The sequence below is a fragment of the Mucilaginibacter gotjawali genome, assembly GCF_002355435.1.
GTDB lineage: Bacteria > Bacteroidota > Bacteroidia > Sphingobacteriales > Sphingobacteriaceae > Mucilaginibacter > Mucilaginibacter gotjawali.
Genome location: NZ_AP017313.1, coordinates 4,896,039 through 4,953,709 on the forward strand (window position 1 = coordinate 4,896,039; position 57,671 = coordinate 4,953,709).

The 57,671-nt window shown below is 42.0% G+C and carries 54 protein-coding genes (1 of these 54 only partly in view); 24 read left to right on the top strand and 30 right to left on the bottom strand.

The features are described 5' to 3' along the window. Positions 1 to 225 precede the first annotated feature (225 nt). Positions 226 to 1,353: a type IX secretion system outer membrane channel protein PorV gene (gene porV, locus MgSA37_RS21595; protein ID WP_232010701.1), complete on the top strand. Its 1,128-nt coding sequence runs from the start codon at positions 226 to 228 to the stop codon at positions 1,351 to 1,353. Further along, entirely contained in the window at positions 1,350 to 1,850 is a 501-nt protein-coding gene (gene ispF / locus MgSA37_RS21600) for a 2-C-methyl-D-erythritol 2,4-cyclodiphosphate synthase (RefSeq protein ID WP_096354919.1), read from the top strand. The genes porV and ispF overlap by 4 nt, the downstream gene beginning before the upstream one ends. Before the next feature lie 106 nt (positions 1,851 to 1,956). On the opposite strand, the gene MgSA37_RS21605 is transcribed toward ispF, so the two are convergent. The 9 genes from MgSA37_RS21605 to MgSA37_RS21645 all read right to left on the bottom strand — a co-directional run bounded on the left by MgSA37_RS21605 (position 1,957) and on the right by MgSA37_RS21645 (position 11,700). Beyond that, positions 1,957 to 5,325, bottom strand: a complete 3,369-nt coding sequence (locus tag MgSA37_RS21605; RefSeq protein WP_096354921.1) for a glycosyltransferase — start codon at positions 5,323 to 5,325, stop codon at positions 1,957 to 1,959. Between the two features lie 57 nt (positions 5,326 to 5,382). After that, positions 5,383 to 5,544 (bottom strand): FeoB-associated Cys-rich membrane protein, encoded by a 162-nt coding sequence (locus tag MgSA37_RS21610; protein WP_096354923.1) that lies wholly within the window; start codon positions 5,542 to 5,544, stop codon positions 5,383 to 5,385. A 248-nt stretch (positions 5,545 to 5,792) separates the two neighbouring features. Continuing rightward, complete coding sequence (locus MgSA37_RS21615) at positions 5,793 to 6,983, bottom strand: hypothetical protein (protein WP_096354925.1); 1,191 nt, start codon at positions 6,981 to 6,983, stop codon at positions 5,793 to 5,795. A gap of 70 nt (positions 6,984 to 7,053) precedes the next feature. Beyond that, entirely contained in the window at positions 7,054 to 7,338 is a 285-nt protein-coding gene (locus tag MgSA37_RS21620; RefSeq protein WP_096354927.1) for a nucleotidyltransferase family protein, read from the bottom strand. A gap of 107 nt (positions 7,339 to 7,445) precedes the next feature. After that, positions 7,446 to 8,282: a type 1 glutamine amidotransferase gene (locus tag MgSA37_RS21625; protein ID WP_096354929.1), complete on the bottom strand. Its 837-nt coding sequence runs from the start codon at positions 8,280 to 8,282 to the stop codon at positions 7,446 to 7,448. Between the two features lie 6 nt (positions 8,283 to 8,288). After that, a complete protein-coding gene (locus tag MgSA37_RS21630) occupies positions 8,289 to 9,386 on the bottom strand; it encodes a carboxylate-amine ligase (RefSeq protein ID WP_096354931.1) in 1,098 nt (365 codons plus the stop codon). A 10-nt stretch (positions 9,387 to 9,396) separates the two neighbouring features. Then, entirely contained in the window at positions 9,397 to 9,822 is a 426-nt protein-coding gene (locus MgSA37_RS21635; protein WP_096354933.1) for a DUF2314 domain-containing protein, read from the bottom strand. A gap of 32 nt (positions 9,823 to 9,854) precedes the next feature. After that, positions 9,855 to 10,934, bottom strand: coding sequence for an ATP-grasp domain-containing protein (locus MgSA37_RS21640; RefSeq protein WP_232010702.1), 1,080 nt, complete (start codon positions 10,932 to 10,934; stop codon positions 9,855 to 9,857). 58 nt (positions 10,935 to 10,992) lie between these two features. Next, complete coding sequence (locus tag MgSA37_RS21645; protein WP_096354935.1) at positions 10,993 to 11,700, bottom strand: esterase family protein; 708 nt, start codon at positions 11,698 to 11,700, stop codon at positions 10,993 to 10,995. 248 nt (positions 11,701 to 11,948) lie between these two features. Here MgSA37_RS21645 and MgSA37_RS21650 point away from each other — a divergent pair, with 248 nt between their 5' ends. The 3 genes from MgSA37_RS21650 (at position 11,949) to MgSA37_RS21660 (ending at position 15,082) form a co-directional block, all read left to right on the top strand. Continuing rightward, positions 11,949 to 12,809, top strand: a complete 861-nt coding sequence (locus MgSA37_RS21650; RefSeq protein ID WP_232010703.1) for an alpha/beta hydrolase — start codon at positions 11,949 to 11,951, stop codon at positions 12,807 to 12,809. A 108-nt stretch (positions 12,810 to 12,917) separates the two neighbouring features. Then, positions 12,918 to 14,099 carry an ATP-binding protein gene (locus MgSA37_RS21655; RefSeq protein WP_096354937.1) on the top strand — a complete coding sequence of 394 codons (1,182 nt, stop codon included), beginning with the start codon at positions 12,918 to 12,920 and terminating at the stop codon, positions 14,097 to 14,099. Further along, positions 14,099 to 15,082 carry a ParA family protein gene (locus MgSA37_RS21660; RefSeq protein WP_096354939.1) on the top strand — a complete coding sequence of 328 codons (984 nt, stop codon included), beginning with the start codon at positions 14,099 to 14,101 and terminating at the stop codon, positions 15,080 to 15,082. The genes MgSA37_RS21655 and MgSA37_RS21660 overlap by 1 nt, the downstream gene beginning before the upstream one ends. Before the next feature lie 3 nt (positions 15,083 to 15,085). On the opposite strand, the gene MgSA37_RS21665 is transcribed toward MgSA37_RS21660, so the two are convergent. Then, complete coding sequence (locus MgSA37_RS21665) at positions 15,086 to 15,358, bottom strand: hypothetical protein (RefSeq protein WP_096354941.1); 273 nt, start codon at positions 15,356 to 15,358, stop codon at positions 15,086 to 15,088. A gap of 56 nt (positions 15,359 to 15,414) precedes the next feature. Between MgSA37_RS21665 and MgSA37_RS21670 the strand changes: the two genes are divergently transcribed. From MgSA37_RS21670 to MgSA37_RS21680, 3 genes are all read left to right on the top strand, one after another. After that, complete coding sequence (locus MgSA37_RS21670) at positions 15,415 to 15,975, top strand: NUDIX domain-containing protein (protein ID WP_096354943.1); 561 nt, start codon at positions 15,415 to 15,417, stop codon at positions 15,973 to 15,975. 94 nt (positions 15,976 to 16,069) lie between these two features. Then, a complete protein-coding gene (locus MgSA37_RS21675; protein WP_317046599.1) occupies positions 16,070 to 16,753 on the top strand; it encodes a lysophospholipid acyltransferase family protein in 684 nt (227 codons plus the stop codon). Beyond that, positions 16,753 to 17,643, top strand: coding sequence for a TraB/GumN family protein (locus MgSA37_RS21680; protein ID WP_096354945.1), 891 nt, complete (start codon positions 16,753 to 16,755; stop codon positions 17,641 to 17,643). The genes MgSA37_RS21675 and MgSA37_RS21680 overlap by 1 nt, the downstream gene beginning before the upstream one ends. 58 nt (positions 17,644 to 17,701) lie before the next feature. Here the strand turns inward: MgSA37_RS21680 and MgSA37_RS21685 are convergent, their stop codons facing one another. The 3 genes from MgSA37_RS21685 to MgSA37_RS29210 are packed head-to-tail and all read right to left on the bottom strand — an operon-like array spanning position 17,702 to position 19,453. Beyond that, positions 17,702 to 18,439 (bottom strand): LytR/AlgR family response regulator transcription factor, encoded by a 738-nt coding sequence (locus tag MgSA37_RS21685; protein ID WP_096354947.1) that lies wholly within the window; start codon positions 18,437 to 18,439, stop codon positions 17,702 to 17,704. A 1-nt stretch (position 18,440) separates the two neighbouring features. Continuing rightward, positions 18,441 to 19,160 carry a sensor histidine kinase gene (locus MgSA37_RS21690; RefSeq protein ID WP_232010704.1) on the bottom strand — a complete coding sequence of 240 codons (720 nt, stop codon included), beginning with the start codon at positions 19,158 to 19,160 and terminating at the stop codon, positions 18,441 to 18,443. 53 nt (positions 19,161 to 19,213) lie between these two features. Then, entirely contained in the window at positions 19,214 to 19,453 is a 240-nt protein-coding gene (locus tag MgSA37_RS29210) for a hypothetical protein (protein WP_232010705.1), read from the bottom strand. Positions 19,454 to 19,652: 199 nt separating this feature from the next. Between MgSA37_RS29210 and MgSA37_RS21695 the strand changes: the two genes are divergently transcribed. The 3 genes from MgSA37_RS21695 to MgSA37_RS21705 are packed head-to-tail and all read left to right on the top strand — an operon-like array spanning position 19,653 to position 21,565. Next, positions 19,653 to 19,856 carry a hypothetical protein gene (locus MgSA37_RS21695; protein ID WP_096354949.1) on the top strand — a complete coding sequence of 68 codons (204 nt, stop codon included), beginning with the start codon at positions 19,653 to 19,655 and terminating at the stop codon, positions 19,854 to 19,856. Further along, positions 19,850 to 20,749, top strand: a complete 900-nt coding sequence (locus MgSA37_RS21700; RefSeq protein ID WP_096354951.1) for an ABC transporter ATP-binding protein — start codon at positions 19,850 to 19,852, stop codon at positions 20,747 to 20,749. The genes MgSA37_RS21695 and MgSA37_RS21700 overlap by 7 nt, the downstream gene beginning before the upstream one ends. A 3-nt stretch (positions 20,750 to 20,752) precedes the next feature. Beyond that, positions 20,753 to 21,565, top strand: coding sequence for an ABC transporter permease (locus MgSA37_RS21705; RefSeq protein WP_096354953.1), 813 nt, complete (start codon positions 20,753 to 20,755; stop codon positions 21,563 to 21,565). A gap of 95 nt (positions 21,566 to 21,660) precedes the next feature. Here MgSA37_RS21705 and MgSA37_RS21710 read toward each other — a convergent pair whose 3' ends face one another. Continuing rightward, positions 21,661 to 23,013, bottom strand: a complete 1,353-nt coding sequence (locus tag MgSA37_RS21710; RefSeq protein WP_096354955.1) for a M28 family peptidase — start codon at positions 23,011 to 23,013, stop codon at positions 21,661 to 21,663. A gap of 100 nt (positions 23,014 to 23,113) precedes the next feature. Beyond that, on the bottom strand, positions 23,114 to 26,281 hold the full coding sequence (locus MgSA37_RS21715) for an ATP-dependent DNA helicase (RefSeq protein WP_096354957.1): 3,168 nt from the start codon (positions 26,279 to 26,281) through the stop codon (positions 23,114 to 23,116). A 96-nt stretch (positions 26,282 to 26,377) separates the two neighbouring features. Here MgSA37_RS21715 and MgSA37_RS21720 point away from each other — a divergent pair, with 96 nt between their 5' ends. After that, a complete protein-coding gene (locus MgSA37_RS21720) occupies positions 26,378 to 26,584 on the top strand; it encodes a 2-oxoisovalerate dehydrogenase (protein WP_096354959.1) in 207 nt (68 codons plus the stop codon). 109 nt (positions 26,585 to 26,693) lie between these two features. Continuing rightward, on the top strand, positions 26,694 to 26,927 hold the full coding sequence (locus MgSA37_RS21725) for a type II toxin-antitoxin system HicA family toxin (protein WP_096354961.1): 234 nt from the start codon (positions 26,694 to 26,696) through the stop codon (positions 26,925 to 26,927). 81 nt (positions 26,928 to 27,008) lie between these two features. Here MgSA37_RS21725 and MgSA37_RS21730 read toward each other — a convergent pair whose 3' ends face one another. The 3 genes from MgSA37_RS21730 to MgSA37_RS21745 all read right to left on the bottom strand — a co-directional run bounded on the left by MgSA37_RS21730 (position 27,009) and on the right by MgSA37_RS21745 (position 30,058). Further along, a complete protein-coding gene (locus MgSA37_RS21730) occupies positions 27,009 to 27,302 on the bottom strand; it encodes a YciI family protein (protein ID WP_096354963.1) in 294 nt (97 codons plus the stop codon). Between the two features lie 330 nt (positions 27,303 to 27,632). Then, positions 27,633 to 28,304, bottom strand: coding sequence for an NAD-dependent epimerase/dehydratase family protein (locus MgSA37_RS21740; protein WP_221199399.1), 672 nt, complete (start codon positions 28,302 to 28,304; stop codon positions 27,633 to 27,635). 26 nt (positions 28,305 to 28,330) lie between these two features. Next, positions 28,331 to 30,058: a glycoside hydrolase family 3 protein gene (locus MgSA37_RS21745; RefSeq protein ID WP_232010706.1), complete on the bottom strand. Its 1,728-nt coding sequence runs from the start codon at positions 30,056 to 30,058 to the stop codon at positions 28,331 to 28,333. Positions 30,059 to 30,185: 127 nt separating this feature from the next. Here MgSA37_RS21745 and MgSA37_RS21750 point away from each other — a divergent pair, with 127 nt between their 5' ends. Next, complete coding sequence (locus MgSA37_RS21750; protein WP_096354967.1) at positions 30,186 to 30,845, top strand: porin family protein; 660 nt, start codon at positions 30,186 to 30,188, stop codon at positions 30,843 to 30,845. Between the two features lie 60 nt (positions 30,846 to 30,905). Here the strand turns inward: MgSA37_RS21750 and MgSA37_RS21755 are convergent, their stop codons facing one another. The 6 genes from MgSA37_RS21755 to MgSA37_RS21780 all read right to left on the bottom strand — a co-directional run bounded on the left by MgSA37_RS21755 (position 30,906) and on the right by MgSA37_RS21780 (position 37,815). Continuing rightward, on the bottom strand, positions 30,906 to 31,859 hold the full coding sequence (locus tag MgSA37_RS21755) for a nucleotide-diphospho-sugar transferase (RefSeq protein ID WP_096354969.1): 954 nt from the start codon (positions 31,857 to 31,859) through the stop codon (positions 30,906 to 30,908). A 132-nt stretch (positions 31,860 to 31,991) separates the two neighbouring features. After that, a complete protein-coding gene (locus MgSA37_RS21760) occupies positions 31,992 to 32,834 on the bottom strand; it encodes a glycosyltransferase family 2 protein (RefSeq protein ID WP_096354971.1) in 843 nt (280 codons plus the stop codon). 63 nt (positions 32,835 to 32,897) lie between these two features. Further along, the gene (locus MgSA37_RS21765; protein WP_157750675.1) at positions 32,898 to 33,707 is read right to left on the bottom strand and encodes a DUF5672 family protein; all 810 of its coding nucleotides are present in this window, start codon (positions 33,705 to 33,707) and stop codon (positions 32,898 to 32,900) included. Positions 33,708 to 33,771: 64 nt separating this feature from the next. Continuing rightward, positions 33,772 to 35,601: an ABC transporter ATP-binding protein gene (locus tag MgSA37_RS21770; protein ID WP_096354975.1), complete on the bottom strand. Its 1,830-nt coding sequence runs from the start codon at positions 35,599 to 35,601 to the stop codon at positions 33,772 to 33,774. Between the two features lie 110 nt (positions 35,602 to 35,711). Further along, complete coding sequence (locus MgSA37_RS21775) at positions 35,712 to 36,878, bottom strand: glycosyltransferase family 9 protein (RefSeq protein ID WP_096354977.1); 1,167 nt, start codon at positions 36,876 to 36,878, stop codon at positions 35,712 to 35,714. Beyond that, positions 36,871 to 37,815 carry a hypothetical protein gene (locus tag MgSA37_RS21780; RefSeq protein WP_096354979.1) on the bottom strand — a complete coding sequence of 315 codons (945 nt, stop codon included), beginning with the start codon at positions 37,813 to 37,815 and terminating at the stop codon, positions 36,871 to 36,873. Before MgSA37_RS21780 ends, MgSA37_RS21775 begins: the two co-directional genes overlap by 8 nt. Positions 37,816 to 37,996: 181 nt before the next feature. Between MgSA37_RS21780 and MgSA37_RS21785 the strand changes: the two genes are divergently transcribed. Further along, the gene (locus tag MgSA37_RS21785; RefSeq protein ID WP_096354981.1) at positions 37,997 to 38,752 is read left to right on the top strand and encodes a glycosyltransferase family 2 protein; all 756 of its coding nucleotides are present in this window, start codon (positions 37,997 to 37,999) and stop codon (positions 38,750 to 38,752) included. A 13-nt stretch (positions 38,753 to 38,765) separates the two neighbouring features. Here MgSA37_RS21785 and MgSA37_RS21790 read toward each other — a convergent pair whose 3' ends face one another. Both MgSA37_RS21790 and MgSA37_RS21795 read right to left on the bottom strand, forming a co-directional pair. Next, positions 38,766 to 39,761, bottom strand: a complete 996-nt coding sequence (locus MgSA37_RS21790; RefSeq protein ID WP_232010707.1) for a glycosyltransferase family 2 protein — start codon at positions 39,759 to 39,761, stop codon at positions 38,766 to 38,768. Positions 39,762 to 39,767: 6 nt separating this feature from the next. After that, positions 39,768 to 40,646, bottom strand: coding sequence for a glycosyltransferase family protein (locus tag MgSA37_RS21795; protein WP_096354983.1), 879 nt, complete (start codon positions 40,644 to 40,646; stop codon positions 39,768 to 39,770). Between the two features lie 185 nt (positions 40,647 to 40,831). Between MgSA37_RS21795 and meaB the strand changes: the two genes are divergently transcribed. Next, positions 40,832 to 41,728 (top strand): methylmalonyl Co-A mutase-associated GTPase MeaB, encoded by an 897-nt coding sequence (gene meaB, locus MgSA37_RS21800; protein ID WP_096354985.1) that lies wholly within the window; start codon positions 40,832 to 40,834, stop codon positions 41,726 to 41,728. A gap of 21 nt (positions 41,729 to 41,749) precedes the next feature. Here the strand turns inward: meaB and MgSA37_RS21805 are convergent, their stop codons facing one another. Then, the gene (locus MgSA37_RS21805) at positions 41,750 to 43,039 is read right to left on the bottom strand and encodes an aminopeptidase P N-terminal domain-containing protein (RefSeq protein WP_096357657.1); all 1,290 of its coding nucleotides are present in this window, start codon (positions 43,037 to 43,039) and stop codon (positions 41,750 to 41,752) included. Between the two features lie 148 nt (positions 43,040 to 43,187). On the opposite strand from MgSA37_RS21805, the gene MgSA37_RS21810 reads away from it, so the two are divergent. The 7 genes from MgSA37_RS21810 to MgSA37_RS21835 all read left to right on the top strand — a co-directional run bounded on the left by MgSA37_RS21810 (position 43,188) and on the right by MgSA37_RS21835 (position 54,736). Continuing rightward, positions 43,188 to 44,555: an OmpA family protein gene (locus MgSA37_RS21810; protein WP_096354987.1), complete on the top strand. Its 1,368-nt coding sequence runs from the start codon at positions 43,188 to 43,190 to the stop codon at positions 44,553 to 44,555. Positions 44,556 to 44,689: 134 nt separating this feature from the next. Further along, positions 44,690 to 44,836: a DUF6728 family protein gene (locus MgSA37_RS28630; protein WP_172885355.1), complete on the top strand. Its 147-nt coding sequence runs from the start codon at positions 44,690 to 44,692 to the stop codon at positions 44,834 to 44,836. 132 nt (positions 44,837 to 44,968) lie between these two features. Then, positions 44,969 to 45,349: a RidA family protein gene (locus MgSA37_RS21815; protein ID WP_172885356.1), complete on the top strand. Its 381-nt coding sequence runs from the start codon at positions 44,969 to 44,971 to the stop codon at positions 45,347 to 45,349. 77 nt (positions 45,350 to 45,426) lie between these two features. Then, positions 45,427 to 47,535, top strand: coding sequence for an ATP-dependent DNA helicase RecG (recG, locus tag MgSA37_RS21820; protein ID WP_096354989.1), 2,109 nt, complete (start codon positions 45,427 to 45,429; stop codon positions 47,533 to 47,535). A gap of 95 nt (positions 47,536 to 47,630) precedes the next feature. Then, positions 47,631 to 49,007: a M20/M25/M40 family metallo-hydrolase gene (locus tag MgSA37_RS21825; protein ID WP_096354991.1), complete on the top strand. Its 1,377-nt coding sequence runs from the start codon at positions 47,631 to 47,633 to the stop codon at positions 49,005 to 49,007. A 108-nt stretch (positions 49,008 to 49,115) separates the two neighbouring features. Further along, positions 49,116 to 50,396: an MFS transporter gene (locus tag MgSA37_RS21830; protein ID WP_232010708.1), complete on the top strand. Its 1,281-nt coding sequence runs from the start codon at positions 49,116 to 49,118 to the stop codon at positions 50,394 to 50,396. A gap of 149 nt (positions 50,397 to 50,545) precedes the next feature. Beyond that, positions 50,546 to 54,736, top strand: coding sequence for a hybrid sensor histidine kinase/response regulator (locus MgSA37_RS21835; protein WP_096354993.1), 4,191 nt, complete (start codon positions 50,546 to 50,548; stop codon positions 54,734 to 54,736). 13 nt (positions 54,737 to 54,749) lie between these two features. Here the strand turns inward: MgSA37_RS21835 and MgSA37_RS21840 are convergent, their stop codons facing one another. Both MgSA37_RS21840 and MgSA37_RS21845 read right to left on the bottom strand, forming a co-directional pair. Further along, positions 54,750 to 55,226 carry a polysaccharide deacetylase family protein gene (locus MgSA37_RS21840; RefSeq protein ID WP_096354995.1) on the bottom strand — a complete coding sequence of 159 codons (477 nt, stop codon included), beginning with the start codon at positions 55,224 to 55,226 and terminating at the stop codon, positions 54,750 to 54,752. Next, positions 55,193 to 55,717, bottom strand: coding sequence for a polysaccharide deacetylase family protein (locus MgSA37_RS21845; protein WP_157750676.1), 525 nt, complete (start codon positions 55,715 to 55,717; stop codon positions 55,193 to 55,195). The genes MgSA37_RS21840 and MgSA37_RS21845 overlap by 34 nt, the downstream gene beginning before the upstream one ends. A gap of 153 nt (positions 55,718 to 55,870) precedes the next feature. Here MgSA37_RS21845 and MgSA37_RS21850 point away from each other — a divergent pair, with 153 nt between their 5' ends. Further along, the gene (locus tag MgSA37_RS21850; RefSeq protein ID WP_096354999.1) at positions 55,871 to 56,593 is read left to right on the top strand and encodes a pyridoxine 5'-phosphate synthase; all 723 of its coding nucleotides are present in this window, start codon (positions 55,871 to 55,873) and stop codon (positions 56,591 to 56,593) included. Here the strand turns inward: MgSA37_RS21850 and MgSA37_RS21855 are convergent. Then, positions 56,583 to 57,671, bottom strand: partial view of a gliding motility-associated C-terminal domain-containing protein gene (locus MgSA37_RS21855; protein ID WP_096355001.1) — the 3' portion only. It continues 2,394 nt past the right edge of the window; only the last 1,089 of its 3,483 coding nucleotides appear in the window; the start codon falls outside the window, past its right edge; the stop codon is at positions 56,583 to 56,585. The two genes, MgSA37_RS21850 and MgSA37_RS21855, sit on opposite strands and share 11 nt — an antisense overlap.

Genomic DNA, 57,671 nt, shown 5'->3' on the forward strand with positions numbered 1-57,671 from the left:
CTTTTAAAGATATTAATCTTTATTTGAATTTAAACGCAATTCAGGCTTATTGTGTTACATTTAATGCGATTATTATGGTGGAAAACTTCTTGGTTAACTTATACGTAATAGCCTTCAAATAGCATATATTTATTATTTAAAATATAAAAAAATAAATTTCACATGAAGTTTTTCTCTACCAAAGCTATAATTTTTTTCAGTGGTATATTATTTCCCGTTTTGGCAATGGCACAAACAACGGGACCAAATGTTGACGGTACTAAATACAATACTTCATCCCTTGCTGCTGTTCCGTTTTTGAATATTACCCCCGATTCACGTTCAGGGGCGATGGGAGAAGCCGGTGTCGCTCTTTCTGCAGACGTGAATGCAAATTACTGGAATCCGGCCAAACTTGCATTTTTAGAAGACAATGACAATGTTTCGCTCTCTTACAGCCCGTGGCTGCGCCAATTGGTCCCGGACATTAGTATGTCTTATTTAAGTTATGCACATAAAATTGATGACCGCAATACATTTGGTGCATCTTTAAAATATTTCAACTACGGCACCATCCAATTCAGGGACAATACGCAAAATGACCTGGGCACCTATTCACCAAACGAATTTGCCTTGAACGGCTCATTCGCCCGTAAATTTGGTGAAGAGTTTTCGCTTGCGCTCACCGCCGGTTTTATCTATTCAAATTTATCAAATGCTGTTTTCGCTACCGGAACGGGTGCACAGGCCAGGGCAGGAACTGCTGTGGATGCAGGCGTTGCTTTGTATTATAACCATAAGATCCAGGAATTTGGCACCGATGCGATATTTGCTTTCGGAACGAATATTTCAAATATCGGATCAAAAATCAGTTACAGCAATAATGGCCCCAAGTATTTTTTACCGGCAAACCTAAAAATTGGCGTTGCCAATACGATTAACCTGGATGATTATAACCAGCTAACTCTTACCGCAGATTTTAACAAACTATTGGTTCCGACGCCACCAATTACGGATGCCAATGGAAATATCGTCAAAGGCGTCAGCAATGATGTATCCGTACCGGTTGGCATTTTCCAATCATTTTCTGACGCTCCGGGAGGTTTTAAGCAGGAATTACAGCAAATTACCATTTCCACCGGCCTTGAATACTGGTACGACCAGCAATTTGCTGTAAGGGCGGGGTATTTTTATGAAAATCCAAATAATGGGGGCTCTCATTACCTCACGATGGGCGTGGGTTTTAAATATGATATTTTCAATTTCGACTTCTCATACCTGGCGGCGAGCCAGCAAAATAGCCCGCTCGCAAATACACTTCGTTTTACCCTAAGTGCTAACTTTGGCGGAGATAAAAACGCTAAAAAACAATGACAAAATTAAGAGTTGGGTTTGGATTTGATGTTCACCAGTTAAAGGATCAGCATCCATTTATTTTAGGCGGCGTGGATTTACAGCATACTTCCGGGGCTTTTGGTCATTCAGATGCGGATGTATTGTTGCATGCTATTTGCGATGCCTTGCTCGGCGCTGCCAATTTGCGTGATATAGGCTTTCATTTTTCCAATACGGACGAGAGGTGGAAAGGGATCAGCAGCCTGGTATTATTGCAAAACGTAGTAATACTTTTAAAAGAAAAAGGCTGGCAAATCGGCAACATTGACGCCATGGTTTGCCTCGAAGCCCCGAAAATTAACCCCCACATCCCTGCAATGAAGGTTAATATAGCGAAAGCCGCAGGCATCAGCGAAGAAGATATCTCCATAAAGGCTACCACTAACGAACAATTGGGTTTTATTGGCCGCCAGGAAGGTGTTGTAGCCTATGCGGTTTGTTTGATAGAGAAGTCCGAAAGTCGGGAAAGTCAGTAAAGTCCGAAAGTTGACTGTCTGGCGTATAGAAGTTTGTCACTATGAAGAAAGTCCGAAAAAAAGCGCATGCTTTTTTTTCGGACTTTCGGACTTTCGGACTTTCGGACTAAACAGTCGCTTCTTTCTTAATAGTCACATTTCCGGTGCGTTTTAACGCGCCCCATCCATGCAACTCGCCTTTTAATGCCCTGCGGATGGATTTAAACAATACATAATACATCAGCTGGCGCCATATAAAGCGTTGCGGAATAATGTAAACCAATTTTTTATAGTCTTCCTTCTGCATCCAAAAGGCAATAATAGCAACTACGAAGTCTATCAACACAAATCCAACGTAGTAGATAATTATCCTACCCGGCTTGTCACTGAATAAACCAATAATCATGAAAAGGTCAGCAAGCGGAGAAAACAACGGCAAAATAATTTGAAAGACCAAAATATTAGGCATGCCCAGCATGCCGAAGAACTTATACTTTTTATTGAACAGCGCGTCCTTGTTTTTCCAGAAACTCTGCATCACGCCAAAACTCCAGCGGAAACGCTGTTTTAGCAAGCCATTAAGCGTCTCGGGGGCTTCGGTGTAGGCAATAGCGTCATCGCAATTACGTACCACATAGCCTTGCTTTAATATACGCATGGTAAGATCGCAGTCTTCAGCCAGGGTATCGTAAGTAAAGCCACCGGCTTTGTACAGGGCTGATTTGCGGAATGCGCCGATGGCGCCCGGCACTACGGTGATGCTATTGATCAGGTCGAAAGCGCGCCTGTCCATATTTTGGGCAGTAATGTATTCTATCGACTGCCACATGGTTATCAGGTTAGTTTCGTTTCCGACTTTAACGGTACCGGCGACAGCGCCAATTTCCTCATCGGTAAAATGATTCATCAAATGATAAACGGCGTCATTTTTTAGCTGCGTATCAGCATCAATACAAACCACAAAATTATTTTTGGCATGGCTGATCCCGAAGTTAAGCGCCGAAGCCTTGCCCCCGTTTGGCTTTGAAAGTACCTGCACCAAGGGGTGGTTTCCGTAGGCATTGTTTACCAGTTCAAACGTTTTATCTTTTGACCCATCGTCAACAAATATAATCTCGAACGAGGGGTACTCCGTTTTTAATAAACTTTGTATAGTTTTAATAGCGGTTACTTCTTCGTTATAACCAGGGACTATAATACTTACTGCAGGCAATTTAGCAGGTTCGGTAACTGCCCGTTCAATTTTCTTATCCTCACTGTATTGCCTTACCGCAAGTATTCCAATCAATATCACGCGGCCAACAGCAAGAAATATGGCGGAAAAGAATAAATAAATGAGGAACCAGTTTCCATAAAAATAAAACTCTATCAGGAAATTATATAGCGAACCCAGCACGCCCGAATTTGCATCGTCCTTTATGGGTGGCATCAGGTCTGCTTTATTTTTATGCAAAACATCGGCAATGGTGGTGAATTTATACCCGTGACTTTTAAAATAGTGGATAATTTCGGGCAATGCTTTTACAGTTTCTTCGCGCGTGTCGCCGCCTGCATCGTGCAGCAATAACATCGATCCGGCATCTTTCTGTTTGATAACACGGGCAACAATACTGTCAGCAGTTACCCCCGGCTGCCAGTCCCACGGGTCAATAGATTCGCCTATGGTAATATAGCTTTGTTTCCTGCTTTCCGCTACCGGTATAACTTCTGCCAGGGTTTGCGGCTCGGCATCCGCATTGAAAGGCGGCCTGAACAATATGGTGCTCCTGCCTGTTACTGATTCGATCAGTTTCCGGGTTGCATTTAACTCGAGGTTTACACGTTGTATACTGATAGCCGAAATATCCGGGTGAAAAAATGTATGATTCCCGATCTCATAGCCTTCTTCATATTCGCGGCGCAGAATAGGTACATTTTTTTCGGCCATTGAGCCTACCACAAAAAATGCCGCCGGAACATGTTCTTTTTTTAAGATGTCGAGAATCCGTGGTGTATAATCAGGATCGGGGCCGTCGTCAAACGTTAAAACAATTTTGCCCGGATCGTAGCCGTATTTGCGGATAACATATTTTGTGGGCAGCTTGATGTATTGCTGCGCGGTAATCACAAAATTGGAGGTATCCATCTTGACATCGATCTTACCGGTAGTTGGGGTAGTTACCAGGTCGAGCACTTCCCCGTCGCCATCATAATCAATTTTATTATTCAACCCTACAGATGTTAATCTCTTAACGTCGATCCCCGTTTTCCTTAATGAATCTATCGACAAATTCTTCTGGAAGAATGTCCACAACCGGGGATCTTCGCCACCCAGCCGCCAAAGGGCAACACCACCCGTCGCCCAATCATCGGCCATACGGATGATATTAAAATTGGTAGCCGCATCAGTAAAATATACCGTATGCTCCAAACTGTCAAGGTCGTAATAATTATAATGCAGATTAGCCGAGGCCGGGTCGAAAGTTATCTTACTGCCATTTTCCTGTGCGTAACTAATTGCCTCCAGGTAACTCATAGGTTTTCCGGTACTGCTTTCGGGCCAGTCGTACCCTCCACCCTGAACGGTTAAAATAACTTTTTCACTCGGTATCCGGGAGCAAACATTATCCAGAATTTCTTCCACCCAACGCTGGTTTGAAAGATCGCCGGCATTACTTCCGTCATTATGCTGATCTATTGCCATTACAAACAAAAAATCGTTAACATGCTGCAGGCGTTCTAACTGGTACTTTTCGTCATCCGGAACCACGTTTTGCGTAACCAAAAAACCAAGCGGGTGCAGAATAGCATAAAGCTCATTTTCAAAAGTGATATAGTTTTTGCTGTTGATGTCTTTTAAATCATCAAAATCAAGGTTGACCCCTTTGAATTTATACCTGGTTAACTGGCTGGCGATATTATAGATGAGTTGGGTACGAAGTTTTTTACTTTTGATGATCCGTTCAACATCTTTGGTATCATAACTGCCTTTTTCCTTATCAGAATTAACGTAGTTTGAAAGCGAGACGATAACAGGCTTCTTGTATTTTTTATTGAGATTTACCAGGCCGGTATCAATATTAGCCACCATGGTATCATGCTTTGGCAATAAAAAGAAACCTTCGCTCACCACCATATCCAGGTGAGAAATATTGGAAGCGAGTGAGCCATAGGCCTGAGGCTCCCATGCTTTATAAAATGCAGCGTTGATACGGTCCTTATTGTTGGGGCGTTTTAGCTGGTGCAAGTGCCTGGTGCGTGCCAGCTTGGTGATTTCATTTTTATCAATTTTGAAATCCTTATATTTTTTTGACCTTTTTAAGCTCTCGAGTTCTTCTTTAGTAAGCTTTTTAGGAGTGGGATTTAAGTTTGGTAAACTTGGATATTGTTTGGATGTTACCGTGATAATTGCAGCAAGCACACTACAGGCAAGCACAATGATCAGCACACGGCTAATCCACTTAAAACGCATCCATCTACCTGGAGTATCCGTTTGAAAAACCTGTTTATCAGCCATTAAATTTGCACAATAATTTATTTAGGTACATAATGATCAAATGTGGGAATTTGATAATTATTTATGGTTTTTAACTTCTTCAATTGCCGAAAAATCGATACCGCATTTGCAATTTTCGCCGCAGCTTTTTTTTGCAAATAAATTCCTGTACACAAGCCTGCCCACGTAAAACAGTGCTGCGGTAAATAAAATGGCTACTATGATGATCTGGATATTCACGTCACAAATTTAATACAATTTATATATATACGTACAGACATGTTAAATAGTATTTGGTTTAGGAATGGACACGAATATTCACGAATTTGTTCGAATTTCACGAATAAATGGGCGCTAATTACACTAATGAATTGACACGCATTGCACGAATGGATTTGAATTTTCACTAATGAGAGGGCCGCCGCCTGATATGATTCGTGAACTTTCGTCCTTATTTGTGACATTCGTGTCCATTCAATTCGTGTCAATCATTTCATGAACGCGATAGCACCTCCTACCCAATCAAAATCCTTGTTATATCTAACACCTATCATTTTTCCTTTACTTAAGCGGGCCAGGTTAATGGCTAAAGTTGGTTTTTCATCGCCATTTGGCCAAAGGTATAATAGCCTGATCTCTATCTTTACGCCACCATCAGGGGCATGTAAAACGGGTTCGTAAATTACTTTTTCCTGCAAGATCCAGTTTTCCGGGTCCTTTATATTTTCAATGTCATTTTTTTTCACATCTATAATTACGCCCTGGCCGGCAAACGAAAACAGTGGTTTCAACACGTAGTTTTCCAGGTCGGCGGGTATATTCTTTACCATGTGTAAAAATTGGGTTTTGGGGATATAGTCGCCCTTTAAAAACGGCATGGTAAACTTGCTTACCCGGTAAAACCAGTTGGGATGGGTTATCCATTCCACATCCAGCGGTTGCCGGATATCTGCTACTTTATTAAAAATAGCAGGGTCGCTTTCTATCTCATCAAAAATTAAGCGGTTATAAATTCGTTTGATCAGCTTTCTTTCGCCATTTACCCGGTAAAAAAGCTGACTTCCTTCCTGCTCCAATTCCTCAAGCGACACTATTGGCGTACCGATATATTTGCGGGTATACTCAAAATCTACCGCGGTTTTTTGATGATGGGCATCCACGTCCATCAGTACAACTTCCGCCGGGTCACATTCTCCAATTATTGTCTTTTTTAGCAAATCGATATAAGAAGATTCGTCTAATCCGCTAAAATATACCGACCATTCGTCAGCAATATCAAAGGCCTTCGCATAGCATTCAGCCAGGTTAACCTGGAAACCAAACAAGGATGGAAATCCCTGTAACTCGATGAGTTTTGGAACAATATTGCCGTTTTCGTCGCTGCAAACCCCAAAATCAAGCGCTATAAAATGCGGGTGATCATTTTCATTGGGGAGCTGCCATTTTTCGGGAATGGCTCTTTCGGTCAATTGTTTAAAATCAGGCCGGAGGATGACGCTGATAATATCGTTGCCAGCTGTTATTAGTTTATTTTTGAAATCATCCGTTAAAAAAACAGGAGTTTCGGCCACGCGGAACTCTATAGGATTTTCAAGGCCTTCGTTTAAAGAGACTAAAAGCTTTTGGTACTTTTCTTCAGTGAAATTTTCGTTGAATGATTTTCTGGCTGATGGCTCCATAAGTTTTTAAAGCTCGCTTATTCAATTATATTTTCGAGTTGTTCCTTTAATATTAACCTCTCAGGCTGACTCATAAGATAGTTATCGCGGATAAAAGCACTTCATTTCCTATGGATGACTTAAGTGCACTATATTCAACTAAATCAACTTTCCTGTTTATAAGTTCAGAGAGTTCTTCTTCAAGTTTAAGCATTTTAAAAAGGGTAAATCCTCCTTCAGCTTCTATAAGGAGATCCAAATCACTATTTGAATTCATCATGCCCTTTACTGCTGAACCAAAAATTGCCGCACGTTTAATTGAATAACGATTTAAAACAGGCAAAATCAGTCGTTGGTATTTTTCAAGGTCGTGCATATTCAAGTTGAGCTAAATTAATACTAAAAGCAAAACCGCCCAAATGTACTTTCCGCCGGTATCGGCCATTATAAAAGCCCTCCCATCCGGGGAGGGTTGGGTGGGGCCTATATCTCCTGCAAACTCAAAACAGCCTGGTCTAAAAAATTAGGGATGATGGTATTTTGCGTTTGGGTGATCTTGTCCGGGTCCTCCAACCGTTCCAGCATCTCGTTGTATTTATCCAGGCCGTGTTCGCTTACCACCTCTTTCTTTTTGTCTTCTTTCAATAACAGCGACCTGATGCCAACTGCATCCGCTTCCGGGTGAAACTGGGTGGAGAAAAAGTAATCGCTAAACCGTACCGCCATCATCGCCCTGGGAAGGTCAACATAAGGCCTTTCTTTTTCAATTGCCAGCAATTGCATGCCCAGATCGATAAATCGTTTTTCATTTGGGTGGATCACCTGCCAAAACCGGGAATCGACTGCGTAAAACGGATCGGCGAGCCCGTCAAATAAAGGTTCGTTTCTCCCGGCATTTGTTTCATGCACTGGTAAAACCCCAAAAGAGGGCGATTTACGCATATTTATGGCACCTAAACCATATTTACGGCACATGAGCTGGAACGAATGACAAATGAAAAACGCATGCTTTTTTTGCGAGGCGTTGGATAGATTATGATCTTCCAGCGCGTCAACCAGCTTGAAATATTTCTTTTCCCATTCGCTGCCTTCGCTCTCCAAAGGATCGCCGGGGCCACCGCTGGAGATATAAATGTCGAATTCCGTTCCGGGTACTTCTACTTTTTTGCGGACATCGAAAACTTCGTAGGTTAAATTCAATTCATTTTTTACACGGTAACGCTCCAAAATTTCGCGGATCCCACGCATTCCTTCATTTTCTATCCCATTATACAGATCCAGTACCGCTACTTTTACAGGTTGTTTATCGTTTTGTGCCATTATTTTTTATATCCCTTTAAGCGTTTGTGAAGTAATGTAATCCACAACATCTGCAAAGTTATGGTTTTGTTCGTAAACTGCTAACTGCCTGTCGGCTCCGGTGCCATTTTCCAGTATTTTATGAACATATTGCAGGTCATCCCGGCAGCCTAACTCATCAACCACCTCATCAACAAAATCAAGCAGCTCCAGTACCAGCGACCGGGTATTCACCTCCATCTCCTTGCCGAAGTCGATCATTTTTCCGTCGATGCCATATCGCGCGGCGCGCCATTTGTTTTCGTTAATCAGCGCCCGGTTATACGTCATGAAAGCCATATTCTGTAGCCGCATCTTATAAAGCTTGGCGCACAAAGCCTGGAATAGGGCTACGAAGGCCATCGTTTCGTCAATCAGCATCGGGCAATCGCAAATGCGGAATTCGATGGTCTCAAAAAACGGGTGAACCCGGATATCCCACCATATTTTTTTTGCATTATCAATACAATTGGTTTTTACCAGCAGCTTGATATACCGGTCGTATTCCTCAATACTGTTAAAATAATCAGGGATACCGGTACGCGGAAATTTATCAAAAACCTTGGTGCGGAATGATTTAAAGCCAGTATTACGCCCTTCCCAAAAAGGAGAATTGGTTGACAAGGCATACACGTGAGGCAAAAAATAACGTACCTGGTTGGCAATATGTATGGCCAAATCGCGCGACTGGATGCCCACATGCACGTGCAGCCCGAAGATCAGGTTGGAGCGGGCAGCTTCCTGCATCTCGTCTACAATTTCAAAATATCGGGGATGATCAGTGATGAGTTGGTGCTGCCAGTGCGAAAAAGGGTGCGTCCCGGCGGCGCCAATGCGTAAACCTATGTCCCCGGCCAGCATAGCAACAGTACCGCGAAGCTTGGTCACTTCTTTGCGGGCCTCGTCGGTATTGCGGCAAATATGGGTACCCACTTCAACCACGGCCTGGTGCATTTCGGCCTTTACCTGGTCTTCGTGGATCTTTTGGGCGCTTTCAACAATTTTTTGGTCATGCGATTTTAGCTCCCGGCTTACCGGGTCAATCACCATGAATTCTTCTTCAACACCTAAGGTAAATTCGTTCATAATTGATGGTTTAGCTTTGTTTTGATTTATTCCTGATATAACCGCTTGAGAACCCGCCTACCTTTGTATGAGTTAAATGGTCCTGTAAAACCCAGTCTTCAACATCCTCCCGAGCAACGCTCACATAGTCTCCATATTTTAACAATTTAACGGTACGGGGTTCGTTGGCTAATCTACCGGTAAACTTCCCATCGTTAAATTTGTACACCTGCACCCACATGTGTTCGGAGTTTCCTTCTTCAATAAAGTTGGTTTTTACCGCATACTGAAATAGCTCGTCGTTTTGCTCATGCTCGTTCATAAAATCTATCAGGTATTGAAGGTCCTGCTGTGCACGTTTCTTAAATTCCTCGAGGGTGGCATCGCCCTTTTCAATACTGGCTATCTTACTACTTTGATCCTCATTTGATTGTTTTTTCTTAAAAAATCCAAACATCGCTGACTCTATTATTTAAAACCCTTTATTTCTTAATTACCTTTTTTAGGTCTGGCCACTTTTTCCTTAATCACACCTTCTGCCAATACTTCATGGTCTATCTTCCCTTCGCTTGCTTCCTTTTTACCGGCTTTTTTCTCCACCTTTTTTTCGGAGGATAACAAATGTTCGCCCGCCGCGCCAGTTTTTACAAATTCGCCCCAGGTTAAGTTATCCATATCAGGTTTTTGTTTTTTGGCGCGTTCAATGGCATAATCGGCAGCAGTCTCCACCACCCAATCAAAATTTTCCTGTCCAACACTGGTTACTTCGGCATCGGGCGCTGGGTTGCAAAAATCAATGGCATAAGGCAAGCCGTTCCGGATAGCAAATTCAACGGTATTAAAATCGTACCCCAGGTATTTGTTTAGTTTGATCACATAGTTTTTAACCAGCTCCAGCAATTTCTTTTCAGCCGGGGCCTTGCCATGTTCGTAACGCAGGTGATGCGGGTTACGCGGCTCGTACTGCATAATGCGCACATGTTTACCGCCGATACAATAGCAACGGAAATAATCGTCAAAAACGACCTCTTCCTGCAGCATCATTACATACTGTTTGGTTTTGGCGTACTTGTCGAAAAAATCTTCCTTATCGTGGAGTTTATACACTTCTTTCCAACCGCCGCCATCAAATGGCTTCATGTATGCCGGGAAGCCCACATAATCAAATATACCTTCCCAATCCAGCGGGTAGGCCAGGTTGCGGAAGGATTGCCCGGTAGTATCATCAGGCATATCCTTTGATGGCAGGATAACCGTTTTAGGTACCGGCACCCCTATTTTGACGGCCAGCGCATTGTTAAAAAACTTTTCATCGGCGCTCCACCAAAATGGGTTGTTGATGACCGCCGTACCGCAAATGGCTGCGTTTTTCAGCATGGCCCGGTAAAAGGGCACGTCCTGCGAAATCCGGTCGATGATCACCGCGTAATCCAGCGGCTCGGCCTGCATCACCTTGTCAATGTGGACAAACTCTGCAGTGATATTTTTTTCCGCCTTCTGGTTGATGCGATCAACAAAAGCATGTGGAAATGAATTTTCTTGTCCGAATAAGATGCCTATTTTTTTCATGGTAGTTAGATATAGTTTTCTTTCTTGATTCCTGGTTCTTTACTCCTGGTTCTTGTACTTATTTTATCGTCGATAAATAATAGGGAAACATTTCCTTCCAAACCGGCCAATCATGACTCGCAAACGGCCGCACATCCAGCCAATTACCGATACCCTTTTGATTTAAGATGTTAGATAACCGGTCATTGTCCGCCCTGCAGATGTCGTGCTCAGCAGTGCCTAAAATAATATTCATGTGCCATAGATCAGGCTGACTGCTGCCCGGCAAAAAATCAACCGGGTTATTGTAAAATACATCATCATTATAAAAACCATCAGTAAACTGTGTAATGTCAAATGCGCCGCTCATGCTGAACATATGTGCCGTTTTATCCGGGTGCTTAAAGGCAAAATTTGCCGCGTGGTAACCGCCAAAACTGCAGCCGGCGGTGGCCACTTTGTTTACACCTGTTTCGTGCATGGCCCAGGGAGCCAGTTCATCCAATAGCATTTTATCGTACCATGCGTACCTGCGGGCCCGTTCGGATGGTTGAACTCCTTTATTGTACCAGGTTAACCAGTCGAAACTTTCAGGGCAATAAATTTTTACCAGGCCCTCGTCAATAAACCATTTCACGCTGTCAATCAGCCCTTCATCTTTATTCTGGTAATATTTACCCTGCGAAGTGGGGAAAAGTATAACCGGGTAGCCGCGGTCGCCAAAGACAAGCATTTCTACATCTATCCCCAAATTTTGCGAGTACCAGCGGTGATATTTTTCAGTCAAAGTATTTTTGGTTTAATGAATGTAAGTTAGATAAATAATTCCGTGATTTGAAAATTTGATGATTTGAAAATTTGAAAATCATCAAACGCCTCACCTAAACGGCGAAGCCTTCATAAGCACCATTAAAAAACAAATTACTGGTGAATAATCCTCTCCAAAGGAGAGGACTTAAAAAAAGGAAACATTAAAAAAATAGACCTTTAGAACCCTCTCCTTTGGAGAGGGCAGGGTGAGGCAAGGATTTCAAATTGAAAAACCTTACCTTTGCCGCTTTAATAAAATTGAATACCGAGATGTACTGGAATTTGCCGGAGATGGAGATAGCAATCGCTGAAAAAAATATAACAATCAAATCCGAACAATTAAAGCGTGACGTTACCTGCACGCTGCTGATCCCCCAAGAAACAGAATTTGTTGAGCCGTTGAACCTTTTACTGCTGAACGACGGGCAGGAGATACAAAGCCTTGAGCTGAAAGAAACTTTGGAAGAGTTAACTAATTCCCAAAGGATAAAACCAACCCTGGTGGTTGCCATACATGCTGATGAAGAGCGTTTGCACGAATACGGCACCGCCGGCAAACCTGATTTTAAAAAACGTGGCGACAAAGCCGGGTTATATACCGATTTTATAAAAACGGAGTTATTACCGGCAATTTATAAGCTGACAGGTATTGAAAGCTTTGAAACAACTGCTTTTGCCGGTTTTTCGTTGGGCGGATTGTCAGCATTGGATATTGCCTGGCACAACCCTACCCTGTTTGACAAGGTGGGCGCGTTTTCAGGTTCTTTTTGGTGGAGAAGCAAAGATTTAAGTAAGGGTTATACCGATAATGACCGCATTATGCACAGCATTATCAAAAACACCAAAGAAAAACCCGACCTGAAGATCTGGCTGCAAACCGGCACCAAAGATGAGACAGCCGACCGCAACAAAAACGGCATCATCGACAGCATTGACGATACCATCGACCTAATCAAAGAGTTGGAAAACAAAGGCTTTAAACGCCCTGAAGATATCAGGTACCTGGAGATGTTCGGCGGCAGCCATGATACCACTACCTGGGCCAAAGCCATGCCTAAGTTTTTGCTTTGGGCATTTGGAAGATAAAACGTTGAAGGTTTTATCATTTGTTTTTTTATTGGGATTGTTAAATTTAATAATCAGTTGGTTTTTAATCTTAAGTTTGTTTAATCAACGGATTACAAATAGACAGCAATGATATCACAAGAAGAACTAACTAAAATATTACCTGCATTAGAAGCGGATCGAATCGAAAAAACAATTTCAAAAAATGACGCGGATAAATTTGGGGAAGCAATATGTTCTTTCTGTAACGACATGGCAAACCACCAAGGGCCGGGATATTTGATTATTGGCGCAAACGACGATGGAAGTTTAAACGGCACCACCGTTGATGAACAACTGATGCAGACATTACTTTCTTATCGGACTGATGGGCGTATTGTTCCACCTCCAGCAATGGTTGTTTCCAAATTCACTTATCCAACCGGCGATGTAGCGGTCGTTGAAGTTCAACCTTCAAAAGTCCCACCTGTAAGATATAAAGGAAAGGTTTGTATAAGAATTGGCCCAAGAAAAGGAACTGCTAATGAAGCGGAAGAGCGCATTTTAAGTGAAAAACGATCAACTTTTGCAAGATCTTTTGATACTCAGCCAACTTATGGAAGTGCTATTGATGATATTAGCATAGATATTTTCAAAATTAATTATTTGCCTACAGCTATTGATAACGAAACTTTAATTGCAAATGGAAGAGAAATTAAAGAGCAATTATCATCTTTGAAATTTTTTGACTTACGGGCAGATGTTCCGACAAATGCGGGAATACTGTTATTTGGCAAGAACCCTCGATTTTATTTAAGTGGTGCATATATTCAATATGTCAGATTTACCGGAGAGGACGAAGTTAGCGATTTCGATTATGAGTATCGGTTTGAAGGTGATTTAACTACACAAATGAAAGTCATTGACGATTTTATTAAATCTCAAATTGTAAAAAGGGTACAGATGAAACTTGGAGAAGAGTATGAAACGGCTTACCCCGCATCTGCAGTTCAGGAATTGCTCTACAATGCAATAATTCACCGGGATTATCAATCCAATGCACCTATAAAATTCTATGAATTTAGTAACAGGATAGAAATAACGAATCCAGGAGGTTTATATGGGGATGCTCGTCCTGAAAATTTCCCCAATAAAAATGACTATCGAAACCCAACGTTAGCGGAGGCCGCAAAAAATTTAGGGTTCATAAACAGTTTCAATGTTGGTGTTAAAAGAGCAATTGCAGCATTAAGAAAAAATGGATCCCCTGATCCAATATTTATTTTAGACCAGCCGACAAGTTTTGGGGTTATCATTTATAAAAAACTATAATGAAGACGATCGCTTTTTTTAATAATAAAGGTGGAGTAGGCAAAACTACTTTAGTTTATCATTTTACTTATATGCTTGCTGAACAAGGTTATAAATGCCTTGCTGTTGATTTAGATCCTCAAACAAATTTAACGTCAATGTTTTTATCTGACGAACGTTTAGTGGAGATATACGACAATGAATCCTCACGACCGACAATTCTTGAAAGTATAAAACCGCTAAATAGAGGTATCGGCGATATTCAGCCAGTACACATTGAGCGGGTAAGCGACAATATAGGTTTGATAGCTGGTGATTTGGAACTATCCCTTTTTGAAGATAAATTAAGCAGTAATTGGGGAAATTGCCTTAACAGTGACGAAGCCGCTTTCAGGGTAATTTCTTCTTTTTACAGAATTATTAAGGAAGCCAACGAACGTTGGGAAGCTGACTTTAATATTATTGATATAGGACCAAATTTTGGGGCGATCAATCGGGCGACCTTAATTGCAGCTGATTTCGTTGTTGTTCCAATGGCCGCTGATCTATTTTCTTTACAAGGTTTAAAAAATCTCGGTAACAGATTAGGCACCTGGCAGGCAGAGTGGGAAGACCGATCCAGTAGAAATCCCGAACCATCTTTAGACTTACCGACAGGTTCTATTACCCCAATAGGATATGTCGTTATGCAACACGGAATTAAAGAAAGCAGACCTGTAAAATCATATTTAAAATGGGCAAATAGGATTCCAAACGTATTTCGCAAATTTGTTTTAAAGATGAACGGCGAACTTGAAATTAGCGTTAACGATGATGAGTATTGTTTAGCATTACTAAAACACTATCACAGCCTGATCCCAATGGCTATGGAGGCTAGGAAACCCATATTTCTACTAAAACCATCAGACGGCGCAATCGGGGCTCATTTGGGAGCTGTTAGAAGTAGTTATGAAGATTTCTTAGCTTTAACGAATAAAATAATTTTGCAAACTGTATTGTATTGATGTTTATAATAATTCCCTTCTAAACTTTGTGATTTCATTTTTTAAAGCTAACAGGTCCGTTGATATTTCATCTTCAATATTAATTGAAAAGTAATAGTCATTGTGTATTCTCTCCTGTAAAACGAGTGCTGATAAACTGCAATTGTACATTATTACGTCTTTGGCTTCCTCATGGTCGAAATCATTTTTCAATAAAAATCTAAAGATTTTATCGAAGGTGAAACGGTCATAGCAAATTTCGTGTTCGCGAAGAAAATCTTCAATCTCTTCATCCATATAAAAAATGTTTATTACTAGCTAATATAAAAAACTTTAAGATTATTTTTACCTCCATGCTCCATCCCGAAGAAAACCCCTGGAAAACTACTTCCGAACAAATTGTTTACGATAACCCATGGATAAAATTAACTGAGTACCAGGTGATCAATCCATCCGGCAATCCTGGTATTTATGGCAAAATTCATTTTAAAAATATTGCTATCGGCGTTTTGCCGCTGGATAATGATTTGAACACTTACCTGGTGGGTCAGTACCGTTTTGCGTTAGGTCAATACAGTTGGGAAATGCCCGAAGGCGGCGGTATTATTGGTATTGACCCTATTGAGTCGGCCAAACGGGAACTACTGGAAGAGACCGGGCTAAAAGCTGAAATGTGGACGGAGATTCAGCGCCTGCACCTGTCCAATTCGGTAAGTGATGAATTAAGTATTTTATTTGTTGCCCGTGGCTTGCGGCAATTTGAAGCAGAACCCGAAGATACCGAGCAACTGATGATTAAAAAATTGCCGTTAGAGCAGGTTTACCAAATGGTTTGTAAAGGCGAGATCACTGATGCCATGACCGTAGCTGCAGTTTTAAAAGTAAAATTACTGCTGATTGAAAACAAGCTGTAAGGTTTTTAAGCTTGAGAAAAAAATCTAACTTTGAGGCTTTTATGAGAAAGTTCTTCGGCTATATATTATCGCCTTTTGTCATCATCACCTTTTTTTGGCGCTGCTTATTTTTCAGCCCATTCAATGGTTTTGTTATAAAGTTTTCGGCTATGCAGCGCACAAAAGGTCTGTTGACATTTTAAATCTTTGCCTGCTAAGAACAATTTACCTGGCGGGAAATACGGTTGTTTTTACCAATAAACAAAACCTGCCGCAGGGCCGGCCGATCATTTTTCTGGCGAATCATCAAAGTATGTTTGATATTCCGCCGCTGATTTATTACCTGCGCAAATACCACGCGAAATTCATTTCAAAAATTGAATTGACCAAAGGCATTCCCTCCATATCCTTTAATTTAAAATACGGCGGCGGCGCCAATATCGACCGGAAAGACTCGCGCCAGTCAATCTCTGAGATCATTAAGCTGGCAACCAAAATGAAGGAAAACAACTGGTCGGCTGTTATTTTCCCGGAAGGCACCCGCTCAAAAGACGGCAAGGTAAAAACATTCCAGGTTGGCGGTATCGCCACCATACTTAAAAAGTGCCCCAATGCTTTGTTGGTTCCTATCGCGATCAAAAATACCTGGAAAATAACCCAATACGGGTATTATCCCCTCTACTCTTTTACAAGAATGACCTGGGATGTGCTTGAGCCTATTGAACCCAACGGGCAACCGATGGAAGACCTGGTAAAAGAGGCGGAAAACAGGATAAAAGCGTATCTTCATCAAATTTAATGATGAAGAAAACCTGCTGCCTTATTTTTTGCTTTTTGGTATTTGCCGGCTGCAACTGGTCAAATCGCCCAAAATATAAAAGGATAGCACTTGACAATAGTTTATTATGGAAGATCAGCGGTAACGGGCTTGCGTCTCCCTCCTACCTTTACGGCACAGACCATCTTATCGGCGGCAATTTTCTCGACACTTTACCTTACGTGATGCAGAAATTCAAACAATGTAAGGCGGTGGCTACCGAGGCGGATTTGGATAGTGAGCCTCTCGAATACAAATCGCATATTTTTCTCAAACATGACTCACTCAGCCATTTATTTACACCCGATGAATTTTCAGAAATCGACAGAACGCTAACACGCTTCCTGCCCTGGCCCCTTTTGAAATTCAACCATTTAAAACCGGTTTACGTCTATGATGAGTTGTCAGGCTTTATTTCAGAGAGAACCGCATCCAAAACAAATCATCATTTAGACCGATATTTTCGGGAGGAAGGCCGCAAAATTGGAGATAAAATCATTGGCCTTGAAACCGTTAAGTTTCATGACAGTTTGTTGTATGATAAACCGCTGGATATTCAAAAAAAATCCTTGCTGTATCTTGTAAGGCACATTGACCAGGTTAGCAAATCACGTCAAACAGATTTCAATCTGTATCATCAGCAAAACCTGGTTGGCCTTGAAATAGAGACAACCTCAAAGATAGAGTTCACTAGTGAACGAATGGATGGGGTTATAAGAGCCAGAAATAATAATTGGCTGCGAGAACTTCCTGCCATTATGAAACAGCAACCCACATTTATCGCCGTTGGCGCGGCACATTTGCTCTGGGATTGCGGCCTTATCAATCAGCTTCGACTAAAAGGATACACGGTTAAAGCAGTCACTTTCTAAGCACTTAACTCAAGTTCGCGGTCAGACAATTCCCCCTTTGGGGAGCCGGGTGCTTGTCCTACACGTTTTTTCCGTCGATTATTTTGAAAAACTCATCGCGGTAGGTATCACCAACGGGGATGATCTTGTCGCCGATAAAAATACGGCTGCGCTCAATACTGTCTATCTTATTGATAGACACAATATATGATTTGTGTACCCTCATAAAATATTTAGTGGGTAACGCATCTTCCATCTTTTTCATATTCTGCAGGGTGATGATCCTTTCAGCAGCGGTAAAAATGGAGATATAATCTTTCAAACCTTCAATAAACAGGATGTCGTTCAAATAGACTTTTTGAATTTTGTGTTCGGTTTTAACAAAAATAAAATCACTCAAAAACTCCTGCTGCGGTTTCTGCGGACTGCTTTCTGCAACGGCAACGGGTTTAGCAGCTGCGGGCTGCAAAACGGCCTGGGCTTTTTGTACAGCCTTAAAAAACCTGTCGAAGGCTATCGGCTTTAACAAATAATCTATTACATCCAGTTCATAGCCTTCCAGCGCGTATTGCGGGTAAGCAGTGGTTAATATTACCTTGGCTTTGCCGTTGGCTATCTTCAAAAATTGAATACCCGTAAGTTCAGGCATTTGCACATCCAAAAAAACAAGGTCGGCCTCTTTTTCCTGAACCAATGTTAAAGCCTCTATGGGGTTGGTTGTAGATTTTACCAAATGCAAAAAAGGTATTTTGGATATATAATCTTCCAATACATGCAGTGCTAAAGGCTCGTCATCAACTATTATACATCTGATCATGCTATAAAACTAATGATAATTCAACAGTGTAAGTTTTTTCTTCATCCTGGATCTCCAGGTTATATTTGCCCGGGTAAAGCAGATTAAGCCTCCGTTTTACGTTATTCAACCCTATTCCGCCGGAGGCATCAACATTATTGTTGTGTTTTTTATTTTGGATGTATAAATGCAGGTGCGCATCGTCAACATCTATCAATAACCGGATGGGGGTAAGCGGATTATTGGCAACCCCGTGTTTAAAGGCATTTTCAATGAACGTGATCAAAAGCAAAGGTACAATCTGCTGGCCATCTACCGTGCCTGATATTTTATAATCAATATATGCTTTGCCGGCAAACCTTATTTTTTGGAGGTCGATGTAATTCTGTAAATATTGCAGTTCTTTTTCCAGATCGACTTTGTTGTCATTACACTCATAAAGCATATACCGCATAATTTCGGATAACTTTAATATGGCCTCGGGTGTAGTTTCGGATCGCTGATAAGCCAGCGAATAAATGCTGTTTAATGAATTAAATAAAAAATGCGGGTTGATCTGCGATTTCAGGAAAGCCAGTTCGGCGCTCAGGCGCTGGTTTTCAAGGTCCCTTTGTATTCGTTCATTTAAAAACCAGTCTATTGCAAACTTTAAAGCGGCGCTCATAATTAAAAAAAGCAAGCCTGTAAATATGGTCGCCAAAAAATATTCGCTAAAGCTTAGGATATGATGCTTATCGCGCATCAAAATGTTTTCTCTGAATATTAACGCTACGCCATATTTGCCCAACCCATAAACTACCAGGGTAATAATGATGGCAATAACGTAATAACCGTATTTTTTTTATTTAAAAACTGGGGTATAAGTAACAGGTAGTTCAGGTAAAACAGGCTGATATTGATAACCGGATATAGCAAAAAGATGATCAGCTGATCGGTAACTGAATATTTCGCCCCGTTATGTGCAATAAATAAAAAAAACGCCATCAGGGCGAGCCAAATAAAGATATGCCAAAATATTTGCCAGCGTAGTTTCATCAAATAAAAATAATATTTTGAAAGTTGGTAAAGGTATATATTATATGTAGTTGTTTGAACTATCGATAAACTCCCTTTTATCCCCGACGAACGCCTTGTTGTTTAAAACAACGGTTCATCTATAATTACTGCCAGTTGGTCTAATACTTTTTAGCGGGTAAATTATTAGCGGTTTATTTGTATCATCAAATCACACACAATGAAAAAGCTAATTACAAATTCAAACCCTTTTATATTACTGCTTGTTCCGGTATTATTTGCGTTGATTATGGGCGTTAGCTACCAGTTTCAGCAAAAAAGGGAATCCATTGCCGGCACAACCGAACATGCTACATCGCTTTTTTATAAAAGCGTAAGCCTGGTAAAAACCGTTTGCGCTGTTGCCAAAGAAAAACTATGGTAATCGCCACCGATAAACTGACATTTAATTTCGGCGACCAAACAGTAGTTAAATCACTGTCACTACAAGTTCCGGAAGGTAGCATTTACGGATTCCTGGGACCAAACGGCGCCGGTAAAACCACCACTATCAAATTGCTGATGAACCTGTTGAAAACACAGCAGGGCTCTATCCATATATTCGACCTGGAGCTGAAAAGCAACCGGGTTAAAATACTTTCGCAAATTGGCTCGCTGATTGAGCAGCCAGCCATATACCTGCACATGAGCGGCAGGGAAAACCTGCTTAACCGGGCTTTACTGCTACAGGTACCCGAAAGCCGCGTTGAGGAAATGCTGAACCTTGTGCATTTAACCAATGCGGCACATAAAAAAGCGGGGCAATATTCGCTGGGCATGAAACAACGCCTGGGGATTGCTTTGGCGCTTTTGAGCGACCCTAAATTGCTGATCCTTGATGAACCCACCAACGGCCTCGATCCCAACGGCATCATAGAGATCCGTGAATTGCTGATCAAACTGGTTAACATACACCAAAAAACAGTTTTTATATCAAGCCACCTGCTCGGCGAAATTGAACGCATGGCCACCCACGTGGGCATTATTAACAATGGCGAACTTTTATTCCAGGGAAGTATCAGCGAACTGCAAACCTTAAGCCAGCCATTGATCCAGGTGGAAACGGATAACACTGTGGATGCTGCCAACCTGTTAACCCGCCATAATTACGAGGTGACCGAGGTTACAGATAATTATTTTTTTGTGCCCTATACCAGCAAAAAACAAATGGGCGAAATGAATGCCTTACTGAATAAAAACGGCTATGCGGTTTACAGCATCAGCAAACAACAAAAAGACCTGGAGAAATTGTTTTTAGATATCACCCAAACTGCCTGAGCCATGCAAGGATTTATTTTATCATTCCGGTCTGAGTTTTATAAAACACGTAAGACGATGGCATTTTGGAGTGCTATTTTGCTACCATTGCTACTTTGTTTACTCTTATTGATTGGCTTCTACAGCAAAAGCGATACGATGGCGAAAGAGCCAGGATATCTGTTGTGGCTACAATTTGCCGGCGCAATTTTGGGCATTATGGGATCATTGATTTTGCCGATGCTGATCGTATTCATTGCCTATTCCGTAAACAGTATTGAACATAAGGCTGATACCTGGAAAACATTATTCAGCCTGCCCATATCAAAGCTGTCCGTTTTTGCTGCAAAATATTTTTATGCCTTCTTTTTAGTTTTTTTATGCCTCGCCCTGTTCGTTCTTTTTACGCTGGGCTTTGGTAATTTACTTGGCGCTATAAAACCATCTTTAAGATTTACCGAGTACCGTATAGAAGTTATTTTAACAAAAGTTTATTTTAAGCTTTTCCTTTCGTCACTTGGAATTTTGTCGATACAATTTTTATTAAGCCTGCTATTCCGCGATTTTTTAAAGCCGATGGGGATCGGGTTTATCTGTACCATTACCGGGGTTCTTTTAGCCGGGAACCATTGGAAACATGCCTATTGGTTTCCCTATTCGCACCCTATGCTGGCGATACAGGCGTTATTGGATGGCAGCCATGCTAAACCGGGCCCGGCGGGTATGCCAGTAATTGAGATTGACATTTTTTCAAAAGAAATAATCATAAGCCTCACCATCGCTGTCGCTGTTTTTATTGCAGGTTATTTTATTGTGCTGAAAAAGAGTGTGAAGTAGGGGAAGTCCGAAAGTCGGGAAAGTCAGTAAAATCCGAAAGAAAAAATTCGGCGTTGATTTCTAATTTCTAATCTCCAGTTTCTAATCTCTAACCCCTACCTCACCGGTTTCGGAAACACCGGCAAACTCTCGTGCCCATCCGCGTCAACGGATTGTACCGCAAAAAGGTAATTATCTTTTGAATAAGCCAGCGTTGTGGTGATATCTGTTACAAAATATTTCTTCTCCCAAAATGGACTAATGGTTTCGCGCATTAATACATAATAACCCGCCGGCTTTTTGCCGGTTTTTGGAGCCTCCCATTTTAGGGTGGTTTTATTGGTTAAGCCGCTGGTTACCATACCGACATTTTGTGGTTCGGCGGGTGCGCTGGCAAGGTTAGCCAGAACGGAAAGATTCATCCGCGCTACTTTTTGCACATAGTTGTAATCCACAAAATCGGGCAGGTCGCCATAATCAATTCCATTTTCTGCGCGGATGTCCTGGTGCTGGCGGGTAAAATCTTCGTTCATTTCGGTAAAGCGCACTGCTGTAAAGCCTTGTAACAGGAATGAAACATGGTCGCCGCCGCGCAGGTAACGGTCGCGGCGGTAGATGAGTTTTACATCCAGCTGGTCGACATAACGCTCGCCGGTTTCTTTCACATACCTTGCCAACTCTCTAGATGGGCTGTCGTTTTCTCCGCCTAAAGCAATCAGGGAGGCTACGTCTTTTTGATTGCCGGCGGCTACGGAGGGAACGCCTTCGCTGAATACCCTTACGCTGCGGTTATCTTTTAAATCCGTTTCCATACCGTGGGTATTACCTACAATATCATTGTTCAGCATGGCGTCTACGTTCCAGTTCTCCGCTTTAGCCCGTTTGGCCACATTGGTTGAGCCATACAGGCCCTGCTCCTCGCCTACTACCGACATGAAAATAATAGTCGCAGGGAATGAGCTTTTCGCCATCACCCGCGCCAGTTCCATTGATACGGCCGTACCCGAAGCATCATCATTTGCCCCCGGCTCAACGGCATTCGGGTTCATCACATCGGTTACGCGGGAATCATAGTGACCGGAAACGATATAGACGCGGGTATCTTTAGGGTCGGTTCCTTTTAAAATAGCCAGCACATTTTTAAGATGCACAGCTTTATCAACCCTTTCGCTTTTAGGCTGGGTAAACGTATCAAACTGCACGGTCATCCTGCCGCCAGATTCCTTTGCATATCTTTCATATTCGGATTTTATCCAATTGCGGGCCGCGCCACTACCTTCGGTGGTACTGGTGGTATCGCTTAAAGTATGCCTGGATTTAAAACTCACCAGTTTGCGCACAATCGCCTCAATATTTTTGAAGGAAACTTCATCAACCATTTGCTTAATAGCCGGATCCTGCTTGATGGTGGTTTGGGCGTTTCCCTGTAAAATAAGAAATATAGGGATAAAAAATATCAAATTTTTCATATTTCCGAGCCTTATGCAGAGACGCGATGCATCGCGTCTCAACGACGTTTTTGACAAACCTATTTTTCAAAGACGCGATGCATCGCGTCTCTACCACGTTTTAACCAATATCTTCTTCCTCCTGCATCACTCCGCCCACCTGTTTAAAATTACTTCGCACAAAATGGCACCAGTCACATTCCTTTTTACCGCAGCCTGTATTAAAATCGTGGGCCAGTATTTTTTGGTAAACGGTTTTTATCTGCTCCGTTACCGTATCCGTATCTTCCGGCGTTATCACTATCTTTTCTTTATGATATTCACCTTCGCTCACCGGTTCAACAAAATCAAATATTGTACTTACCACTTCCCAATCGAGTGAGCGGTCGTTATCAATCAAAATTTTATAAAATACCGCCTGGCGCCAGTAATCGCCACCGTTTGGATTATCATCATCCGGCCTTTTGAATTTATCTTTTGCGTTCTTCAGCTTACCGGTTTTATAATCTACTACCGTTACCTCTTTACCTACAAACTCCACTTTGTCCAAATTCCCTTTTATCGGCACGCCCTCAACTTCCACATTTTTGATGCCGCGTTCGGTAACGGCTATCTTATTCCAAACCTCAATATTCTGGTTATAATAAGCCGGCAATATTTTTTCGCCGTAATCCAGGCGCAATTTAAAATCCTCTTTGGTAAATGAATCGCGGTTGCGGTACATGTACCAGCGGAATTCTTTCATAAAATCCTCTGTCAGCGGGAATTCGTTGCCGTCATCTTTAAGCAGTTTGAATGCCTTGTTTAATGCCCAGTGTACGGCCTGCCCAAACGTTGCCGATGGGCTTTTACCCGATGGTACCCTGATTAAACATTGAAAATAAAAGCGCAGCGGACAATCCAAATAATTGCTCAAATGCGTTACCGAAAGGGTATAATCCTGCAGCAACTGGTTGATATAATTCTTGTCGAGCAGTTCAACCTTTGGCTGGATGGTTTCGGTAAACTGGATGGCCAGGAAATCTATCATCGTATCCTCGCTAACTTTAGGATGTTTTAATTGCAAATGGGTATCGGCCAAAATTTCGCCTACAAACTGCGAGGCTTCCTGCTCCCTGCCATTTTTGTCGTGGCCTGCATACGAGATGGAAAGGTACTGTTTCGCCCGCGTTATGGCCACATAAAACAAACGGCGCGATTCTTCCTTTTGTGCAATTTCATCATCCGGCGCCTGGGTTAAGGTATCCGGGTAACTAAAGCCGTAGCTACGGCCTTTTCCATCCCAGATCTTTTTGCTGCACCCGATCAGGAATACATGTTCAAACTCCAGCCCTTTTGAGCCGTGGGCAGTTAAAAAATTAATGCCATTGTCTGAATAGATCACCTGGTTCAACGCCAGCCTGATCTTGTTTTCCTGCATCAGTTTGATAGTGTCGATCAGTTTTGCCAGGCTGATCTCAGGGTCTTTCCGGCTTTCATCTTTGATAAAATCAAAAAAGTTGGTGAGCACCTGCATGTACCAGCCTTTATCGGGCTGCTCCATGATATATTTGAGGATGCCCATTTTGGCGATCAATTGCTGGAACAATTGCTGGAGCGTATTGCTGGCCGAATAGGTTAGCAGGTAATCAATGTCGCTTACCAAAAATTTCATCCCATGGTGCTGCGCCTCGTCAAATAAACCAGCTTGCACGGGCATTTTCATCCGGCTAATAAAATCGCGCAAAGATGTTTTCGGGTCGTTGTTCCTGGCAGTGGCATAATTTTCTTTTGCTACCGCGACACTTGCTTTGGCGATCTCGATCGGCGGAATATTGAAGAAATCATAATGCATGATCTCAAACAGCAACTCATCACCGCTATAAGGCGAATCCATTTCCATGGCGAGGTAACGCAATATATTGATGATCTTTTCGCCAAAGGGCAGGGTAAAAATATCGATCTTCCGTTTGGTGTTTACAGCGATATGCTGGTTATCCAGGTATTGCAAAAGCTCCTCCACCTGGCTGTGGTTGCGGTAGATCACCGCAATCTCGCCGGGCTCGGTACCTTTTGCAAGCAGGTTTTTTATTTGCTGCGCGATATCTGCCAGCTCCTGTGCGGGGTTCTCGTATTCGCAGATCACTGGCTCAACCACCAGGCTATCAAACCTGGGGTGCGACGCTTTCAAGTTTTTGTCCAGTTCCAGCTGCCGGGTTAAACGTTCCCGGTTATTTTCGATCAGCGCCTTTGAAATATCAAGGATCTGTTGGTTTGAACGATAGTTTTGTTTTAAAACGACGGTTTTTAAACTCTTTGAATAATCACCTGCAAAATCAAGGATATTCTTCATGTTCGCCCCCTGGAATTTGAAGATCGATTGATCGTCATCGCCCACCACAAATACATTGGGGGTATCCCAGTAATTCAGCATAAATTTCAGCAGGTCGTTTTGCGAACCGCTGGTATCCTGGAACTCATCCACCAAAATATACTGATAACGTTCCTGGTAACGGCGCAGCAATTCTTCATTTTCACGGAAGGCTTTTAAAACCCACAGGATCATGTCGTCATAATCATAGCGGTTATTGGCCTTCATCTTCGCATCAAAATTGCGGTACTCGGCAACGGCGGCCAGCAGTTTTTTCATCTGCTCGTGCACTTTGTCGATATCCTTTTGCTTGGGGTCGCCGATCTTTATTCCGGCCTTTGGGTTTGCCCGTTTATAAATATATTTCTCGCGGTTGGGCAAATCGTCCAAATATTCCTTTACTGCCGTAATAAAAGCGGCTTCATCCCATCCCTCTTTTTTCATATCCGAAAAAAGGCTCTTCAGGTTGGGTGCATCGTAATAGATCTCACCGGTAAAGCGCTTCAGCACATGATCATTTGGAAATTCATCCACCAACTCCCTGAAAAATATCGCCGATTCCAGGTCGGATAAAGGGTCAAGGCTCAGTTTGCCAAAATAATCCAGGTTCTCCTGGATGATCTCATTGCAAAAGGCATGGAAAGTATAAATATTCACCCGGTAAGCATCCGGCCCGATAAAATCGAACAGCCGCTTGCGCATGGCTACAGCGCCCGCATCGGTATAGGTGAGGCATAAAATTTCGTTGGCATTGGCGTCGGTCTCGGTCAAGATCTTACCGATCCGGGCAGCCAGTATCTGCGTTTTACCAGTCCCCGGCCCGGCAATCACCAAAACAGGGCCATCCATCTGGTTAACGGCGGCCAGTTGTTCGGGGTTGAGCAGGGCAAGCGCTTCTTTGAATTTTTCGTTGTATTTGTGGGGGGAAGATGTTTGCATGTACAAACAAATTTACAAATTAATAAGAGGATAAGCGTCTGTATAAAATGAAAGTGCGTTCATATTAAAACAAAAAATTAAATGTAAATTTGAGATATGAATGAAGTATTTTTCTTAATAGAGGAGGCTTTAGAAGGAGGCTATATCGCCAAAGCCATCGGCGAATCTATATTTACTGAAGCTGAAACAATGGATGAATTGAAAACCAACATCCGAGAGGCAGTCCACTGCCATTTTGATGACGACAAATTACCTAAGATCATCCGCTTGCATTTGGTTAAAGAAGAAGTTATTGCCGTGTAAGCAACTGATAGTCAACACAACTCTCTTTGTCGTTTATTCACAGCTACAAAAATCACATATTTACAAGAACCGGAAATATTGATTTTACTGCTGCAATAAATATACTACCATGAAAACACCCAGAAACCTATCTGCACAGGAACTAATAAAAATATTAGCCAAATATGGATATGAAATTACCAGGCAAAAAGGAAGTCATATACGATTAGTGAAACAATCAGAAAAGGGCAGTCACTACGTAACTATCCCAAATCATAACCCAATAAAATTGGGAACATTGTCATCCATTATATCCGATATTGCCGATAACCTGGGTATCAATAAAGAAGATTTTTTTAATTAAAACTGTCTCAGCACCGCCTAATTTGGTCCATCAAAGGAACAGCTTTAATAGCTAATATATCAATTATATAAACCAAGCAACTCACCCCTTCACCACCGCCCGCATCGGGTAATATTCATAGGTGTTTATTTGCGAGGCCGGGTCACCGGCGATCAGGGCTTTTACTTCTTCCTCGTCGTCTGTCATTACTATACCCATGCCGTAAACTGCCTGCGGGTCCATCACCGGGCCGTAGACGAGTACTTTCCCCTCATCCAGAAATTTCTTCCAATAGGCAACATGCTGCATCATGATCGCCCGCTCATCAGGTGTCATATCCTGGGCAAATGTCGGGCGGCGGGGAACCAGTTTCAGGAAATAATATTTTTTTTCCATAACCAATGTTTTTGGGGATGAATATAATGACTCTATTACTTATTGTATGAATTGAAGCTGTATAAAAATAACAATAGCCTTCACAATCCGGGATTTCACCTTTGTAAATCAAATAAAAAAAGGTTTACAAAAGGTTTACATAATTTCAAATATTACTTTAATAAAACATTGATAATCAATATTTTATTAAATAGCCGGGTTTACACAAATCAGCTAATTTGGCTGACAATTTAATATTGTTCAACGGGATGCCCGTCCTTAAAAAATGAAAAGAAAAAATTGATAAAAACCTAAACCCACACCAAACGTTGCAACACCAACATAATTTAATCAGCCCATTTTTGCCAGCACCTTAATGTCTGTTACTTCAATCACCTGCTTGCTATAGCCCAAACGGGTAACGTTGATCATTGCCCTGCCCAAATCAGCCATGGTGCTTACCCCCGCCGGATATATCAACCGTAGCAATGGGTACATCCACGTGATGTATTTGTAATATTTATTGACGTTTTTAAGACCTGGCGTTGGGTGCATATAGCCCGGCCTGAAAGCGAAAACCTGTTTAAAAGGCAGCTTCATCAGGTCGTTTTCTGTTTTGCCTTTTACCCTTGCCCACATCAAACGGCCGTTTTCTGTGCTGTCGGTGCCAACGCCGGAGACATAGCAAAAGGTCATATCCGGGTTCAGTTTACTCAGCGTTTGTGCCACGTTCAAGGTTAGCGTATAAGTGAGCTCGTAATATTCAGGCTCCTTCATTCCGACAGAAGAAACACCCAAACAAAAGTAACAGGCATTATAGCCGCTTAGCTGGTCTGCAATGGGGCTGATGTCAAAAAAATCGGAATGGATGATCTCTTTAAGCTTTGGGTGTGTTGTGCCGCACGGCTTTCTCCCGATCACCAGCACTGCTTCAACCTGCGGATCCAATAAGCATTCGTGCAGTACACCTTCGCCAACCATGCCTGAAGCACCGGTTACAATGGCTTTGATTTTTATTTCCATAATACAAGATAGACAGAATATCGGGTTTATTGAAGTCTTATACCTTCCCCAGTATAAAAAAGTGCCTTCACGGTAACGGGCATCCTCCCAATCGGGTTCATTTGCCTGAGTATAATTTTCACAGCCGACCGCTGCAGCTCATCCGTCATCTGGTAACATTCAAGCAGGGCGCTGCATTTTTCAATCCCCGGCAGGGTTGACAGCGTATAGGCATTTGCAAAAACACTGAACAAGGAGTTTTGATGAGCCGCAATAGCAGTAATAAATTGTTTTACAGGGATGGAATAATCAAGTTTACTCGCTGGTCGTGCCCGGGTATCGTTGATGCTGACAAAAATCTGGTCGTATTGCGCCAGCACCGTTAATAATGCCTTCAACTCACTTTCCGGAGTATTTTTACCCACCTGGAAAAATGCACTGTTGGGATACCAACGCGCAAGTTCCTGCTGAAAAACTGTTGGCTGCGTTACGCCGATACTAATGATGGCTGTTTTTAACAATGGGTTCATCTGCAAAGCATTCGCATCGCCCTTTAGCAGGGTAACGGCAGCATCGCTTAGTTGTTGCACCAGTTCTTTCGCCGCCGGCCGGTTCAAATCAGCCGCCAGGTTTCCTGTCGAAACTTCCTGATAGTGGTTTAAACCGGTCCAATATTTGGCCGCTAATACTTTTTTCACCCGTGCTTCGAACTCCTGTTTCGAAATTCCGCCCTTGCGCACTACCTTGCGGATCAGTTTTATGGCGCGACCGGAATTCTCCGACAATTCAATAATATCATTTCCGGCTAAAAAAGCTCTAACGTCTGCTTCGCCTTCAGGAAAATAATTGGTGACAGCCTTCATTTCCATCGCGTCCGAAACAATAAGCCCTTTAAATCCCAGCGAATCTTTTAAAACGCCGGTAACAATGGGCCTTGATAAGGTGGAGGGCAACTTTTTGGTCGTATCCAACGCGGGAATATTCATATGGGCGATCATTATGCCGCTGATCCCTGCTTTTATCGCCTCACGAAAGGGATATTCTTCCAGCGTATCCAATCGTTCGCGGCTGAAGGGCAATAGGGGCAGATCGAGATGCGAATCCACATTGGTATCGCCATGGCCGGGAAAATGTTTTGCAGATGTTAAAAGGCCTTCGCTTTGCATGCCCTGCATATAGGCAATGCCCTTCGCGGCCACACTGTATTTATTATCTCCGAACGACCGGTAATTGATCACCGGGTTGTCGGGGTTATTATTCACATCCATATCAGGGCCAAGATTCATCTGCATCCCCATCCGCTTAAAATCATAGGCTACAAACTGCCCTATTTTATAGATCAGTTTATTATCCTGTATAGCGCCCAACGTCATCTGGAAAGGGTACGAGATGGTCGAATCCAGCCGCATGCCCAGCCCCCATTCGCCGTCCATGGTGATCATTAAAGGTACTTTAACTAGTTTTTGATACCGGTTGATGAGGTTGGCCTGCCTCACCGGGCCGCCCTGGAAAAATACCAGTCCGCCAATTTGCTCATCACTGATCACTTTTGCAACCGAATCTTCATAGGCTTGTCCTTTATCCGTATTCGCCCTGATAAAAAACAATTGTGCGATTTTTTTACGCCGGTTCATCTTCTTAAAGACCGAATCAACCCAATGATTTTTGTGATTTAACGACTGTATGTAGCTTTCTTTCTGGGCAAAAGCTCCCAATGAAACAAAATTAATAACAAAAACTAAAAACCATTTATAACGCATTTTAAGCACCCTCATGGGCCAAATGTAGTTTAAAAATGATTTTGGTGGCATGGTTTTTAACATGAATTTTATTAAAAAATTGAAAGCCGAATAAACCTTTGGCTAATTTTTTACTCTATGCTGTATAAAAAACAATTTTATTATGAAAAAACTTCTCTTTTTTGCGATATGCCTGCTGGTTGCAGGTTCGGTATGCGCACAAGGTTATTATGGCCCCCGTCGCGTAAGGCGTCCGCCTCCACGCAGTCAATTTGATGATTTTTATAAAATAAGGGCTGGCATTACCGGTGGTTTAAACGTGGCCAATACAGTAGATGCCTACAATTCTAATTTTAGTACGGCGGCTATTGCCGGTTTTAATGCAGGCTTGTTCCTCGATCTGCCTTTGGTTTACCCTTTAAGTTTTGAGCCTGAAGTATTGTACTCACAAAAGGGTTATGCGGCTGTAACTACCTATGGCAACTTTACGCAGCGTTCAAATTACATTGACATTCCGTTATTGCTGAAATTTAAGTTGTCGCCAACATTTAATATCCTGGTTGGGCCGCAGGTAGCGATCCCGGTTTCAATGACAAACACCTACGATAACGGCTTTGATGTTACTGCCCAGCAGTATTACAATACTTATGGTGAAAAAACCATCCTTGACGGCGTTGTTGGTGTAAGTTTTGACCTGAGCCGCGATGTTGAATTACGTGCCCGGTACACTATCGACCTTCAGCCCAATGACCAAAATGCTTCTTATGGCGGCGATTACCGCAACCAGGTTTGGCAGGTTGGCTTAGGGTTTAAGTTTGAATAAGCGTTAAAAAGATTAAAAATTTCATTAAAAAGCCATCCTGCTACTGTATTGGATGGCTTTTTATTTGAGTTTTGATTTGATCCATCGCTTCAATTTCCTGTGCCAGGCGTTATGCTTAACCCTTCTCTGTTCAATATTAAAATCGCGGTTGATGATAGAAAGATCGGCCTGTTTTTGAGGAACAAAAAAAACAGGATCAGTTATTTCGCCGATTTCTATCAGGGGTATGTTAGCATAGCTACTTTCTTCATCAACCGTATGGGTAGCGCCTGCCTTAAACCCGATGTTCGTCACCAGGTTTTCATTCGGAATGATCACCAGCCCATTATTAAAAAAGTTGCAAAAATCAAGCGGGTAAGCCCATGAGTTTATTTTTCCGGCCTTTAGCTCATTAAAAATATTCGTCCAGGCGTCAGCAACAAAATCATCATTATAAATATTTTTTAGCTGCGCCTTTACTTCGGTGCCATCGTATTTAGTAAGGTTTACGTCATAATCATTCCACACCCTGCGCCAGCTCGCCCAGCCCCAAACATGGGTGCGGTTAGAGAAATAATAACTGGCGTCGCCCCATTTTTTGCCAAATTGCAAATTGCAGCCGGTGATATGCCTGATGCGGGTATCATAACGGTATTTCTCCAGCAAGGTATCGCAAAATTTAAAAAAACTATTGGCCGGCAGGCAATCGTCCTCCAGTATAATGCCCTCCTCTTCCTGCTCAAAAAACCAGTTAATCGCCGAAGATACGCCATTCTTACATCCTGCATTCTCCTCCCTGAGAAGTGTTTTTACTTCACAATCCCAATCTATCAAACTTAGTATTTGCCGGGTTTGCTTACACTGTTCCACATCGCCGGGGTAATCCCTTCGCGGGCCGTCAGCAACAATATACAGGCGTTTGGGCTGCGCGATCCTTATCGCCTCAAAAACCCTTTTTGTTGTTTCGGGCCGGTTAAAAACCACAAACAACACAGCTGATTTGGTATGATATCCGGCTGTGGGACTATTCTTCATGACGGACTATTTTATTGCTGTTGGGCCTGATGTGCCTGTACCAAAAATTCTTTGCTTTAAACCCCCACACTAATTTACCTGCTTCGCGTTGTTTCTTTGCTTTGCTTTTTTTGTCGATAAAATATAAAACATCTATATTTTCTTCATTAAAATAGCCAGCGCGGGCGAAAAATAGTTGTTTACGCGTTCGTAATACAGCGTATATAAGGTATAAACAAACTCAGGGTTTTTATTCTTTTTAAATTTAGCACATTGACGTAACCACTTTAACCGTTCATTGTATATCTGCCCCATCTCTTTGTGCCGGTGCGGGTCGTTTTCAGCTTCTTTCTTTTTTAATACATCCGTATCGCTATCATCGTGCTGCCTGTATTTAACCAGGCATTGCGGCACAAAATCAATTTTGCCGGAATTTACGGCTACATAGGCGAGCCACCAATCATAATAAAACCCTTTTGGAAATGGCATCGCATCCGGCAGAAGCTGTTTTTTGATGAGCATGGAATGGCCGGAAACACAGTTAAAAAACAAAAACGCCCTGGGGTCATCGCCACGGTAAAAATTCAACAGATCCGACATTTTTTGATGCAGCGACTGGTTTTGCTCATTAATAAATTCCGAATCATGATAAATAACCAGGTTGTCGCCAATCGCCTTTACCTGGATCTCAATTTTTTGCGGATCCCACAGATCATCCTGATCGCAAAACGCTATTAAATCGCCTTTACAAAAAGTCAATGCACGTTCAAAGTTACCTGTAAACCCTAAGTTGACATCGTTTTTGTACACCTGGAAATATGGGTATAATGAAGCATATTCAGAAAGAATATTGAATGATTTATCTGATGAATTATCATCTACGGCAATAATTTCAATGTTTTTATAGGTTTGGGCAACAAGCGTATCTAAAAGCTGGGCAAGATATTTTTCGCCATTGTAAGTGCAAAGGGCAATTGATACTAAGGGGCTACTCATATTTCGCGTTTTCCAATAGAGAATTTCAACATAAATATAAAAATGCCGTAAACGGTTTAAACGTTAAATGGTGTAACCAAATTGTTTAAATATTGGCCGCCAAAAATCAGGGTGTATATCCCAGGCGTGGCAACCAAAAGGCAATTGCTCGTTATTGGTTTTAAACGCGCGATAGGGAAATATTTCGATTGAAAATTTTAATCCAATTTTGTACGAAGGAATTTTTAATCTTTTTTTGTTCCTGTTGGCTTCAATACTCCAAAAAGCATCTTCATTATATTCATGTTCGTCACGTTCCAGGTATTTTGCAATCTCCGGCCGCATTTTTTTACTGATCTCATAGAATTTCTGAACCCTTCTGAGCGAAAAGCCACCGTTGCCAACTTTATTGTCGAATTGTTTTTTGGTCGGCAAGCCATTTTTTTTCAGATCAAAACGGGTGTGCACCTTAAACAGGAACCGGGATGCTAATTCTTTAAAAATATTCGGATATACTTTATTGCGGATCCAGGGTGCACCGATATAATCATAGCCCTGTTTACACCAAAAATCGAGCTCATCTTTAAACACAAAAGCATCCAGCTGGTAAATTAAAATATACTCATATTCCAAAAACTTACTGTAAAACAGATCGGAAAGCATCAGTGAGTTATATCCTTTTATTCCTTTAAAATACTTATCCTCAAAACTTACTGTCTTAAAAAAGGAATATTTGTCAGCTGCCTCAGGCAAAACCAAACTTTCGGGTTTAATAGCGATGATCGGGTAATTAGAAAGCACCTTTTCACATTGATCCAGCGCTATCTGTTCATATTCAAAAATGGTGTCACGGTAAAAAGGAATAATTACTGCTACTTTAAAATTTTCATTCATAACCAGCATTTAACATTAAATAATCAGCGTTATTATGAGGATTCAAGTAGTTTCTATTCATTTTTCAATCGGCGCTAAAGGTTTGCATATCGATCAGCCTGCGGTATAAACCATTTTTTTCAATCAGCTGGTGATGATTACCCTGTTCAACAATTCTGCCATTTTCAAGCACTACAATAATGTCAGCATTTTGAATGGTACTTAAGCGGTGCGCGATGATAAGGGAGGTACGGTTTTTCATCAGGTTGTTTAAAGCGTCCTGCACTAGTTTTTCCGATTCGGTATCCAAAGCCGAGGTAGCTTCATCCAGCAGCATAATCGGCGGGTTGCTCAGCACCGCACGTGCTATGCAGATGCGCTGCCGCTGGCCGCCCGACAACTTGGTGCCGCGGTCGCCGATATTGGTTTCATACCCTTTTTCGGTTTCCAAAATAAAATTGTGGGCGTTAGCGATACGCGCGGCGGCTTCCACCTGCTCACGGGTAGCGTTTGTTTTGCCAAAAGCTATATTGTTAAAAATGGTATCATTAAAAAGGATCGATTCCTGATTCACTATCCCCATTAGGGATCTTACCGAATCCACCTTCAACGCCCGGATATTTTTCCCGTCAATCAATATCTCGCCTGATTTTGGCTCAATAAAACGCGGGATCAGGTCCATTAATGTTGATTTACCGCCACCTGACGGGCCAACCAATGCTACGGTTTTCCCTTTCGGCACGCGAAAATCAATTTCAGCTAAAACAACCTTATCGTCATAGGCAAAAGTTACCTGTTTTAATTCGATGCTTTCGTTAAACTCATTAATAGCAGTAGCATCAGGCGCATCCACAATCAGCGGCTTTTCATCAATCAAAGCCAAAACCCTTTCACCTGCTGCTATACCTGAATGAATTGTGCTGAATGAATCGGACATTGCTTTGGCCGGACGCATCACCTGCGAAAATAATGCGATATAAGTGATAAATATTTCCGGTTTTAATGACGAAGCATCCTTTACAAAGATTAAATGTCCACCATATAAAACAATACAGGCAATCATGGTAATACCAAAAAATTCCGAAACCGGCGAAGCTAATTGCTGGCGCCTGGCCATTGAACGGGTAATGGAGGAATACTTAACGTTTTCCTTATTAAACTTGTTCTTGATAAACTCCGTCGCATTAAAAGCCTTTATTATTTTAATGCCAGACAAGGCCTCGTCAAGGTAACTGATCATATTGCCGTAAGTCTGCTGGGAGGCTATAGCCTGAGATTTTAACCTTTTTACAATACGGGAGATAACAAATGCAGAAACAGGTATCACAAGCAGTGAATAGAACGTCAGGTTAGCTGACATATTGAATAACATTGCCATAAAAGCGATCAGCGTAAGTGGCTCCTTAAACACTACCTGTAGGGTACCCGTTACAGAAAACTGGACAACCTGAACGTCAGAGGCTATTTTGGAAATTATATCTCCCTTACGCTCATTACTAAAAAAGCCAAGGTGAAGATTCATTACGTTGTTAAAAACCGTTCTCCTGAAATTCAACAAGGTATGCACCCGCAAATTCTCCATAGTACGTTGTGACAAATAGCGAAAAAGGTTGGCCAGCAAAGCCGATATTACGATAACGGCGCAAACAAATTCAAGCGTTGTCCATGCGCCATAATTATTCAGCATATACTGCACATAATAGTTAAAGATCCCCATAATGTCGAAGAACGACGGCCTTGCTCCGAGGTGAACAAAAGCACCATGTTTACCCGAAAATAATGTTTGCAGCAAAGGGGCAAGTAAAGCAAGGTTTAGCGTACTGAAAATTACAGAGAATATGGTGGTAATAATATAAGGGATGGCAAACTTCTCAATTGGTTTTGCAAAAGATAGCAGCCGGAAATAAGTCTTCATTTATATAAATAAGAATAAACGTGCAAAGCTAACAGTAATTACCTAATTACTATTATTACAAAGCTTTTGCCCCGTGAGATACCACAATATTATCTATTTTTACAACAAGGTTATAAATATAATTGAACAGAATTCCAGACTTGCCCGACACTTATCGCCGTTATACAGGGAAAAGTGCCATTTCCCTGTATCGGATAAATACAATTCCAGTTACAATTATAGCAGTCCATTTTCTCGTAAACACATGCCGGCGAATCGTCAAAAGCAAACGGATAGGGTGCAAAACGCCCGAAGTGCCCGCCTCCCAAAATACAAACTGACGGTGTTTTTACTGCTGCCGCTATATGGATGGCGCTGGTTTCATTACTGATAATTAAGGCGGCATTGCCAATCAACTCAATCAATCCATTTAAAGTGGTTGCGCCTGTTAAATTATTCACGCTGCCTGCGGGCAGGCGTTCCATTAAATAATCGGCTATTTCCATTTCACCCACGCTTCCCGCAATTGAAACCGGGGCTTTTGAATGCTGAAGAATGAGTTTTATTAATGCCAGAAATTTTTCGGCTTCCCATCTTCTTTTTGATACACCCGCTCCCGGAAAGATGACTACCCCATTGCGTTTTTTATTTTCAATAGCAATAAAGGGACCATCAATAGCAACTGGTTGTAATAATACCTGTTCAATAAAAAATTTCGACCTGTCAAATTCAAAAACAATATTTTGAGGCAACATGAAAAGGCTGGTGTAAAGCTTATCGGTTTTTAATTTATACCGTGCAGCTATCCTTTCCGTGTCACCTCCAAAACCGATGATATTTTTTGCGGCGGTAAACCCGGCCAGCCCGTCGTTCAAAAAAGTCCGCGAAAAAGCAGGCTGTAAAACGGTGTGATAATTTTCCCGAAAAAGCTTTAGGCCTAATTTAAAGGTTTGAATGGGCGAATAATACAGATCATCCGGGTTAATGAAAAAGAATTCATTTACAAACTCACCATCATGTTTAAGGGCGAGATCCAGCCAAAGCGCGTTGCCCAATAAATCCATCTCATAGCCCTTATATATTTCAGATCTGGCTATGATTTCAATAAAATTCCTGAATAATATGTAGTCGCCAATGGCATCGGTCTTGATCATCAGCAGCCGCGGCCGGCCTGATCTGAACTTTGCCAAAAACTTTAACAGGCCCGGAATCCTCAACAATATAAAGCGGGTTATCCTGAATAAGTTCCTGTTTTTGCCGGGCATCTTTATCGCTTCAAAGTTGATCCGATTATCCAAATTTCTTCACCAGCCATTCAAAGTGCTTTTGGAAACAAAAGTCGTATCCGTTTGCTCCTTCAGGCATAACATTGGGGATCTGGTAAAAAACTTCCAGCAGGCGTTTAACTTTTAAGCCTTCGGCAATGGAATAGGGGAACGACTGGTTACCTATAAATAATTTACAGCCGGCAATTATTTCGGCCAGTTCTAAAAAATCACTCACCTGGCGCCATTTCAATTGAGGAATACTCTTTTTCATCTCCTTGTATTCAGATTCAACGCCCACAAAAACCAGGTGTTTATAGCCTGACAGGAAAGAATAATCCACCAATGCGTTATTGTATCTCGAGCTTCTTGCCAAAACAATACATTCAGCAAAGTTTTTATCAGGTATTACATTGAGCCATGGCGAGGTAAGATCAGGCGTTATACCTGTAGTGAAAAAGTTCCAGCGGGCTATATTCCCCTTATCCGTTGCAAAGCCGGCTTTCCTGAAAAGCGTCAGGTCAAGATGAATCTGATGCTGATCAAAAACGGGAATATCGCTGATATAGGACTGCATTGCCAGCAGGGGACGTAAACTGGCAACCATTTTTTCGTTGAGCATAACCGAGCCCAGGGGATGCTCATAACCATTACCAATGGTTAAGGGTTCGTTTATTTTTAAAACCAAATTAACAGGCTTTCCTGATAATTCATGCAACTTTTTTACCAAAGGCAAACTGTAAATAATATCTCCTGCATTTCCGTTATGAAGCACATTAATTTCAGCGGCCGCACCCACTTTTAACATAATTTCGTCAAGTGTGGTATCAAAACCGGCATCAACAAATCGCTCAAGCTTCGAAGTGATCTTATAATGAGACCGCTGCCTTTTATATTGCTTATGTCCCTCTTCGTCGGTCAGTTTTAACCATATTTTTTTCAGGTGATTTTGTCTGAAACTTTTTCGCATTTTTTTTGATCAATTAAAAGCTGTTACACAAATCTTTGCGCTTAAAAGTAATTAAGGATGCACTTTGTAAAAACTTTATGGTAGTACAACAAATTATCCCATTTGTGACAATAAACGGAAATATAATCGTTTATTGTCAGTATCGAGACATTTGACAAATATAAATTAATTGTTTAGGGATATGCCCCGTGAAGATAGTTTAAAGCCTTTTAAAAATTGCAGCTCCTCAATTTCCAACGGGAAGATCTCCATTATAATAGCAACACTTAACGCCGGCGCTACTTTACAAGCTTGTTTAAACAGTGTATACACCCAGTGTTATCCCGAAATTGAAATCATTATTATTGACGGTAAAAGCACCGACAATACCCTTGAAATAATAAAACAAAACCGTTCACATATTTCTGTGAGTATCAGTGAACCGGATGCAGGGGTTTATGATGCCATGAATAAGGGGATAAAAAAAGCAACGGGCAAATGGTATTATTTTTTAGGGGCCGACGATGTTTTATTTGCTGATTTCTCCGGCCTGGCGTTTCAGCTTGCTGACGCTGCTGCCATTTACTACGGCAGTGTGCTTACCAGGGGTGTAAAACGCTTTGGTTATGTATCTATGTACCAAATGGCCAAAACCGGCATCTTTCACCAGGCCATTATTTACCCGGCGTCGATATTTAAAAAATACGAGTACGAACAAAAATACCATGTATTTGGTGATTATGCCTTTAACATTAAATGCTACGGCGATAAAAACATAAAGTGGATATTTAAAGATTACATCATCGCAAATTTTAACCACACGGGATTGTCAAGCTTTGAAGCCGATGACACGTTTGAAAAAGACAAACCCGGATTGGTCCGCGAAAATTTTAATACCCTGATTTGGCTAAGGTTCAGGTTGAAAATGATAAAGAAGATTTGGTTAAAGAAAAGTTAAAGCTCCGGAAAATTCAGGGTTTGAATCTTTCTATCGTTTTATGATAAACCGACGACCGTACCTTATCTACCACATCAAAAATAGTTAACCGGCTATTATTGTTATGGAGCAAATTGTTGATCTTGCTTTTGTATTGGGCAATTAAGGCCCTGTTCGCGAATAATTCCCTGTAGCTTTTCCAAATCCATGTTTGCCCAACAAGCAACTTTGGCAACAGGTCAATAATCGTGATCTGCAAATACCACGCTTTTAACGCCCAGCCATTTAAATGAAGCGCATGAAAGTAAAACCGGTTACGAAAATAAATGCTTTTTACCCACTTTGCAGTCTGGTAGTTTTTGGTACTTGCCGAAACCTTGTGCCTGCAAACAGAATTATGCTCATAGTAACATTTCCAGTTCATGCGCCACGCTCTCACGCTAAGTTCCATGTCCTCGCAATAGAACGGCGAAAACAACTCATAAAAGCCCCCCGTTTGCTTTAGCTTTTCGGTGCTGATTAATGCGTTTGCACCCGATAGATAAAACGTATACAAGCGGTCCTTTTCATTGTTGGTGTAGTAAAAAAAATCGGTTTTTAATTTAAAACCATTTAACTTAGGTACCCTTGCAGCATCCTGTATATGGTCTCCCTCCATATCAATAATACGCCCCATTACTCCAAAAGTGTCCCACCTTAAAAAGTACTTCCATTGCTGGTCAAAATACCCGTGGGTAAGCTTCACATCGGAGTTTAAAAGCAGGGTGAGTTCATGCTGAGCAATTTCGATCCCCCTGTTGCAGGTATAAGAAAACCCCTTATTTTCGGCATTAACCACCAGGATCACATTGGGATAAGCTGACCTGATAAATTCAACCGAATCATCTTTTGACCCATCATCAACAACAATAATTTCATATTCAATCCCTGCAGCGGCAACCACCTCATAGGTGTAAGGCAGATACTCCTGCAGCAGGTGCCTGCCATTATAATTGGGAATAACAATTGAAACACTTTTCCTGATATCCACCTTGCGCTATTTAAATATTTTATAATTACGGTATTCGCTCACTCTCCACCCCGTAAGGTCCTCAATTTTTTGTAACAACTTCCTTCTGAAAGTCATTTTTTTATGGAGTTTTTTTAAGTCGATATCCAGGTTCCAGTTAGTGGCTTCAATCCTTTTTTTCATCACCTGCGGATGGGTACCGGCAAACCGGATCAGCCTGTCGGCATTCTTGTAATCAAATTCAAAAGATTCAGGAAGGTTTTGCGCCAGCCAGGTATCATCATGATAAAACTGGTTAAAATTGCGCAATTTATTTTTCAAACCTTCAGGAGGTTTTACCCAGCCATAGTGATAGATATAGGCGTCAATCAGTTTTACTTTAATTTTGCGGCCATCAAGCCTGAAACCCTGCGCATCCCTGTATGAGTGGATCGCCTTATTGTTTCTTAGTATCCGTATCTCGCGCCTGTACCATCTGCGCGAGTGTCCGTAATAATCATATGAGCCGTAAAAATGAAGGTATTTAAATAATAAGCCTTCTATATTTTTATCACCCAGGTTATCTTCCATCTCTTTTTTTATTAACGGAAGATATTTTTCGTGCACACATTCGTCACCCTGGATATAAAAAGCCCAGTCAGCATCCGGCGAAATGGCATTAAAGGCAATATCCGTTTGCGCAGCAAATACCGCTCCCCCATCGCGCAGGGAATCGTCCCAAACCGTATTAATTATTTTTATTTTGGGCGAATTGATGCCTTTTATCAGGCTTTCGGTTTCGTCGTCACTATTTCCAAGGGCCACCACAAATTCATCACAAACAGGTAAAATTGAAGTAATGGCCTCAACAACAGGATAATCATTTTTTACTGCATTCCTGATAAACGTAAACCCCGATACCTTCATTTATGTATTATGTATAGTTTTTGCGATAATAATACGAATATAACTTTACTATAATTTATAATAAAAGCTTATCAAACCATTGTATTAAAAAGCAAATATATATTTATGCCGCGTTACTCACATATAAATAGTAACAAACTGTTAATTGTTCAAATACATTATATTTTTGTTCCTTTATAAAACTAATGGAAAGCAGTTTACCATACATAAAACCTGATGCCGCCGATTTCCGGTCGGTTGCACGTGCTTTAACCATAGTAGAGAACGACCTGGCCGGCTCAGGGGAGCTCCTGAAAAGCTTAACTTTTAAAAATAATGCACCCATCATCGGTATTACCGGGCCGCCGGGTGCCGGTAAAAGCACCCTCGTTAATTCACTGATCAACAGCTTACTTACCGGCGAAAATAAAATTGCGGTGCTTGCGGTTGACCCTACTTCGCCGTTTAATTTCGGGTCATTGCTTGGCGACAGGATCAGGATGGCAGCGCATTTTAACCATCCGGGTGTTTTTATCCGGTCGCTGGCTACCCGCGGCTCCTTAGGGGGCCTGTCAGCAAAAACAATTGAAATGACCGATGTATTGCGTGCCGCCGGGTTTAATTATATTTTAGTTGAAACAGTTGGCGTAGGCCAATCAGAAGTTGAAATTGCGGGGCTGGCCGATATTACCTTACTTGTTTTAGTGCCCGAAAGCGGTGATGAAATTCAAAACATTAAATCGGGCCTGATGGAAATTGCCGATGCCTTTATCATCAATAAGGCCGACAGGGCCGACGCTGACCTTTTTGCCAACAATTTAAAAAAGATCATCCACCAAAACAGGGCAGAGCAAATCCCGGTTTTTAAAACTATTGCTTCAACCGGCGGGGGCGTTAGCGAAGTAACTTCTTTTATATTCAAAGCACCTCATTTAAAAAACAAACGCAAAGCATATTTACTTGCCGAAAAAGCTTTTAAAATTATCCAGTTTAATCGTATGGCTGACATAGATAAAAAAAGGCTGCAGGAAGATATCGCAAAGGCTTCGGCGAAACCCGGGTTTAATTTCTATCGTTTCCTTGAGGGTTATCAAAAAAATTAAAATTTCAACCCATCAACTTAATCAACCATTCATGATCTCTTCAATTTCCTCGGCTTCTACCGGGATATCAGCCATCAGGTCGATGTTGCCGCCATGTGTTATCAGTATGTTGTTTTCAATCCTGATGCCCAAACCCTCTGCGGGGATATAGATCCCCGGTTCGCAGGTTAAAATATTGCCAACTTCAAATGGTTTATACCTGCTTGCAAAATCGTGTACATCCAACCCCAGGTGATGCGAGGTGCCATGCATAAAATATTTTTTATATAAAGGCATTTTGGGGTCCTGCCGGTTCACATCATGTCTGTCAAGCAAACCCAGATCAACCAGTTCGCCAGTCATTATCCGGCCTACCTCTTCCTGGTATTCAGTTAATACTGTACCGGCCACAATAAGTTGGGTCGCTGCCCGCATCACCCGTAAAACCGCATCGTAAACATCCCGCTGGCGTTTAGTAAAGCGGCCATTAACAGGTATGCTCCTGCTCATGTCGGCATTGTAATTGGCATATTCAGCGGCGAAATCAAAAAGGATAATGTCGCCGTCTTTGCAAACCTGGTTATTGTCGGTATAATGCAGTACAATAGCGTTTTTCCCGGAGGCTATGATCGGATTGTAGGCATGGCCGGTGGCCCGCTGCCGTAAAAACTCATGGGTAATCTCAGCCTCAATCTCGTACTCGGTTACGTCGGGGTGTACAAATTTCAGTACACGTATAAAGGCATCGCGGGTAATATTGCATGCTTTTTTGGTCAGTTCAATTTCCCATGGAGATTTAATTGCCCGTAAATCGCGTAATATCGGTGCAGATCTTTCATATTTATGTAACGGATATTTCGTTCGCAACGCATCGTACATTCTTATATCCCGGTAGGGCACAGTATGGGCGTAACGGTCGTTTTCGTTGCTATTTATAAAAATGTATTCGGCGTAATTAACAATACTGTGTAAAACAGCATCGTACTCAGTGAGCCAGAAAATATTTTCAATACCCGAAGTTTTTTTTGCCTCCTCTTTGGTATACTTATGCCCTTCCCAAATAGCAACGTGCTCGTTGGTTTGTCTTAAAAACAGTACTTCTTTGTATAACGGATTAGGACAGTCGGGGAATAACAATAGCACACTTTGTTCCTGGTCAATACCAGTTAAGTAAAAAAAATCAGGGTTTTGCTTAAATGGAAAGTTTTGATCACCGTTTCTGGGAAATTCATCATTTGAATGAAAAATAGCTATGGATGAGGACTTTAGTCGCGAAACGAAATTATTTCTATTATAGGTAAATATCTCATTACTAATAGGCTCGTATTTCATTTTTGCAGGATTAATTGTTTTTTTAAACGGATTTTTTTTATTTATTTGTAATTCTTTTATAAAATTTGGAACAATGTTTGGTAAATGTTTCAAACATAATTACTATTTTTGAAAAAAATCACAATTAAAATCGTTTAATCTTAAAACTATGAACTATTCTACATTAAAGAAAACAGTCGTCTTGTCATTTGTTTCCTTGATGGCAGTTGGGATGGCGAAAGCTCAAACAACTCCTGCGGATTCATCTAAAACGTCGTCTGGAACAGGCACTGCCAAGGTATTTGGCGGCGCTTCACAGTACAACACTTTTAGCATTGGTATCAACATCGGTGCAACATCTCCGTCAGTATTTACAGGCGGTGCAAATCCTTTTCCAAAATCAAAAGCTGATTTGGGTTATGGCCTTTCGTTAAGAGACCAATTAAGCCACGCATTTAGCTTGCAATTAGACGCTCACGGCGGTACCTTAAAAGGTGACGCAGGCTCAGGCACTGTAACCGACTTAAAGGGCATGAAATGGTCAAGCTTCTCTACCAAATTTTGGTCTGGTAGCTTAAGCGGTGTTATTAACGTTGGTAACGTTAGTTTCCTTCACCGTGCAAACGCAGTTAACTTTTATGTTTCAGGTGGTGCTGGTTTAGCTTTCTACAAACCAGATCCAATTGATGCTAACGGCGTAGACCACAATTACAACAAAACTGTTAAAGAACTGATAGTTCCGATCGGTGCCGGCGTTAAATTTAAATTGAGCGATCAGTTAGACCTTAATTTAGGCTATACTGAAAACTTTACTGATGGCATTAACCTGTCAGGTGTTCACGCTGCATTTCCTCAGGCTATCACAAACAAATATTCTTACGGTTACGCCGGTTTAGAATATACTTTCGGTCCTAAATCTAAACCAAGTTTAGAGTGGGCAAACCCGGTAGCAATGATGTATGATGAATTGTACGATGCTGCTTTACGCCAGGAAGTTGAAGCTTTGAAAGGCCGTGTTGCTAATGTTGAAACTGCGGTTAACGGCTTGAAGAAAGATTCTGACGGTGACGGTGTTTCTGATCAATTTGACAAATGTCCTAACACTCCTGCCGGTACTGTTGTTGACGGATCAGGTTGCCCGCTTCCTCCTCCTGTTGACACATCATTATTCATGAGAAAAGGACAGATCAGCGGTCCAGCTACTTCTGCTGCTGCTTATTCTAACATCCAGTTTGAATTTGACTCTTCAGTATTGAAAACATCTTCTTATCCAATTTTGGATGCTACTTCTGCTGACCTAAGGTCTTCAGGTGCATCTGCTGAATTAGATGGTTATGCTTCATCTGAAGGTACTGCTGCTCACAACATGCGTTTATCAAAAGACCGTGCAAACTCTGTAAAAACTTACTTAGTAAATTCAGGTGTTCCGGCTAAAAAATTAAAAGTTAAAGGTTTTGGTGAAACTCACCCAATCGCTGATAACTCAACTGAAGCAGGACGTATTGCAAATCGTCGTGTTGAATTCCACAAAAAATAATCGGTAATTCATATAATTACTAAAGGCTTCCCGCAACCCGGGAAGCCTTTTTTATTGTTAATTATTGAGGATCCCGGTTAAAATCAATAAGTAGTTAATTAAATTTGTGCAGGGAAATTTAATTAAATTTGAACATGTACTTCTTTAGAAAAAAAGACCCCAACCGGCCCATTAGTTTTAACCTTAAAGTAATGCACGCCATCAACGCCATTGCTATAACCGTATTTTTACTGGGTATACTCTGGAAGTTAGTGGAATGGCTGATCTGGAAAAAAATATAGCCGTTGAATAAGTAAACGACGCAACAGTACGAATGGCAAACAGCCACTGATGATTACAATGGCGGCATGCCCATAAATGCTCATCAGGCCTTAATACAACACCAACTTTTTACAATACGAAACACAAAAATAATGAAAACTGTAATTAACACTAATAATGCACCTGCGCCTATCGGCCCTTACAGCCAGGCTATCCGGGCAGGAAATTTTTTATTTGCTTCTGGCCAGATCGCCATTAACCCTGCCAATGGCGAATTGGTATTGGATGATATAAAAACTGAAACCAAACAGGTGATGGAAAATATTAATGCTATTTTAACTGAAGCAGGTATTGACTTTAGCCACATCGTTAAAACCAGTATCTTTTTGAAAGATATGCAAAATTTTGCCCTGGTAAACGAGGTTTACGGAACTTACTTCAGCGATAATTTTCCGGCCAGGGAAACCGTACAGGTTGCAGCACTACCAAAAAATGTGAATGTTGAAATAACAGTTACTGCTTTTAAGCCCTAGTGTTTTCAAAAAAACAGGATATTTATAACTTAGGAGAATTATAAAACCAATAATTCAATAATTCACCCAACCACTAATTGAATAGCAGCGTATTTCAAACCCCGATAGAGTACCTCAGGGGCGTTGGCCTGAGCCGGGCCGGCGTGTTAAAAAAAGAACTGCAAATAGCGCTTTTTGAAGACCTGCTTAATTATTTCCCCTACAAATACATTGACCGTACGCGGTTTTATAAAATAAAAGACATTCAGCCTGAACTACCTTATGTACAGGTATTGGCGCGTTTAACCCATTTCGAAATTTTAGGAGAAAAACATACCAGGCGCCTGGTGGCACAGGCCAAAGACGATACCGGCATTATCGAACTTGTGTGGTTTCAGGGTGTTAAATGGATTGAAAAAACGCTGATCATAGGTAAAGTGTACGTATTGTTTGGCAAACCTGGCTTTTTTAACGGAAAGGCCCAAATGGCCCACCCCGAAATGGAATTATACAATGCCGAAGCGCAGCAGCGTAAAGGCAATTTAACCCTGCAGCCGGCTTACAATTCCACGGAAAAACTAAAGCAATATTCGCTTGATAGCAAGGGTATTCAAAAACTTGTGGCCGGCCTTTTGGAACAATGCCTGAGAGATGTGCACGAAACCCTGCCGCTTTATATCATCAACCGGTTTAAACTAACCGGCAGGGCCGAGGCCTATAAGAACATCCACTTTCCGGATGACCCGGCAAAGCTTAATGAAGCCATTTACCGCTTAAAATTTGAAGAGCTTTTTATATTGCAATTAAAGCTGTTAAAAAACAAACTTTTACACACCCAAAAATTCAAAGGGAATATCTTTCAGTCTGTTGGCGATACGTTTAACAATTTCTATCACCACAAATTGCCCTTCCCTTTAACCAATGCGCAAAAGCGGGTTTTAAAAGAGATAAGGCAGGACACACAGCGCGGCGTTCAGATGAACAGGCTTTTACAGGGCGATGTTGGAAGCGGTAAAACGGTAGTGGCATTAATGAGTATGCTGATCGCCATTGACAATGGTTTCCAAACCTGTATTATGGCACCCACCGAAATACTTGCCAATCAGCATTATCAAACCATTAAAGAACTTATTGGCGATGATTTTATCGAAGTGGCCCTGTTAACCGGCTCCACCACAAAAAAAGCCCGGAACATACTGCATGAAAAATTAGAGAACGGTGAGCTGAAAATTTTAATCGGCACCCATGCGCTGATAGAGGATAAGGTTCAGTTTAAAAACCTCGGTTTCGTGGTGATCGACGAGCAGCACCGTTTCGGCGTGGAGCAGCGCGCTAAACTCTGGCGTAAAAACATTGTTCCGCCGCACATCCTGGTAATGACAGCTACCCCAATTCCGCGTACACTGGCCATGACTTTATACGGAGACCTGGACATATCAGTAATCGATGAATTACCTGCTGGTCGCAAACCCATACAAACCGTACACTTTTATGAAGCCCAGCGGCTAAGGATGTTTGGTTTTATGAAACAGGAAATTGCCAAAGGACGGCAGGTTTATGTTGTTTACCCATTGATACAAGAGAGTGAAAAACTCGACCTGAAAAACCTGGAGGAGGGTACAGAAGTAATGGCCCATGAATTTCCGTTACCTGATTTCCGCATCAGTATCGTTCACGGTAAAATGAGCGCTGCCGACAAGCAATTTGAAATGAACCGCTTTATTAAAGGTGAAACGCAGATAATGGTAGCCACTACGGTTATTGAGGTGGGGGTAAATATCCCGAATGCATCTGTAATGATCATTGAAAATGCCGAGCGGTTCGGCTTATCGCAGCTTCACCAGCTCCGCGGCCGTGTTGGCCGTGGCGCCGAACAATCGTTTTGTATATTAATGAGCCATTCAAAGCTTAGCCGCGATGGCAGGATAAGGCTGGATACGATGGTGAAAACAAATAACGGTTTTGAAATTGCCGAAACCGACCTACAACTGCGCGGCCCGGGCAATATTGACGGCACGCAGCAAAGCGGGGTACTCGATCTGAAGCTAGCCAACATTGTAACCGACCAGGAATTATTGATCACCGTTCGCCGCTTTGTAGAAAGCATTTTTGAGAAAGACCCTTATTTGGCAGCTCCCGAAAATCAAATTTTAAACCAGTCGTTACGATCAAAAGAAGAAGGCTTAAGCTGGAATAAGATCTCCTGATAACGGGTGTTGGAATTCGTGCCGATAGGTATCGGAATCAGATTTGCGTTTTACCCTTTCACCACATAATACTACATTTGCTAAAAGCTATTAAAATGAAATTAAAACTTACCCTCCTTTTTTCACTGGTATTAACCACTACCTTATTGAAGGCCCAGGACTCATTAATGATCCGCAAAATTTATGATGAAGAACTGGTTAACGGGCAATGTTATGGCAACCTGCATTACCTGTGCAAAAATATCGGGCAGCGGATTAGTGGATCGGCAAACGCGCAGAAAGCAATCGTATGGGGAGAAAAGCTAATGAAAAGCTATGGTTTCGATACGGTGTTTTTACAGCCCGTTATGGTGCCTCATTGGGTCCGCGGCGCTAAAGAAGAGGGGGTTATCATCCAGGGCAAAAACAGGGTGCCGGTGCATATAGCAGCTTTAGGTATGACCGTAGCTACGCCCAAAAACGGCTTAACTGCTGCTATCATCGAAGTACATAGTTTAAAACAACTGGATACACTTGGCGAAAAAGCGATTAAGGGCAAAATTGTGTTTTTTAACCGGCCATTTGATCCCCGGTTTATTGAAACTATTCAGGCATATGGCACAGCGGGCGACCAACGCTTTGCCGGCCCTGCAGCCGCTGCAAAATATGGCGCTGTAGGCGTAATTGTGCGTTCATTAACCGAAAGCCTGGATATTTATCCGCACACCGGCGCAACATTATATGTTAAAGACGGTGTAAATATTCCGGCCGCTGCTATCTCAACTATTGATGCCAATAAACTAAGTTCCATGCTCAAGGGGTCAGCATCTATCAAATTTTATTTTAAACAAAATTGCCAAACGTTGCCGGATGCACCCTCTTTTAATGTAATAGGCGAAATGAAGGGCACCGAACATCCCAATAGCTTTATTATAGTTGGGGGGCATTTAGATTCATGGGACCTTGCCGAAGGCGCTCACGACGATGGTACAGGCATTATGCAATCAGTAGAGGTGTTACGCATCCTAAAAGTTATGGGCTATAAACCCAAAAACTCTATTCGCGCGGTGTTTTTTATCAATGAAGAAAACGGCGACCGCGGAGGCGATAAATATGCAGAACTTGCTGCTCAAAACAAGGAGGAGCACATTGCTGCTATTGAAACAGACCTGGGTGGCTTTACCCCAAGGGGCTTCGGTTTCGACGGCGTATCTGCAACCACGCTCCAAAACATCAACAACAATTGGGGCAAATTGCTTGCCCCATACGGCTCAAATGTGTTGGTTGCAGGCGGTGGCGGTAGCGATATTGGCCCTCTGAAAGAAAAATCAAAACAGGTGGTACTCATTGGCTATTTGCCCGACTCGCAGCGGTATTTTGATGTCCATCACACCCCAAATGATGTATTTGAGAATGTGAATAAGCGCGAACTTGAACTCGGCGCCGCTTCCATGGCGGCTTTGATCTATTTGATTGATCAGCATGGGTTCTAACCAATACCTGTACAGGTTTTTCGTCGCCATAAAATTACATAGTGGTGTTGTTACATAACATAACTTTAATGATGCAAATTGTAAATTCGCAACCTTAAACTGTCATTTGTGTCAGAAGAAACAGATAGTCCGGTCATAAAAGATTCCTTTGCCGCCCTGCGCTATAAAGATTTCCGCTCCTACCTGGGTATGCGGTTTTTCTTTACGTTTGCTTACCAGATGCAGGCGGTAGTCATTGGCTTTTACATTTACCAGGCAACACACAGTAAGCTTGCATTAGGTTTGATAGGCCTGTGCGAGGCTGTACCCGCCATTGGGATTGCGCTTTATGGAGGATATGTCGCAGATAAATCTGAGAAAAGAAAAATGCTTTTGATTATATCGTCCCTTGTGTTTATCTCTTCACTGGTGATGTTTGCTGTTACCATGGATAAAATGAGCCCGCATATCCACAAAGGATGGATCGTCCCGGTTATTTATGGCATGATATTTTTGAACGGCCTGGCGCGGGCCTTTTATGGCCCGGCTACTTTTACGGTATATGCCAATAGCATTCCAAAAGAGCTTTATCCCAACGGAAGTTCATGGAGCAGTTCAAGCTGGCAAATTGCCGCTATTCTCGGCCCTGCAACCGGTGGTTTGATTTATGGGTTCGTGGGCATCACCGCTGCTTTTGCAGTTATATTGGCTTTTCTTTTAATTTCTATCCTGTTGATTTACCTGTTGCGCTCATATCCACCTGTATTTGCACCAAAAGAGAGTATATGGATAAGTTTAAGAGAGGGGATACATTTTGTATTTAACAGCAAAATATTGATCTGGGCGATGAGCCTCGACCTTTTTTCAGTATTTTTTGGCGGAGCAGTAGCATTGTTGCCCGTGTTTGCTAATGATATTTTGAAAGTTGGCTCCCAGGGTTTAGGAATTATGAGGGCCACATCATCACTTGGGGCTGTATTAACAATGCTGGCCATGGCACGCTATTCGCCAATGGGCAAACCCTGGCGAAATTTGCTGATTGCTGTAACAGGTTTTGGCTTATCCATCATCTGCTTTGGGCTGTCGCGCAGCTTTTATTTATCCCTGTTTTTCCTGTTTACCGAAGGCGCATTTGATAGCATCAGCGTAATTATCCGCGGCACAATTATGCAGCTTTTAACCCCCGACCATATGCGCGGCCGTGTTTCGGCCGTAAATTTTATGTTTATAGGCTCATCAAATGAAATCGGGGCTTTTGAATCAGGCGCAGCGGCAACACTTTTAGGCACAATTCCTTCAGTAATATTCGGCGGCAGCATGACATTGCTCATCGTAACCATTACTTACCTCAAAACCAAAAAATTGGTTCCCCTTTCCCTCGACCAGATCCAAACCCCTGACTTGAGTTAATATAGAACGCTTCAAATAGCCCGGGCATTTGCACTGTGCAACATTTTTGATACAACAAATCAAATGTTTTTTACGTAAAACCCTATCAGATTACCTGGCCCACAGGGGGGTTATGTTTTTTAACGTAAAAGTTCCCTGCCATTAATTTAATGATTAATTTTAAACGAAAGCCGTTCCTTTTATACGCAGCTGCATTTTTATGCAGTTTTTTCCTCTACTATTCTTCTGCATCCGGGCAGGTTAAAAACGTTAAATTCAGTTCGCTGACTGTTAACGACGGGCTATCCCAGAACGATGTTAAATTCATCATAAAGGACCGCAAAGGTTATATGTGGTTTGCTACCGATGATGGTTTAAATAAATACGATGGTTATAGTTTTACTGTTTACCGCCACCAGCCAGGTGATAAACATTCGTTACCGTCAAATAACATCGTTGTAGTTTTTGAAGACAGTGCTAACAATATTTGGGTGGGGACAAGCGGTGGCGGCGTAAGCCTGTATGATCGCCAAACAGATTCCTTTACAAATTTCCAGAGTAATAAAGAAGATACCGCTACGCTGTCAAGCGGAGATATCAACACAATTTTCCAGGACAGCAAAAATAATATTTGGATAGGCACCTATTCGGGGCTAAACCTCTTTAATCAAAAAACGAGAAAATTCAGGCGCTTTTTTTATGTCAAAAACAAGGACTACATCGCCGGTCATCATATTTATTCGATCGCAGAGGGAAACAGCGGTGATTTATGGCTGGGTACAGGCGGCGGGCTGGTGCAATTCAATTATCAAACCGGGTTTACAAAATACTACGTGCATGGCGGGGCAAACAGCCTGAGTAACAACCAGGTTAATACCGTATTTAACAGTGATGACGGCAATTTATATATCGGCACGGCCGGCGGCGGTATTGATTGCTTTGCTATGATAAAACAATCATTTACCCATTTTACCCACCATGCAAATAATGCCGGTTCGCTCATCAATAACAATGTATTCGCTATTAAAAGAGCCGGGCATAAAACACTATGGGTGGGCACAGAGGATGGCCTGGATCTGTTTGATGTACAAAAAGGGTTGTTTACACAATACACCAATGAGGATAAAAACATTGCGGATAAAAACCACTCCATCAATTCCATTTTAGATAAAGACGGTATTTTGTGGATAGGAACTTATGAATCGGGCGTTACTTTTTATGACCGAAACCTATCATCCTTTGAACGCTATAGTAAACAAGCCGGCAGTAAATTGGGGCTGAGCAATGATATAGTTACCGCGTTTGCCGAACACGACAAAGGATTTTGGATAGGGACTGATGGCGGAGGTTTAAATTATTTCGACAAAGAGTCAAAGGCTTTTACGAATTACACTCATCAGCCTAAAAATAAAAGCACTATAAACGGCAACCATATCTTAAACATCATACAAAACGGAAAAAACACCCTGTGGATTGGATACTATGATGATGGACTCGATCTTTTTAACACTGACACCAAAAAGGCAACTCATTACGGTACCGGCAATAAACCCGATCAAATTAGCGGAAAACATGTTTTTGCCCTTGCTAAGGATAAAACGGGCGACGTTTGGGTTGGATTGGATGAGGTGGGCTTAAACATTATCCATGGCTCAAAAGTCATAAAAAGATATGCATACTCCCCGGCGGATACGTTACACAGCCTAAGCAACAATGATGTAAGGGTGATTTACCGGGACAGCCAGTACCGCATGTGGGTAGGCACATTTAACGGCCTGAACTTATATAACCCGGCGGCTGATAATTTTATACACTATATGCCCTGGAACAAGGGCTTAACAAATGATGTGATCATTTCAATCTTTGAAGACAGCAACAAAAACCTTTGGGTTGGTACGCTTGGCGGAGGGCTAAATGTTTACGATAAAAACAAAAAATCATTTGTGGGTTATAATTTTCCGGACGGGAAGTACTACTCCATCATAAACACCATTACTGAAGATGAAAATGGTTTTATTTGGGCAGGTACTAATCATGGATTGATCAGCTTTAAACCTTTTACCAATAACATCAGAAAATATACTTTTCAAAACAACCTGCAGGGTTTTGAATTCACAAGCGGCGCGGTATTGAATGCGAAAAACGGGCAATTGCTTTTCGGCGGCCATAACGGGTTCAATATAGTTGACCCGTATCACCTGTCGGTTAATAAACGTTTACCCAAAATAGTATTTACTGATTTTGAGCTGTTCAATAAAAAGGTTTCGCCAGGTGCGAATTCTGTTCTCAAAAGCGCCATCGACGAAACAAAAATTATCCGGCTCAACTATAATCAATCCGTTTTTACTATCGGTTATAGCGGCCTTAATTTCACGCTTCCCGAAATGAACTCGTATGCCTATAAGCTCGAAGGGTTTGAAAAAAACTGGAATTACGTTGGGTCGCAGAGAAGAGCAACATATACCAACCTTAATCCCGGCGAATATACTTTTAAGGTAAAAGCCTCAAATAACGACAGCTTTTGGAACAATACACCGGCAACGCTGAAAATAATTATCATTCCTCCCTATTATATGACATGGTGGTTCAGGGTGTTACTTTTTGTGTTCGCTTGCCTGGTTGTTTACAGCGTTTACCGTTACCGGGTTTTTGCAATAAAAGCACAGCAAAAAATCCTTGAAAAGCGTGTCGTAAAACAAACGGCAGAAGTTGTAAAACAGTCGGAAGAGCTAAAAAAACAATCTCTCCATTTACTGGATTTAAACAATAAACTCCAGGTACAGAAAGAGCAGGAATTAAAGGCCCGTAAAGAAGCAGAAAAAGCAAACAAAGCCAAAAGTGTTTTCCTGGCAACCATGAGCCACGAGATCCGCACCCCGATGAATGGCGTATTGGGCATGACTTCGCTGCTTTTTGAAACAGCCCTAACACCCGAGCAACGCGAATATGCCGACATTATTCGTGTCAGCGGCGAAAATTTGTTAAATGTAATTAATGATATTCTTGATTTCTCGAAAATAGAATCCGGCAATATGGAGCTTGATGCGTATGAATTTAACCTGAGGCAATGTGTAGAGGATGTGTTCGACCTTTTCTCGGAGGTTTCGGCCAAAAAACAGCTTGAACTATTATATCAACTTGATGAAAACGTCCCGGCGCAGATAATCGGCGATCAGTTGCGCATCCGGCAGGTTTTAATCAACCTTATAAATAACGCCATCAAATTCACCAGCAGAGGCGAGATACTCATCGAAATAAATGTACTTGAAAAAGACAGCAGTAAAATAAATTTAGGGTTTAAAATAAAAGATACAGGTGTAGGTATAGCCGCTGACAAATTGCCCCGCTTATTCAGGGCATTCTCGCAAGTAGATAATTCAACAACGCGCAGCCATGGCGGCACCGGTTTGGGCCTGGTAATATGCGAACGTTTGGTTGAACTGATGGGTGGAAAAATCGGCATCGAAAGTGAACCGGGCAAAGGAACTACTGTTACATTTAATATAAAAAACGTATTAGGCCACAATGCAGGTGCCAATACCGATTTTAATCTTACTGGCCTTCGGGGTAAGAAAATTTTACTGGTTGAGGGGAATTTAACTGCACGTAATATTTTAGAGACCCAGCTTAAGCAATGGGAACTAAGCCCCGTTTGCGTTTCGTCGGCAGATGAAGCATTGAAGTTGCTAACTACCGGGAATACCTTTAGCCTGATTATAACGGGCGCTCAGGTACCGGGAAGCGATACGCTTGAATTAAGCAATTCGTTCAGAAAAATGTATCCTGAAATTCCGGTTGTGCTGATCTGTTCGGTTATCGAGAAAAGCAGGAACCAGGATCCATTTGTTAAAACACTATTAAAGCCGGTAAAACAGCATCAGCTATTCAGCCTGATGGAATCAGAATTGGCGCGCAGAGCATCAATTACCGGCATAACAGAACCTGCAACTATTCTATCTGCCGGGTTTGCTCAAAAATTCCCGATGAAGATCCTGATAGCTGAAGACAACCTGATCAACCAAAAATTAATCACCAAAGTGATTGCCCGGCTTGGCTATACACCGGAAGTTGTAAATAATGGCAAACAGGTGCTTGAAATGCTGGAGAACGACTTTTATGATATTATATTAATGGATGTTCAGATGCCAGAAATGGACGGTCTGGAAACAACCCGGATTATCCGCATGCAGGATACCAGGCAACCCTATATTATTGCCATGACAGCGAGCGCCATGGCCGAGGACAAAGCCGCTTGTTTGGAAGCCGGCATGAATTATTTTATCTCGAAACCGATCAGCATCACCGATCTGGTTGTTGTGCTGGAAAAATCTTTTTCAGAAAAAGACCTGGTCCACTATTAAACGGGCTGTAAAATCATTGTGCCGTACTATCGGATTTATTTTCAAACTCTTTATCAACGCTTTCCCGCAAATCGTACAACAGCCATTCTTTTTTTGCAATCGCTTTTGTTTTGGAATGGATCAGCTTAATAAAATCGTTTACCCCTACCGGTTCGTTGCCATTGCCATGGATCAGTACGATGCTGCCTGCCTGGGGTTTCTGCCCCTTAGCCAGCCAGGCATCAGAACCAACGGGGATAAGGCCGAAATCGGTGATCTTAAATACCAGCTGCCGATCAGATACCAAACCCGGAAACCTGAAAAATACAGACGGCAGCAAACCGTTTTTCAGCATGGACTTTTCTGTTTCAAGCACCTCGAAATTAATATTGGTTCCCGGCAGCAGTAAAAAATTATTTTTAAGCGGCAAGGTAGGGCTAACCCTATGGTTATAGGAATGGTTGATCCAGGTAATGTTTATTTGATGCTCCGCATGCATTTTTTTAACCATTCCAGGTCCTGTTGGTGTTGTTTCATCCAGATCCCCGAGACAGATAGCGCCACCGGAACGGGGTACTCCACCTTTTGAAATTCGCTTATTATTTCCGTAAATATTCTTTTATCCAACGGGCGATGAGACGGGCAAAGATCGGCCGTAAGGCTGATACCTGTTTGTTTGGGCATGCCATTTTCTATACCGGCATCCTGGGTGTTTACAGAATGCCTCTCGGCTTTTTTGATCGCCTTTATATAAGGCGAATTCCTAAAAAAATCACGTGCTTCAGACAGCGTCAACGGCTTAACTTTATAAAATGACGGCTCGTCAATTCTTGTTTCAAGTGTTTGGGGGTTTACCAGCAAAAAATAGTTTTTACCCTCATTCTCAAACTGCCGGATGATCATCCAGTCCTGCGGATAATGCGTAGCCCAACCGTAGTAAACTTTGTAGTTGGTTATTTTGAGGTAATTGGCCTGGGCATGGGCAACCTCTGTTTGCGTCAATAACAAAAAAGGAAATAGATATAATTTAAAAGCCTTTTCATTGTAAATTAAATATTCCAATAAAGGATTTCGAAATTAGTATTTATATGTTTGTATTTGAAGTCTTCTAAAATAAATAAATCCGAAATCGTAATTCGTAATTCCGAAATCAAAATGACCCGTCTCTCCGTCAACATCAACAAAATAGCCACCCTGCGTAACTCGCGCGGCGGCAATAACCCCGACCTGGTACAGGTGGCCAAAGACTGCGAACGCTTTGGCGCCCAGGGCATAACTGTACACCCCCGGCCCGATGAAAGGCACATCCGTTACCAGGATGTTTTCGACCTGAAAAAAATTGTAACCACTGAATTTAATATTGAAGGCAACTGCCAGGAACAAAAATTCATCGACCTGGTGCTGGCCAACAAACCCGAACAGGTTACTTTGGTACCTGATGTTTTAGGGCAGATCACCTCCAACCATGGCTGGGATACCATTACCCACCAACAGTATTTAAAGGATATGATCAGGGTATTTAAGGATGCCGGCATCCGCGTATCGATATTTGTCGACCCGGTTGCAGAAATGGTTGAAGCCGCCGCCACCACGGGAACCGACCGTATTGAATTATATACCGAAGCCTATGCGCATCAATATCACCAAAATAAAGAAGCCGCTATTGCTCCTTATGTAAAAGCCGCAGAGATTGCACACAAAGTTGGCCTCGGAATAAACGCCGGGCACGACCTCGACCTTCAGAACCTGAAATATTTCGCTGAAAACATTCCGGGTTTGGATGAAGTGAGCATAGGCCATGCCTTGATCTGCGATGCTTTGTATTATGGCCTGGAAAATACGATTCAAATGTATTTAAGGCAATTGGCTATCGGATAATGGTTAAACTACCCGAAAGCAGGTTGCAGTTGGATTTAAGGTTGATGATATAGTAATAAACGCCCTCGGGGAGTTGCTTCCCGCTGTATGTACCGTCGAACGGTTTAGGATACCCTATTGATTCAAATACTTTTTGGCCATTACGTGTAAATACCTGTACAATTGCCGAAGGGTAGCTGGCAATTCCATTAATTGTCCAATAATCATTAATCCCGTCGCCATTGGGCGTAAAAGCATTGGCAATATCAACTGCACTAATGCCAACACTCACCTGCACCGCACTGCGGGGGCTCTCACAATCGCCCGATACCTGGCTCACGTAATATGTGGTATTGCTTTTAACGGTTATTTTGAAATTCCCGTTGGCCTGCTCATCCATTGGTGTCGAGCCCGTTTGTGCATCGTACAAACGATAGGTGTAAACAGCTGATGGATTGCTTACCTGCAAAAGGGCATCACCTGCACTGCATAATTGCAAATTGCTTACAGCCGGCGCCGGAATATTATCTGTTTGATTTTGGACAGTATAGGCAGCTGATACCAATCCACAGCCCGACGCATCATTTACAATTAGCGTATAAACGCCCGCGCCAACGCCACTGAGATCAGGCGTTGAGGAGACGATTTTTTTGTTGGCATCCAGCCACGACCATGCGTACGGCTGTAAGCCCCCACTTACCTGAACGTTTGTAATAACACCGGTATGCAACGTACATTGATCGTCAACGATCTTTTCAGATCCCGGCAATATTTGTAATTGCGGAATGGTGGTTACCGTATAACTGTTGTATAAATTTTCGCAGCCGTTTTTATCGGTTACAAAAAGCTGATAGGTTCCGGCGGGAACATCAGTAAGTTGTGCCGAACTCCCGCCTTTTGGTAAACCCTGGCTGTCTATCCATCGCGCGGAGCTAACCAAAAGGTCTGTCGCAACTGAAACAGAACCATTGTTTTTTCCGAAACAGGCAGGAACAATTGTGGCCGCATAAACAGGGTATTGCGTGGGCGGATCCTGCCCGACGTGGTAAGTCTGACTTGTTTTGCTGCAGCCGGATGTGTTTGATGTGGTAAGCGTATA

What these genes read in the sequence shown, in the direction of transcription:
- porV (WP_232010701.1), top strand. Translation starts at nt 226, where the DNA reads ATGGCACAAACAACGGGACCAAATGTTGACGGTACTAAATACAATACT.
- ispF (WP_096354919.1), top strand. Translation starts at nt 1,350, where the DNA reads ATGACAAAATTAAGAGTTGGGTTTGGATTTGATGTTCACCAGTTAAAG.
- MgSA37_RS21605 (WP_096354921.1), bottom strand. Translation starts at nt 5,325, where the DNA reads ATGGCTGATAAACAGGTTTTTCAAACGGATACTCCAGGTAGATGGATG.
- MgSA37_RS21615 (WP_096354925.1), bottom strand. Translation starts at nt 6,983, where the DNA reads ATGGAGCCATCAGCCAGAAAATCATTCAACGAAAATTTCACTGAAGAA.
- MgSA37_RS21620 (WP_096354927.1), bottom strand. Translation starts at nt 7,338, where the DNA reads ATGCACGACCTTGAAAAATACCAACGACTGATTTTGCCTGTTTTAAAT.
- MgSA37_RS21625 (WP_096354929.1), bottom strand. Translation starts at nt 8,282, where the DNA reads ATGGCACAAAACGATAAACAACCTGTAAAAGTAGCGGTACTGGATCTG.
- MgSA37_RS21630 (WP_096354931.1), bottom strand. Translation starts at nt 9,386, where the DNA reads ATGAACGAATTTACCTTAGGTGTTGAAGAAGAATTCATGGTGATTGAC.
- MgSA37_RS21635 (WP_096354933.1), bottom strand. Translation starts at nt 9,822, where the DNA reads ATGTTTGGATTTTTTAAGAAAAAACAATCAAATGAGGATCAAAGTAGT.
- MgSA37_RS21640 (WP_232010702.1), bottom strand. Translation starts at nt 10,934, where the DNA reads ATGAAAAAAATAGGCATCTTATTCGGACAAGAAAATTCATTTCCACAT.
- MgSA37_RS21655 (WP_096354937.1), top strand. Translation starts at nt 12,918, where the DNA reads ATGATATCACAAGAAGAACTAACTAAAATATTACCTGCATTAGAAGCG.
- MgSA37_RS21660 (WP_096354939.1), top strand. Translation starts at nt 14,099, where the DNA reads ATGAAGACGATCGCTTTTTTTAATAATAAAGGTGGAGTAGGCAAAACT.
- MgSA37_RS21665 (WP_096354941.1), bottom strand. Translation starts at nt 15,358, where the DNA reads ATGGATGAAGAGATTGAAGATTTTCTTCGCGAACACGAAATTTGCTAT.
- MgSA37_RS21670 (WP_096354943.1), top strand. Translation starts at nt 15,415, where the DNA reads ATGCTCCATCCCGAAGAAAACCCCTGGAAAACTACTTCCGAACAAATT.
- MgSA37_RS21680 (WP_096354945.1), top strand. Translation starts at nt 16,753, where the DNA reads ATGATGAAGAAAACCTGCTGCCTTATTTTTTGCTTTTTGGTATTTGCC.
- MgSA37_RS21685 (WP_096354947.1), bottom strand. Translation starts at nt 18,439, where the DNA reads ATGATCAGATGTATAATAGTTGATGACGAGCCTTTAGCACTGCATGTA.
- MgSA37_RS21690 (WP_232010704.1), bottom strand. Translation starts at nt 19,160, where the DNA reads ATGCGCGATAAGCATCATATCCTAAGCTTTAGCGAATATTTTTTGGCG.
- MgSA37_RS29210 (WP_232010705.1), bottom strand. Translation starts at nt 19,453, where the DNA reads ATGAAACTACGCTGGCAAATATTTTGGCATATCTTTATTTGGCTCGCC.
- MgSA37_RS21695 (WP_096354949.1), top strand. Translation starts at nt 19,653, where the DNA reads ATGAAAAAGCTAATTACAAATTCAAACCCTTTTATATTACTGCTTGTT.
- MgSA37_RS21700 (WP_096354951.1), top strand. Translation starts at nt 19,850, where the DNA reads ATGGTAATCGCCACCGATAAACTGACATTTAATTTCGGCGACCAAACA.
- MgSA37_RS21705 (WP_096354953.1), top strand. Translation starts at nt 20,753, where the DNA reads ATGCAAGGATTTATTTTATCATTCCGGTCTGAGTTTTATAAAACACGT.
- MgSA37_RS21710 (WP_096354955.1), bottom strand. Translation starts at nt 23,013, where the DNA reads ATGAAAAATTTGATATTTTTTATCCCTATATTTCTTATTTTACAGGGA.
- MgSA37_RS21715 (WP_096354957.1), bottom strand. Translation starts at nt 26,281, where the DNA reads ATGCAAACATCTTCCCCCCACAAATACAACGAAAAATTCAAAGAAGCG.
- MgSA37_RS21720 (WP_096354959.1), top strand. Translation starts at nt 26,378, where the DNA reads ATGAATGAAGTATTTTTCTTAATAGAGGAGGCTTTAGAAGGAGGCTAT.
- MgSA37_RS21725 (WP_096354961.1), top strand. Translation starts at nt 26,694, where the DNA reads ATGAAAACACCCAGAAACCTATCTGCACAGGAACTAATAAAAATATTA.
- MgSA37_RS21730 (WP_096354963.1), bottom strand. Translation starts at nt 27,302, where the DNA reads ATGGAAAAAAAATATTATTTCCTGAAACTGGTTCCCCGCCGCCCGACA.
- MgSA37_RS21740 (WP_221199399.1), bottom strand. Translation starts at nt 28,304, where the DNA reads ATGGAAATAAAAATCAAAGCCATTGTAACCGGTGCTTCAGGCATGGTT.
- MgSA37_RS21745 (WP_232010706.1), bottom strand. Translation starts at nt 30,058, where the DNA reads ATGAGGGTGCTTAAAATGCGTTATAAATGGTTTTTAGTTTTTGTTATT.
- MgSA37_RS21750 (WP_096354967.1), top strand. Translation starts at nt 30,186, where the DNA reads ATGAAAAAACTTCTCTTTTTTGCGATATGCCTGCTGGTTGCAGGTTCG.
- MgSA37_RS21755 (WP_096354969.1), bottom strand. Translation starts at nt 31,859, where the DNA reads ATGAAGAATAGTCCCACAGCCGGATATCATACCAAATCAGCTGTGTTG.
- MgSA37_RS21760 (WP_096354971.1), bottom strand. Translation starts at nt 32,834, where the DNA reads ATGAGTAGCCCCTTAGTATCAATTGCCCTTTGCACTTACAATGGCGAA.
- MgSA37_RS21765 (WP_157750675.1), bottom strand. Translation starts at nt 33,707, where the DNA reads ATGAATGAAAATTTTAAAGTAGCAGTAATTATTCCTTTTTACCGTGAC.
- MgSA37_RS21770 (WP_096354975.1), bottom strand. Translation starts at nt 35,601, where the DNA reads ATGAAGACTTATTTCCGGCTGCTATCTTTTGCAAAACCAATTGAGAAG.
- MgSA37_RS21780 (WP_096354979.1), bottom strand. Translation starts at nt 37,815, where the DNA reads ATGCGAAAAAGTTTCAGACAAAATCACCTGAAAAAAATATGGTTAAAA.
- MgSA37_RS21785 (WP_096354981.1), top strand. Translation starts at nt 37,997, where the DNA reads ATGCCCCGTGAAGATAGTTTAAAGCCTTTTAAAAATTGCAGCTCCTCA.
- MgSA37_RS21795 (WP_096354983.1), bottom strand. Translation starts at nt 40,646, where the DNA reads ATGAAGGTATCGGGGTTTACGTTTATCAGGAATGCAGTAAAAAATGAT.
- meaB (WP_096354985.1), top strand. Translation starts at nt 40,832, where the DNA reads ATGGAAAGCAGTTTACCATACATAAAACCTGATGCCGCCGATTTCCGG.
- MgSA37_RS21805 (WP_096357657.1), bottom strand. Translation starts at nt 43,039, where the DNA reads ATGAAATACGAGCCTATTAGTAATGAGATATTTACCTATAATAGAAAT.
- MgSA37_RS21810 (WP_096354987.1), top strand. Translation starts at nt 43,188, where the DNA reads ATGAACTATTCTACATTAAAGAAAACAGTCGTCTTGTCATTTGTTTCC.
- MgSA37_RS28630 (WP_172885355.1), top strand. Translation starts at nt 44,690, where the DNA reads ATGTACTTCTTTAGAAAAAAAGACCCCAACCGGCCCATTAGTTTTAAC.
- MgSA37_RS21815 (WP_172885356.1), top strand. Translation starts at nt 44,969, where the DNA reads ATGAAAACTGTAATTAACACTAATAATGCACCTGCGCCTATCGGCCCT.
- MgSA37_RS21825 (WP_096354991.1), top strand. Translation starts at nt 47,631, where the DNA reads ATGAAATTAAAACTTACCCTCCTTTTTTCACTGGTATTAACCACTACC.
- MgSA37_RS21835 (WP_096354993.1), top strand. Translation starts at nt 50,546, where the DNA reads ATGATTAATTTTAAACGAAAGCCGTTCCTTTTATACGCAGCTGCATTT.
- MgSA37_RS21840 (WP_096354995.1), bottom strand. Translation starts at nt 55,226, where the DNA reads ATGGTTAAAAAAATGCATGCGGAGCATCAAATAAACATTACCTGGATC.
- MgSA37_RS21850 (WP_096354999.1), top strand. Translation starts at nt 55,871, where the DNA reads ATGACCCGTCTCTCCGTCAACATCAACAAAATAGCCACCCTGCGTAAC.